49 protein-coding genes (2 of these 49 only partly in view) are annotated in these 56817 nt (G+C 64.8%); 18 read left to right on the top strand and 31 right to left on the bottom strand.

Annotation, left to right across the window (positions count from 1 at the left end; all coding sequences use genetic code 11):
• Both guaA and ACP2YP_RS17395 read right to left on the bottom strand, forming a co-directional pair.
• Positions 1-1528, bottom strand: the 5' portion of a protein-coding gene (gene guaA / locus ACP2YP_RS17400; RefSeq protein WP_426425570.1) for a glutamine-hydrolyzing GMP synthase. It extends 71 nt beyond the left edge of the window; only the first 1528 of its 1599 coding nucleotides appear in the window; it begins with the start codon at positions 1526-1528; the stop codon falls past the left edge of the window.
• A 192-nt stretch (positions 1529-1720) separates the two neighbouring features.
• Complete coding sequence (locus tag ACP2YP_RS17395) at positions 1721-2173, bottom strand: winged helix-turn-helix transcriptional regulator (protein WP_426425569.1); 453 nt, start codon at positions 2171-2173, stop codon at positions 1721-1723.
• A 135-nt stretch (positions 2174-2308) separates the two neighbouring features.
• On the opposite strand from ACP2YP_RS17395, the gene ACP2YP_RS17390 reads away from it, so the two are divergent.
• The 3 genes from ACP2YP_RS17390 to ACP2YP_RS17380 all read left to right on the top strand — a co-directional run bounded on the left by ACP2YP_RS17390 (position 2309) and on the right by ACP2YP_RS17380 (position 4408).
• On the top strand, positions 2309-3523 hold the full coding sequence (locus ACP2YP_RS17390) for an MFS transporter (protein ID WP_426426185.1): 1215 nt from the start codon (positions 2309-2311) through the stop codon (positions 3521-3523).
• A gap of 79 nt (positions 3524-3602) precedes the next feature.
• Complete coding sequence (locus tag ACP2YP_RS17385; RefSeq protein WP_426425568.1) at positions 3603-3935, top strand: DHCW motif cupin fold protein; 333 nt, start codon at positions 3603-3605, stop codon at positions 3933-3935.
• A gap of 263 nt (positions 3936-4198) precedes the next feature.
• The gene (locus ACP2YP_RS17380) at positions 4199-4408 is read left to right on the top strand and encodes a cold-shock protein (protein ID WP_148749473.1); all 210 of its coding nucleotides are present in this window, start codon (positions 4199-4201) and stop codon (positions 4406-4408) included.
• Positions 4409-4625: 217 nt separating this feature from the next.
• Here ACP2YP_RS17380 and ACP2YP_RS17375 read toward each other — a convergent pair whose 3' ends face one another.
• Together ACP2YP_RS17375 and ACP2YP_RS17370 are read right to left on the bottom strand one after the other, a co-directional pair.
• Entirely contained in the window at positions 4626-5927 is a 1302-nt protein-coding gene (locus tag ACP2YP_RS17375) for an RsmB/NOP family class I SAM-dependent RNA methyltransferase (RefSeq protein ID WP_426425567.1), read from the bottom strand.
• A gap of 92 nt (positions 5928-6019) precedes the next feature.
• Positions 6020-6442 (bottom strand): MAPEG family protein, encoded by a 423-nt coding sequence (locus ACP2YP_RS17370; RefSeq protein ID WP_426425565.1) that lies wholly within the window; start codon positions 6440-6442, stop codon positions 6020-6022.
• A gap of 178 nt (positions 6443-6620) precedes the next feature.
• On the opposite strand from ACP2YP_RS17370, the gene ACP2YP_RS17365 reads away from it, so the two are divergent.
• The gene (locus ACP2YP_RS17365; protein ID WP_426425563.1) at positions 6621-7463 is read left to right on the top strand and encodes a metallophosphoesterase family protein; all 843 of its coding nucleotides are present in this window, start codon (positions 6621-6623) and stop codon (positions 7461-7463) included.
• Between the two features lie 8 nt (positions 7464-7471).
• Here ACP2YP_RS17365 and ACP2YP_RS17360 read toward each other — a convergent pair whose 3' ends face one another.
• Both ACP2YP_RS17360 and ACP2YP_RS17355 read right to left on the bottom strand, forming a co-directional pair.
• Positions 7472-7771, bottom strand: a complete 300-nt coding sequence (locus tag ACP2YP_RS17360) for a hypothetical protein (RefSeq protein ID WP_426425562.1) — start codon at positions 7769-7771, stop codon at positions 7472-7474.
• Between the two features lie 193 nt (positions 7772-7964).
• Positions 7965-8987: an NADP-dependent oxidoreductase gene (locus ACP2YP_RS17355; RefSeq protein WP_426425560.1), complete on the bottom strand. Its 1023-nt coding sequence runs from the start codon at positions 8985-8987 to the stop codon at positions 7965-7967.
• Between the two features lie 137 nt (positions 8988-9124).
• Between ACP2YP_RS17355 and ACP2YP_RS17350 the strand changes: the two genes are divergently transcribed.
• Complete coding sequence (locus ACP2YP_RS17350) at positions 9125-11254, top strand: methyl-accepting chemotaxis protein (protein WP_426425558.1); 2130 nt, start codon at positions 9125-9127, stop codon at positions 11252-11254.
• 113 nt (positions 11255-11367) lie between these two features.
• Here ACP2YP_RS17350 and guaB read toward each other — a convergent pair whose 3' ends face one another.
• Positions 11368-12861 carry an IMP dehydrogenase gene (guaB, locus tag ACP2YP_RS17345; protein ID WP_426425556.1) on the bottom strand — a complete coding sequence of 498 codons (1494 nt, stop codon included), beginning with the start codon at positions 12859-12861 and terminating at the stop codon, positions 11368-11370.
• Positions 12862-13332: 471 nt separating this feature from the next.
• On the opposite strand from guaB, the gene ACP2YP_RS17340 reads away from it, so the two are divergent.
• Positions 13333-14823 (top strand): MFS transporter, encoded by a 1491-nt coding sequence (locus ACP2YP_RS17340; protein WP_426425554.1) that lies wholly within the window; start codon positions 13333-13335, stop codon positions 14821-14823.
• Here ACP2YP_RS17340 and ACP2YP_RS17335 read toward each other — a convergent pair.
• From ACP2YP_RS17335 to ACP2YP_RS17325, 3 genes are all read right to left on the bottom strand, one after another.
• Positions 14815-16731, bottom strand: a complete 1917-nt coding sequence (locus tag ACP2YP_RS17335) for a GH39 family glycosyl hydrolase (protein ID WP_426425552.1) — start codon at positions 16729-16731, stop codon at positions 14815-14817. The two genes, ACP2YP_RS17340 and ACP2YP_RS17335, sit on opposite strands and share 9 nt — an antisense overlap.
• Positions 16732-17110: 379 nt before the next feature.
• Positions 17111-17812 (bottom strand): RlmE family RNA methyltransferase, encoded by a 702-nt coding sequence (locus tag ACP2YP_RS17330; protein WP_426425550.1) that lies wholly within the window; start codon positions 17810-17812, stop codon positions 17111-17113.
• Between the two features lies 1 nt (position 17813).
• Positions 17814-18887 carry a Ppx/GppA phosphatase family protein gene (locus ACP2YP_RS17325; RefSeq protein ID WP_426425548.1) on the bottom strand — a complete coding sequence of 358 codons (1074 nt, stop codon included), beginning with the start codon at positions 18885-18887 and terminating at the stop codon, positions 17814-17816.
• Between the two features lie 209 nt (positions 18888-19096).
• Here ACP2YP_RS17325 and ACP2YP_RS17320 point away from each other — a divergent pair, with 209 nt between their 5' ends.
• A complete protein-coding gene (locus ACP2YP_RS17320) occupies positions 19097-21466 on the top strand; it encodes a xanthine dehydrogenase family protein molybdopterin-binding subunit (RefSeq protein ID WP_426425546.1) in 2370 nt (789 codons plus the stop codon).
• Between the two features lie 169 nt (positions 21467-21635).
• Here the strand turns inward: ACP2YP_RS17320 and ACP2YP_RS17315 are convergent, their stop codons facing one another.
• On the bottom strand, positions 21636-22436 hold the full coding sequence (locus ACP2YP_RS17315; protein WP_426425545.1) for a hypothetical protein: 801 nt from the start codon (positions 22434-22436) through the stop codon (positions 21636-21638).
• A 107-nt stretch (positions 22437-22543) separates the two neighbouring features.
• Between ACP2YP_RS17315 and ACP2YP_RS17310 the strand changes: the two genes are divergently transcribed.
• The 3 genes from ACP2YP_RS17310 to ACP2YP_RS17300 all read left to right on the top strand — a co-directional run bounded on the left by ACP2YP_RS17310 (position 22544) and on the right by ACP2YP_RS17300 (position 26005).
• Positions 22544-23047 (top strand): YaiI/YqxD family protein, encoded by a 504-nt coding sequence (locus ACP2YP_RS17310; protein WP_426425543.1) that lies wholly within the window; start codon positions 22544-22546, stop codon positions 23045-23047.
• Positions 23048-23049: 2 nt separating this feature from the next.
• A complete protein-coding gene (locus ACP2YP_RS17305; RefSeq protein ID WP_426425542.1) occupies positions 23050-24861 on the top strand; it encodes an ABC-F family ATP-binding cassette domain-containing protein in 1812 nt (603 codons plus the stop codon).
• A 64-nt stretch (positions 24862-24925) separates the two neighbouring features.
• Positions 24926-26005, top strand: coding sequence for a D-TA family PLP-dependent enzyme (locus ACP2YP_RS17300; RefSeq protein WP_426425540.1), 1080 nt, complete (start codon positions 24926-24928; stop codon positions 26003-26005).
• A 95-nt stretch (positions 26006-26100) separates the two neighbouring features.
• Here ACP2YP_RS17300 and ACP2YP_RS17295 read toward each other — a convergent pair whose 3' ends face one another.
• The 8 genes from ACP2YP_RS17295 to ACP2YP_RS17260 form a co-directional block, all read right to left on the bottom strand.
• The gene (locus ACP2YP_RS17295; protein ID WP_426425538.1) at positions 26101-27279 is read right to left on the bottom strand and encodes a TIGR03862 family flavoprotein; all 1179 of its coding nucleotides are present in this window, start codon (positions 27277-27279) and stop codon (positions 26101-26103) included.
• Positions 27280-27317: 38 nt separating this feature from the next.
• The gene (locus tag ACP2YP_RS17290) at positions 27318-28235 is read right to left on the bottom strand and encodes an SDR family NAD(P)-dependent oxidoreductase (protein WP_426425536.1); all 918 of its coding nucleotides are present in this window, start codon (positions 28233-28235) and stop codon (positions 27318-27320) included.
• A gap of 217 nt (positions 28236-28452) precedes the next feature.
• Positions 28453-28932 (bottom strand): MaoC family dehydratase, encoded by a 480-nt coding sequence (locus ACP2YP_RS17285; protein WP_426425534.1) that lies wholly within the window; start codon positions 28930-28932, stop codon positions 28453-28455.
• Between the two features lie 6 nt (positions 28933-28938).
• Positions 28939-30657 (bottom strand): AMP-binding protein, encoded by a 1719-nt coding sequence (locus ACP2YP_RS17280; protein ID WP_426425532.1) that lies wholly within the window; start codon positions 30655-30657, stop codon positions 28939-28941.
• A complete protein-coding gene (mmsB, locus tag ACP2YP_RS17275; protein WP_426425531.1) occupies positions 30657-31547 on the bottom strand; it encodes a 3-hydroxyisobutyrate dehydrogenase in 891 nt (296 codons plus the stop codon). Before mmsB ends, ACP2YP_RS17280 begins: the two co-directional genes overlap by 1 nt.
• Positions 31548-31572: 25 nt before the next feature.
• Positions 31573-32640, bottom strand: a complete 1068-nt coding sequence (locus ACP2YP_RS17270) for an enoyl-CoA hydratase/isomerase family protein (RefSeq protein WP_426425529.1) — start codon at positions 32638-32640, stop codon at positions 31573-31575.
• On the bottom strand, positions 32637-33782 hold the full coding sequence (locus ACP2YP_RS17265; protein WP_426425527.1) for an isobutyryl-CoA dehydrogenase: 1146 nt from the start codon (positions 33780-33782) through the stop codon (positions 32637-32639). The genes ACP2YP_RS17270 and ACP2YP_RS17265 overlap by 4 nt, the downstream gene beginning before the upstream one ends.
• Positions 33783-33899: 117 nt before the next feature.
• A complete protein-coding gene (locus tag ACP2YP_RS17260; protein WP_426425525.1) occupies positions 33900-35396 on the bottom strand; it encodes a CoA-acylating methylmalonate-semialdehyde dehydrogenase in 1497 nt (498 codons plus the stop codon).
• A gap of 102 nt (positions 35397-35498) precedes the next feature.
• On the opposite strand from ACP2YP_RS17260, the gene ACP2YP_RS17255 reads away from it, so the two are divergent.
• On the top strand, positions 35499-36407 hold the full coding sequence (locus ACP2YP_RS17255; protein ID WP_426425524.1) for a LysR family transcriptional regulator: 909 nt from the start codon (positions 35499-35501) through the stop codon (positions 36405-36407).
• Positions 36408-36514: 107 nt separating this feature from the next.
• Here ACP2YP_RS17255 and ACP2YP_RS17250 read toward each other — a convergent pair whose 3' ends face one another.
• Positions 36515-37135, bottom strand: a complete 621-nt coding sequence (locus tag ACP2YP_RS17250) for a TetR/AcrR family transcriptional regulator (protein ID WP_426425523.1) — start codon at positions 37133-37135, stop codon at positions 36515-36517.
• A gap of 59 nt (positions 37136-37194) precedes the next feature.
• Positions 37195-37734, bottom strand: a complete 540-nt coding sequence (locus tag ACP2YP_RS17245; protein ID WP_426425521.1) for a PaaI family thioesterase — start codon at positions 37732-37734, stop codon at positions 37195-37197.
• 152 nt (positions 37735-37886) lie between these two features.
• Between ACP2YP_RS17245 and ACP2YP_RS17240 the strand changes: the two genes are divergently transcribed.
• From ACP2YP_RS17240 to ACP2YP_RS17225, 4 genes are all read left to right on the top strand, one after another.
• Positions 37887-38657 (top strand): enoyl-CoA hydratase, encoded by a 771-nt coding sequence (locus ACP2YP_RS17240; protein ID WP_426425520.1) that lies wholly within the window; start codon positions 37887-37889, stop codon positions 38655-38657.
• A 131-nt stretch (positions 38658-38788) separates the two neighbouring features.
• The gene (locus ACP2YP_RS17235; RefSeq protein ID WP_426425519.1) at positions 38789-39985 is read left to right on the top strand and encodes an acetyl-CoA C-acyltransferase; all 1197 of its coding nucleotides are present in this window, start codon (positions 38789-38791) and stop codon (positions 39983-39985) included.
• 112 nt (positions 39986-40097) lie between these two features.
• Positions 40098-41393: an MFS transporter gene (locus ACP2YP_RS17230; RefSeq protein WP_426425518.1), complete on the top strand. Its 1296-nt coding sequence runs from the start codon at positions 40098-40100 to the stop codon at positions 41391-41393.
• Between the two features lie 1045 nt (positions 41394-42438).
• Complete coding sequence (locus tag ACP2YP_RS17225; protein WP_426425517.1) at positions 42439-43914, top strand: FAD-binding oxidoreductase; 1476 nt, start codon at positions 42439-42441, stop codon at positions 43912-43914.
• Between the two features lie 87 nt (positions 43915-44001).
• Here the strand turns inward: ACP2YP_RS17225 and ACP2YP_RS17220 are convergent, their stop codons facing one another.
• From ACP2YP_RS17220 to ACP2YP_RS17205, 4 genes are all read right to left on the bottom strand, one after another.
• A complete protein-coding gene (locus tag ACP2YP_RS17220) occupies positions 44002-46545 on the bottom strand; it encodes a hypothetical protein (protein WP_426425516.1) in 2544 nt (847 codons plus the stop codon).
• A 416-nt stretch (positions 46546-46961) separates the two neighbouring features.
• Positions 46962-47312 carry a hypothetical protein gene (locus tag ACP2YP_RS17215; protein ID WP_426425515.1) on the bottom strand — a complete coding sequence of 117 codons (351 nt, stop codon included), beginning with the start codon at positions 47310-47312 and terminating at the stop codon, positions 46962-46964.
• Between the two features lie 464 nt (positions 47313-47776).
• Positions 47777-49336, bottom strand: a complete 1560-nt coding sequence (locus ACP2YP_RS17210) for an acyl-CoA carboxylase subunit beta (protein ID WP_426425514.1) — start codon at positions 49334-49336, stop codon at positions 47777-47779.
• A complete protein-coding gene (locus tag ACP2YP_RS17205) occupies positions 49266-50240 on the bottom strand; it encodes an IclR family transcriptional regulator (RefSeq protein ID WP_426425512.1) in 975 nt (324 codons plus the stop codon). Before ACP2YP_RS17205 ends, ACP2YP_RS17210 begins: the two co-directional genes overlap by 71 nt.
• 94 nt (positions 50241-50334) lie before the next feature.
• Between ACP2YP_RS17205 and ACP2YP_RS17200 the strand changes: the two genes are divergently transcribed.
• Both ACP2YP_RS17200 and glsA read left to right on the top strand, forming a co-directional pair.
• Positions 50335-50556 (top strand): biotin/lipoyl-containing protein, encoded by a 222-nt coding sequence (locus ACP2YP_RS17200; protein WP_426425511.1) that lies wholly within the window; start codon positions 50335-50337, stop codon positions 50554-50556.
• Positions 50557-50702: 146 nt separating this feature from the next.
• Positions 50703-52550, top strand: a complete 1848-nt coding sequence (gene glsA, locus ACP2YP_RS17195; RefSeq protein ID WP_426425510.1) for a glutaminase A — start codon at positions 50703-50705, stop codon at positions 52548-52550.
• 66 nt (positions 52551-52616) lie between these two features.
• Here the strand turns inward: glsA and ACP2YP_RS17190 are convergent, their stop codons facing one another.
• Both ACP2YP_RS17190 and ACP2YP_RS17185 read right to left on the bottom strand, forming a co-directional pair.
• Positions 52617-52919, bottom strand: a complete 303-nt coding sequence (locus tag ACP2YP_RS17190) for a nucleoside triphosphate pyrophosphohydrolase family protein (RefSeq protein WP_187434639.1) — start codon at positions 52917-52919, stop codon at positions 52617-52619.
• Between the two features lie 22 nt (positions 52920-52941).
• Positions 52942-53469, bottom strand: coding sequence for a carboxymuconolactone decarboxylase family protein (locus ACP2YP_RS17185; protein ID WP_426425509.1), 528 nt, complete (start codon positions 53467-53469; stop codon positions 52942-52944).
• Between ACP2YP_RS17185 and ACP2YP_RS17180 the strand changes: the two genes are divergently transcribed.
• Positions 53468-53674, top strand: a complete 207-nt coding sequence (locus ACP2YP_RS17180; RefSeq protein ID WP_426425507.1) for a hypothetical protein — start codon at positions 53468-53470, stop codon at positions 53672-53674. The genes ACP2YP_RS17185 and ACP2YP_RS17180 overlap by 2 nt on opposite strands.
• A gap of 281 nt (positions 53675-53955) precedes the next feature.
• Here ACP2YP_RS17180 and ACP2YP_RS17175 read toward each other — a convergent pair whose 3' ends face one another.
• The 4 genes from ACP2YP_RS17175 to ACP2YP_RS17160 all read right to left on the bottom strand — a co-directional run.
• Positions 53956-54315, bottom strand: a complete 360-nt coding sequence (locus ACP2YP_RS17175; RefSeq protein WP_426425505.1) for a Zn-ribbon domain-containing OB-fold protein — start codon at positions 54313-54315, stop codon at positions 53956-53958.
• Positions 54312-55448, bottom strand: coding sequence for a thiolase family protein (locus tag ACP2YP_RS17170; protein ID WP_426425504.1), 1137 nt, complete (start codon positions 55446-55448; stop codon positions 54312-54314). Before ACP2YP_RS17170 ends, ACP2YP_RS17175 begins: the two co-directional genes overlap by 4 nt.
• Positions 55449-55642: 194 nt before the next feature.
• Positions 55643-55849: a hypothetical protein gene (locus ACP2YP_RS17165; RefSeq protein WP_426425503.1), complete on the bottom strand. Its 207-nt coding sequence runs from the start codon at positions 55847-55849 to the stop codon at positions 55643-55645.
• A gap of 120 nt (positions 55850-55969) precedes the next feature.
• On the bottom strand, positions 55970-56817 hold the 3' portion of the coding sequence (locus tag ACP2YP_RS17160; RefSeq protein WP_027532315.1) for an acetyl-CoA acetyltransferase. Its footprint extends 322 nt past the window's final position; the window shows 848 of its 1170 coding nt (coding positions 323-1170); its start codon lies beyond the right edge, outside the window; it ends in the stop codon at positions 55970-55972.

Here is a 56817-nt window from a genome sequence, read left to right as displayed (position 1 = left end):
CGTTGATGATGCGCGTGGCGGTCTCGCCGAGGAATTTCATGTCGAATTGGTAGAAGTCCGCAGTCATGCCGTCGGTGGAGGTGACGGCGCGCAGGCCTACGACGTAGTCGTAGGTGCGGCCGTCGCCCATGACGCCGACCGTCTTCACCGGGAGCAGCACGGCAAAGGCCTGCCAGATGTCGTCGTAGAGGCCGTGCTTGCGGATCTGGTCGATGTAGACGGCGTCCGCCTTACGCAGGATGTCGAGCTTGTCGCTTGTGATGTCGCCGGGGCAGCGGATCGCGAGACCGGGGCCCGGGAACGGATGGCGGCCGACGAAGATTTCGGGCAGGCCAAGCTCGCGGCCGAGCTTGCGCACCTCGTCCTTGAACAGCTCGCGCAGAGGCTCGACGAGCTTCATGTTCATGCGCTCAGGGAGACCACCGACATTGTGGTGCGACTTGATCGTCACCGAGGGGCCGCCGGTGAAGGACACACTCTCGATCACATCAGGATAGAGCGTGCCCTGCGCCAGGAAGTCGGCGCCGCCGATCTTCTTGGCTTCCTGCTCGAACACCTCGATGAAGAGGCGGCCGATGGTCTTGCGCTTGGTTTCGGGGTCGGTGACGCCTTCGAGCTCGCCGAGGAACTGCTTGGACGCATCCACGTGCACGAGGGGGATGTTGTAGTGGTGGCGGAACAAATCGACCACGGTCTTGGCTTCATCGAGGCGCAGCATGCCGTGATCGACGAACACGCACGTCAGCTGGTCGCCGATCGCTTCGTGGATCAGCACGGCCGCGACGGCTGAATCGACGCCGCCGGAAAGGCCGCAGATCACCTTGCCCTTGCCGATCTGGGCGCGGATTTTTGCGATCTCCTCCTCGCGGAAGGCGCGCATGGTCCAGTCGCCGGACAGGCCCGCGATCTTGCGCACGAAGTTGCGGATCAGCTTTGCGCCGTCCGGCGTGTGCACCACTTCGGGGTGGAACATCAGGCCGTAATATTTGCGCGTCTCGTCCTGGATGATCGCGAAGGGCGCGTTCGGCGAGGTGCCGGCGACCGAGAAGCCCGGCGGCATCTTGGTGATGCGGTCGCCATGGCTCATCCACACCTGGTTCTTGCCGCCTGATGACCAGACATCCTCGAACAGCTTGCTCTCGGCTTTGACCTCGACATCGGCGCGGCCGAATTCGCGGTGATGACCGCCCTCGACGGTGCCGCCAAGCTGCTCCGCCATGGTCATCTGGCCGTAGCAGATGCCCATCACGGGCACGCCGGAATCGAAGATCGCTTGCGGGGCGCGGGGCGAGCCCGCCTCATGGACCGATTCCGGGCCGCCGGAGAGGATCACCGCTTTCGGCTTCATCTCCTTGAAGGCCTGTTCGGCCTTGTTGAACGGGACGATCTCGCAATAGACGCCGTCCTCGCGCACGCGACGCGCAATCAGCTGCGTCACCTGGCTGCCGAAGTCGACGATCAGAATCTTGTCATGCGCCGAGGCCACGGAGAGCGTCGACGCGGAGCGGTCGTTCTGTGCTGCTGTCATGGCAAGCAGATACGCGACTAGCCCCCAGCCCGCAACCGCGTGTCAGCGCGCGCCCACATTCTTCTTCGGGCATGGACAAATGGATATAGGTAAATAATACTGACTTAATTTGCCCGCCTTACCCGACGGGGCAATCGTGGAGAGCGCCATGTCACATCTGCCGGATTGACGACGGGTGCCTGCGTAGCGATGTCAGCGCTTGCGCGCGCCGGCCTTTCGCACCCTCGTGTCGGACCAATACAGCGGCCGACCGGTCCGCGACGGCAGCACCAGCTGCCCGACCGGCTGACCCGCCTGGTCCACCAGGTTGGAATGCGCCTCGCCGCGCGCGTAAAGATGCGCCTCGCCCCACTGGCGTAGACCGACGACGACAGGAAACAAGTCGCGTCCCCGCTTAGTCAGCGCATATTCCTGATACGCGCTGCCATCGGAGGCTGGAACCAGCTTGAGCACGTCAAGCTCTACCAGCTTGTGCAGGCGCGTGCTGAGCATGCCCCTGGCGATGCCGAGGTTCTTCTGAAAGTCTCCGAACCGGCGGAGCCCGTCGAAGGCGTCGCGCACGATCAGGAGCGACCACCAGTCTCCGATCGCATCCAATGCCCGTGCCACCGGGCAATCGGCCTTGGCAAAACCGATCCGCTTCATCCGCAGTTCCCTTCGCAAGCTAGTACTAAAATAAGACTAGACAGTGCCGCACGCAACTGGTCCTATTATAGAACTACATTGACCTCGCCGGAGACGACCGTGACCAAGGATGACACCGCGCCAGCCGGAGTAGAGATGGCAGACGATGCGACCGGACGCGGGCTTTCCGGCGCGATGGCGCTGCTGTTCGCGCTCGCCTGCGGACTGAGCGTCGCCAACATCTATTTTGCGCAGCCACTGCTCGATGCCATGGCGCACGATCTCGGCATCGCGCCTGCCGCGATCGGCGTGGTGGTGACGTTCACCCAGATCGGCTACGCCCTCGGCCTGATCCTGCTGGTGCCGCTCGGCGATCTCGCCGATCGCCGCCGCCTGATCGTCGGCCAAACCGCGCTGTCGGCGATTGCCCTCATCATTGTCGGCACGGCGTCGCACGCCGCGGTGTTGTTCGCCGGCATGGTGCTGGTCGGGCTGGTGGCTGTCGTCGTGCAGGTGCTCGTCGCCTTTGCCGCGACGCTGGCGACACCGGACGGGCGCGGCCGCGCCATCGGCACCGTCACAAGCGGCGTCGTTGGGGGAATCCTCCTCGCCCGTTTCGTCTCAGGCGCGCTCGCCGATATCGGCGGCTGGCGCCTGGTCTATCTGGTCTCGGCCGGCCTGATGCTCGTCATGGCCGCCCTGCTGCTGCGCCTGCTGTCCCCCAGCCCAAAGGCCACGAGGGCCGGACTCTCCTATCCGTCGCTGCTGCGCTCGACGGCCGCGCTGTTCGCCGAGGAACCAGTCCTGCGCGAGCGGGCGCTGTTCGCGTTCCTGATCTTTGCCGATCTCAACGTGTTCTGGACCTCGATTGTGCTGCCGCTGTCGGCGCCGCCCTTCGCGCTGTCGCACACCACGATCGGATTGCTCGGGATTGCGGGGTTCGCCGGCGTGCTCGCGGCGCGCAACGCCGGACGCCTCGCCGATCTCGGATGGGCCCAACGCACCACCGGATTGTCGCTGATGCTGATGCTCGGCGCCTGGGCTGTGTTCGCCTGCCTGCACGTCTCGCTCTGGTTCATCGTGGCCGGCGTGATCATGCTGGATCTCGGGCTCCAGGCGGTGCATGTCACCAGCCAGAGCCTGATCATCGCCGCGCGTCCCGACGCGGCAAGCCGGCTGGTCGGAGGCTACATGGTGTTCTACTCGGTCGGCAGCGCCGTTGGCGGGATCGCCTCGACCATGATGTACGCCGTGGCCGGCTGGGACGGCGTCTGCGTGCTGGGCGCTGGAATCAGCGCCGCCGCGCTGCTGGTCTGGGTCATCACGGCGAGCAGGATCGAGGCGCCAGCCGGCTGCGCGTCGATGCCCTAGCCGCCCACGCAAAGAGCACGACTGGGGCGGACGCATGCGCTAACAGGACGGCTGCCGGCATCGTAACAGGAACCCTCCCATGAAGCTCCCCACGTCCCCTTTCACCGTCACCGACTGGAGCAAGGTCGAGGCCACCACGCACCCCGGTGAGACCGGGCACGCGCTGTGGCGGACGCTGAACATCGGCGATCTCCGGGTGCGGATGGTGGAGTATTCGCCGGGCTATCTCGCCGATCATTGGTGCGACCGCGGCCACGTGCTCTACGTGCTCAAGGGCGAGCTCGACAGCGAGCTGCGCGACGGGCGCAAGTTCAAGCTCACGCCGGGCATGAGCTACCAGGTCTCGGACTTCGGCGACGCCGCGCATCGCTCGTCGACGGCCGTGGGCGCGACTCTTTTCATCGTGGACTGACGGAACCATCCTTCAGGCCACAGTGTGCAGCGCAAAATAGCAAACTACGCGCGACTCGCTGCCAGCGCGTGCCGCCTTGAAGTTGCCCCAAAAAATCGCTAGATTGTGACCATCGATCCTTGGCCGAACGACTGGGCCGCTCCGTCTCATTTCAATGGACGAGCACGTTTCAGGTATTTCTCCAAAATCGACCAACCGGGACGATGGGCGCAGCAATGTGCATTTGTCCCCCTGAGTGCATCGTCAATTGAAAGGAAATGACTATGGCAATGGGCACCGTGAAGTGGTTCAACAACCAAAAGGGCTTTGGCTTCATCCAGCCGGATGACGGCCAGAAGGACGTCTTCGTTCACATCAGCGCCGTTGAGCGCGCTGGTCTGAGCACCCTCAATGAGGGCCAGAAGGTCTCCTTCGACATCGTTGCGGACCGCCGCAGCGGCAAGTCCTCGGCCGACAATCTCCGCGCCGGCTAGTTGACCGCGCAATTCGCGATCTGACCACGGACGTACCGGCAGATCGTTGAGTTCAGAGACCCCGCGACCGGGCTCCGGCCCGCGGGGTTTTTGTTTGATCGGTCGTCATTCCGGGGCTCGCGAAGCGAGAGCCCGGAATCCATTAATCCGCAGAATGCGCCGCCCGATGGATTCCGGACTCGCCCTTCGGGCGCCCCGGAATGACGACGGGGAGAGTTCAGCCCGTCTTCCTCAACACCGAGACGAAGAACCCATCTGTGCCTGTGCGGCGCGGGGTCATCAGCCAGCCTTCGTCGGATCGTAGCGCGGCCTCTGCAAAGTCCTCGGCCTTGTCCCAGAGCACGCTCGCGATCTGCTCAGGCGGCACCACCGCGAACTCTGGATGCCGGGCGACGAGTGCCCTCACCTGCTCGCCGTTCTCCTCAGGGAGGACCGAACAGGTGATGTAGGCGATGCGGCCGCCGGCCTTCACCAGCGGCACGGCGCGCTCGAGCACCTCGGCCTGGTCCTTGAGGCGAATCTCCAGGGCACCTGGCCGCATGCGCCATTTGGCGTCGGGATTGCGGCGCCAGGTTCCGGTTCCCGTGCAGGGCGCGTCGATCACGACGAGGTCGGCGGTGGCGCTGATATCGGCCAGCGGATCGGCGTCGCCCTTGGGCGTGCGGACATCGGCATTGTGGACGCCGGCGCGCGACAGGCGCTCGTGAATCGGTGCCAGCTGCCGCTTGTCGCTGTCAGTCGCGATCAGCCGGCCCTTGCCCTGCATCATCGCGGCCAGCGCCAGCGTCTTGCCGCCGGCGCCGGCGCAGAGATCGATCACCTGCTCGCCCGGTTTTGCCGCGGTGAGAAGGGCCGCAAGCTGCGATCCTTCATCCTGCACTTCAACGCCGCCCTTGATGAAATCCTCTTCCGCCTGGATGCCGGGGTTGCGCGCATCGGCCGAAAGCTCGATGCGCAGGCCATTTGGCGACCATTGCGTCGGTTTCGCATGAAGATGAGAAAGCGCCTTCAGCACCTTGTCGCGATTGGACTTTAGCGTGTTGACGCGGAGATCGAGCGGCGCCCGGCTCGCCATCGCCGCGGCCTCGGCGACGCGGTCCTCCCCGAATACCTTCGCCAGGTGGGAATCAAGCCATTCCGGATAGTCGCCGGCAATCGCGGCGGGCGCATCTTTCAGGGAGCGCGAGGCGAGTGCCGCCTGCTCCGCCTCCGTCAGTGGCTCGGGCGCAAACCGGCTGCCGTCGAACATCGCGGCCATGGTCGCGGTGTCCATGTTCCGCTCGAGGCGGAGCATGCCGATCAGGCGGGCACGTGCGGTATCGGCATCCATCAGGAACGCGCTGGAGGAATAGCGGCGCAGCACGTCCCAGACCAGGCCGGCAATGGCGGCGCGGTCGCCGGAGCCCGCAAAGCGGTGCGCGGTGCCCCACTCCTTCATTGCCTTCGCCGCGGGCACGCGGTCCTTCTCGATGGTGTCGATCAGTTCGATGGCTGCGGACAGCCGGGCAGCGGGCGTCATGTGAATCTTTCAGATCAGGATTCTTTGTTTTGCGTATGATCTTGTCGGAAAACCGGTATCCACTTTTCCGGATCATGCGCGTGCGTAAGCGCTCAGATCACCAACAGAATTTTCAGTGCGAAGTAGATCCACATCACCAGCAGCACCAGCACGCCGGCGAGCCAGACCGACGAGCGCCGGCCGAGATCGTTCGAGGTCACGAACACGCCGGCATGGGCAAAGCGCGTCACAACGAACACCCAGGACATCAGCACGATGAAGAGGTCGGCATGGCGGAGCGGCAGCGCCAGCGCGATCAGGGCGTAGAGCAGCACCGGCAGCTCGAACTGGTTGCGGTAGCAATTGGCGATCTGGGTGGCGCCCTTCGGACAGTTCGGCTCGCCGAGCGCAATGTCGCGGATCTTGGTCTCGCCGGAGACCAGCGCATTCCGGCGCCCGAACACCATGCCGATCAGGAGCGCGAAGGTGAGGCCGACCTGCACGAAAACAGGCAGCAGGACCATTTGGACAGACATCGGAACTTTCCCGTAAAGCGGCGTGCCGCGGACTGTCATTAACCGCGACTTCTGGCCCTGACAATGGACGAGTTGAACCGGCGTTCCCCGCTGAAGTTCGCGTGCTTTAAACTTTGTTCGATCGCAGATGACGCGCGCACGTCATCGTTCCGACGTTTGGCGGGGCGATACTTCGCCGATGTCCGAATTTCGCCTCACCCAGATTTCCGACACGCATCTCGGCCGGCGCTTTCCCGGCCTGATCGCGAACTTCCATCGCGTCAGCGAGCACATCGACGCTGACAGGCCTGATCTCGTCATCAACACCGGCGATGTGTCCTTCGATGGGCCAACGAGCCGCGACGATGTGCAGTTTGCAAAAAGCCTGCACGACGCGCTGCCGGTCGACTGTCGCTATCTTCCGGGCAATCACGATATCGGCGACAATCCGACTGCACTCGGGCCGGCACCAAAGCCGCCGATCGCGGAAGCGCACCGCCAGCAATTCCGCGACATCATCGGCGAGGACCATTGGTCGTTCGAGGCCGCGGGCTGGCGCTTCATCGGCCTCAACTCGCTGGTGATGAATTCAGCGCTCACGTTCGAGGCCGAGCAGTTCGACTGGCTGTCCCAGGAAATCGCGCAAGTGAACGGCAAGCCGGTCGCGCTGTTCCTGCACAAGCCGGTGTTTCTCCATTTGCCCGACGATCCTGAACTGCCGGAGACCTCGATCCGCTACGTGCCGCAGCCGGCGCGCGCGCGGTTGATCGAGATGTTTGCGCATGTCGATCTCCGCCTCATCGCCAGCGGTCACGTACACCAGCGCCGCGACTTCACGTTCCGCCACACGCGGCACGTCTGGGCGCCCTCGGCCGGCTTCAAGATCAACGACGCACGCCAGGACCGGATCGCCATCAAGGAGACCGGCCTCGTCGAGTACCGCTTCGCTCCTGATCGCTTCGAAGTCCGCCACGTCCGCGCAGCGGGCCAGGTCGATATCGATATCGAAGAGCTGTTCGCCCAGATGGGCGGCGAGCATTAGAGCCGCTCTCAGGCGACGCTCTTGAGATCCTGCTGGATTGCGGCGAGCAACGACTGCAGCGCTTCGCTGCTCACAGGCGCAGCCGCCGGATCATTGGCAGGCGCAGTTTTGGCGGGCTCGGCCGCCTTGATAGGGCGCTTGGGAAAGCGCGGCGGCGGCGCCGGCATCGCGGGTTGCGTGAACGCACCCTCGTCTTCGCTGTGCACGAACTTGCCGTGGATGACATCGTCATGGCGGCCCATGACATACATGGCCGCCCAATAGCCGGCAGCGAGAAGGATTACGCAGAAAATACCGATCTCTAACATCGCAGCACCTAAAATATGCGCGATGATTCAATGCCTTCGCCCGGACGTCAATGAACCCTCGGTCACACAAGCGGGTTTTTGCGGGCAAGTGTTGCCGATCGGTGACTCTTTGTTAACCACCGGTGTCAGGGGCGTGACACCGGTGCAACTACGAGACGCTCCAGGCCTTCAGAAGGCGCTCCAAGCCCTACAGCTAAGCCTTATCCGGCCCGACCCGGACCAGCTGCTTGCCGAAATTGGCGCCCTTCAGCAGCCCGATAAAGGCGCCGGGGGCGCTCTCCAGGCCTTCGGTGACGAACTCCTTGTACTTCACCTTGCCATCGCGGACCCAGCTGGACATGTCGCGCAGGAAGTCGCCATGGCGCGAGGCGAAGTCGGAGACGATGAAGCCGCGGAAGGTGAGCCGCTTGGTCAGCGTCGCGCGCATCAGGGACGTGGCCCATTTCGGCGGCTTGGCTTCGGTGTCGTTGTAATGCGCGATCAGGCCGCAGACCGGCACGCGCGCGAAGGGATTGAGCAGCGGGAAGACCGCCTCGAACACGGCGCCGCCGACATTCTCGAAATAGACGTCGATCCCCCCAGGGCAGGCGTCCTTGAGCTTCGCGGCCAGATCAGGATCGCGGTGATCGATGCAGGCATCGAAGCCGAGCTCCTTCACCACGTAGTCGCACTTGTCCTTGCCACCGGCGATGCCGACTGCACGTGCGCCCTTGATCTTCGCGATCTGGCCCACGGCCGAGCCGACCGCGCCGGAAGCGCCGGCGACGACGACGGTCTCGCCCTCCTGCGGCTTGCCGATGTCGAGCAGGCCCGTGTAGGCGGTCATGCCGGGCATGCCGAGCACACCGATCGAGGTCGAGATCGGACCGAGCTTGGGATCGACCTTGATGAGGCCCTTGCCGTTCGAGATCGCGTTGGTCTGCCAGCCGGTCCGTGCACGGACGATGTCGCCGACCGCGAAATCGGGATTGTTGGAGGCCGCGACCTCGCTCACCGCCTCGCCTTCCATCACGCCGCCGACCGGCACCGGTGCGGCGTAGGAGGGCCCCTCGCTCATACGACCGCGCATATAGGGATCGAGCGACAGCCAGATCGTGCGCAGCAGGACTTCACCTGCGCCGGGCGTCGGGACTGCGAATTCCTCGAGGCGGAAATCGGACGGTTTGGGTTCGCCGACGGGACGTGCGGCGAGAACGATGCGCTTGCCTTGGGACATGATGGCTTCCTCCGGATTAGCTCTCGCCATGGTTTAGGAGGAGCTGCGCGGTGAAGCAAACTCTTGCTCAATTAAGGCTTTGGTCGCGATTGCGAACTAGGATTGCGCAGCGATTCCATGACCAAAGAGCCTATCCGGTGCCAGAGCTTTCCCTGCCGTCCGAACATTCCTCCAAGAACGGCGCAAAGGGCGGCATCAGCCTGCGTTGGCGTGTCCTGGCAGGCAATCTGATCACGAGCCTCCTGGCCGTAGCTTTCGCCGGGGCGGTCGCCTGGGGCGGATGGGGCGACCTGCGCAAGCGTGAGGCGGCCGCGCGCTCACTGACGGCCTTCGAGCTGGTGATGAAGGCCAACAGCCTCATCCCGGTCGAACGCACCGCCTGGTTCGCGGTCGCGACCCCGGCCGACCCAGCTACGCCCGAGAAGCTGTCCACTCTCGACAAGACCATCGCCAACACGGACGCCGCCATCAGCGCGGCCAAGTCCGCCATTCGCGCAGCAGACCTGCCGACGCGGTCGATCGAAGCAGCCGAGCAGACGTTGCAAGCGACTCGTAGCGCCGGACGCCAGGCCGCGGGCCTCCCGAAGCCGCAACGCCCCGCCAACAGCCAGACGGCGATCGTGGACGGCCTTGCGCGCTCCGTCGACGCCCTCACAGCGGCGACGAGCGAAGCCTTGATCAGCCTGTCGCGCACCGGCAGCGACATCGAGAACCTCCTGTCGTCGGCGGCGCTGGCGCAGAGCGCGCAAAGCATGCGCACCACCAATGGCGCGCGTGCCGCCGTGCTCGGCCTCTTCGCTCGCAACCAGCCTCTGTCGGCAGCCCAGCGCGTCGAGGTAACTGAATTGACGGGTCAGGTCGCACTGATCTGGACGCAGATCGAGCAAGGCATCCGCAATGTCGGCGATGCGCCGGCGCTCGCCAACGTCGCCAACCAGGTGCGCGCGAAACTGATGACTGAAGGGGAGCCGCGGTTTCAGGAATTGGTCGCGGCCGCACGCGAAGGTCGTCCCTGCTCGATCAGCGAGGCCGAGTGGCCTGGCTGGCTCGCCCCCATTCTGAACAGCGTGCTCGGTCTGCGCGACGCCGCCTTGACCTTCGCCCACGACGCCAACGACACTGCGATCGCGCAAGCACAGACGCGGCTGATCTGGGCGCTCGGGGCGCTGCTGGTCGTGCTGATCGCCTCGGTCGCCGTCGTGATCGCCGTGATGCGCCAGGTGATCGGCCCGCTGGTGCGGCTGACCGGAGCGACGCTGCGGCTTGCCGACGGCGAACTCGACGTTGCAATCCCCGACGGGCATCGCAAGGACGAGATCGGCACCATGGCCAACACGCTCCAGATCTTCAAGGACGCGCTGGTCGCGAAAAAGCTCGCCGACGAGGATGCTGCCCGCAACGCCGAAGCGCAGATCGAGCGCGGCCGCCGCGTCAACGCCATCACCCGCGATTTCGAGGACGTGATCGGCCAGATCGTGAGCACGGTGTCGTCGGCGGCGACCGAGCTCGAAGGTTCGGCCGGCACCCTGAACACGACCGCCGATCGCTCGCAGACGCTGACGACAGCCGTCGCTGCGGCGTCCGAGGAAGCATCCGCCAATGTGCAGTCGGTCGCCTCCGCGACCGAAGAGCTCACATCGTCGGTCAACGAGATCAGCCGGCAGGTCCAGGAATCCGCGCGCGTGGCCGGTGACGCCGTCGAGCAGGCCCGCCGCACCAATGACCGCGTCGGCGAATTGTCACAGGCCGCAAGCCGGATCGGCGACGTCATCGAGCTCATCAACTCGATTGCAGGCCAGACCAATCTGCTGGCGCTGAACGCGACCATCGAGGCCGCCCGCGCCGGCGATGCCGGCCGCGGTTTCGCCGTGGTCGCCTCGGAGGTGAAGGCGCTGGCGCAGCAGACCGCGAAGGCGACCGAGGAAATCCATCAGCAGATCGGAAGCGTCCAGGCGGCGACGCAGGAATCCGTCGGCGCCATCAAGGCGATCAGCGCGACGATCGAGCGACTGTCGGAAATCTCTTCGACAATTGCCGCGGCCGTCGAGGAACAAGGCGCAGCCACGCAGGAGATTGCGCGAAACGTGCAGCAGGCGGCGCACGGCACCCAGCAGGTCTCCGCCAACATCAACGACGTTCAGCAGGGCGCCAGCGAGACCGGCTCGGCCTCGTCCCAGGTGCTGACCGCCGCCCAGTTGCTCGCCTCGGATTCGAGCCGCCTCAAGCTTGAGGTCGGGAAATTTCTCGAGGCCGTGCGCGCAGCCTGAGGCGGTACGGGACTAAAGCGCGATGAGATCAGGATGAATCGTCATCGCGCTTTAGGTTATTGTTTGAGCATGATCTTGTCGGAAAACCGCTGCGCACTTTTCCGGATCATGCATTAGCCCCCGCCCGGATAATTCGGCGCCTCGCGCGTGATCGTCACGTCGTGGACGTGGCTTTCGCGCAGGCCTGCGCCGGTGATGCGGACAAACTGCGCCTTGTCGTGCAGCTCCTTCATGTCTTTTGCACCGACATAGCCCATCGCGGCACGGAGACCACCGGCGAGCTGGTGCATGACGTTGCCGACCGGGCCCTTGTAGGGCACCTGGCCCTCGATACCTTCAGGGACGAGCTTGAGCGCGTCCTTGATGTCCTGCTGGAAGTAGCGGTCGGCCGAGCCGCGCGCCATCGCGCCGACCGAGCCCATGCCGCGATAGGCCTTGTAGGAGCGGCCCTGCCACAAAAACACTTCTCCGGGCGTCTCGTCGGTGCCGGCGAGCAGCGAGCCGACCATCGCGATGTCAGCACCGGCGGCGAGGGCCTTGGCGAGGTCGCCGGAGAACTTGATGCCGCCGTCGGCGATGACGGGAATGTCCGACTTCTTCGCCGCCTCGACCGCGTCCATGATCGCGGTGAGCTGCGGCACGCCGACGCCGGCGACGATGCGCGTGGTGCAGATGGAGCCCGGGCCGATGCCGACCTTGATGCAATCGGCGCCCGCATCGATCAGCGCCTGCGCGCCTTCGCTCGTCGCGACATTGCCGGCGACGACCTGCACGGAATTGGAGAGGCGCTTGATGCGGTTCACGGCGTGCAGCACGTGGCGGGAATGACCGTGCGCGGTGTCGACAACAACGAGGTCGACGCCAGCATCGATCAGCCGCTCGGTGCGCTCGAAGCCGGTATCGCCGACCGTGGTGGCGGCGGCGACGCGGAGGCGGCCCTGCGCGTCCTTGCAGGCGAGCGGATGGGCGACCGCCTTCTCCATGTCCTTCACAGTGATCAGACCGACGCAGCGATATTGCTCATCGACGACAAGCAGCTTTTCGATACGGTGATGATGCAGCAGCCGCCGCGCCTCGTCCTGGCTGACATTCTCGCGCACCGTGACGAGACCTTCATGCGTCATCAGCTCGGAGACTTTTTGCCGGCGGTCGGTGGCAAACCGCACGTCGCGGTTGGTGAGGATGCCGACCAGCTTGCCGGGTGTGGTCTTGCTTGCGCCGGTGACGACGGGAATGCCGGAGATACCGTGATCGCTCATCAGCTTGAGCGCATCATCGAGCGAGGCTTCGGGGCTGATGGTCAGCGGGTTCACCACCATGCCCGACTCGTAGCGCTTGACCTGCCGCACCTGAGCGGCCTGCCCCTCGGGGTCGAAATTGCGGTGGATGACGCCGAGGCCGCCGGCCTGCGCCATGGCGATCGCCATACGGGCCTCGGTCACGGTGTCCATGGCGGAGGCCATGATCGGAATGTTGAGCGGAATGGCGCGGGTGACGCGGGATCGGATGTCGACCTCGCCCGGCATGACGTCAGACAGGCCCGGCTTCAACAGCACGTCGTCAAACGTAAAGGCTTCGCGGATGCCCTGAAGATGCACCGTGGCCATATGCCAACTCCTTCCTGCGGCCCTGCCGCAAATGAGTATGGATGAGCGCCGCCCTCGGCGTACCTTGCGGCATCGCCGGAGAATCGGAGCCCATTGGGTGGGGTTGACGCGGGTCGATAGCACGGCCGCGCGACGAATCAAAGAAAATCGGGCCGCTGGCCAGCCATGCACAGGCTTTTTTACGTCAATTCAGCGTGGGCGGCCGGACGCACCGTCATTCCGGGGCGCGGCGAAGTCGCGAGTCCGGAATCCACCCCGCAGCGGTCCGCGCGGCCCGATGGCTTCCGGGTTCGCACCAAGTGGCGCGCCCCGGAATGACGAGAGAGCCGGAGCCGTGCCCGCTCACGCTTCCCGGCCAAACCGTTGTCCCGCAGGATTTAGGTGCTATGCGTTGATGCGCAATGGTCCCGGCCGAGCCGTGGTGATAAGCCCCAAGTCCGCCCTTCCCTCCGTTTCCATTACCAATCCGTCATGGTCGACAAGCAACGCATCATTCCGCTGATCGTGGCCACCGCTCTCTTCATGGAGAACATGGACTCCACGGTGATCGCCACCTCGCTGCCGGCGATCGCGGCCGACATCGGCACCAGCCCGCTGACGCTGAAGCTCGCGATCACCTCCTACCTGCTGTCGCTCGCGGTGTTCATCCCGGCCAGCGGCTGGACCGCGGATAGGTTCGGCGCGCGCATGGTGTTTGCGATCGCGGTCGGCGTGTTCATGGTCGGCTCGGTTGGCTGCGCGCTCTCGAGCTCGGTCACCGACTTCGTGTTCGCGCGCATCCTCCAGGGCATGGGCGGGGCGATGATGACGCCGGTCGGGCGCCTCGTGCTGCTGCGCTCCGTCGACAAGAGCGCGCTGGTCAACGCGATGGCCTGGGTCACGGTCCCTGCCCTGATTGGTCCCGTGATCGGCCCGCCGCTCGGCGGCTTCATCACCACCTACGCCTCATGGCACTGGATCTTCCTGATCAACATTCCGATCGGACTGCTCGGCATCTTCATGGCGCTGAAGTTCATCGACCCGATCAAGAGCGAAACGCAGGAGAAGTTCGATCTCTACGGCATGGTGCTGGCGGGCATCGGGCTTGCCGGCATCGCGTTCGGTCTCTCCGTCGCCGGCCTCAACCTGCTACCCTGGAGCATCGTTGCGGCCCTGGTCGCAGGCGGAACGATCTCGATGACACTCTACGTCATTCATGCCCGGCGGACGGGATCGCCGGTGCTGGACTTTTCGCTTCTGAATCTGCCAACGCTGCGCGCGGCCGTGCTCGGCGGCTTCCTGTTCCGGCTCGGCATTGGCGCGTTGCCCTTCCTGCTACCGCTGTTGATGCAGATCGGCTTCGGGCTGTCGCCGTTCCATTCCGGCCTCGTCACCTTTGGCTCCTCGCTCGGCGCGATGGGCATGAAGACGCTGGCCGCGCGCCTGATCCGCACCTTCGGCTTCCGCAATCTGATGACGGTGAACGCCATCGTCAGCGCATTTTTCCTCGGCGTCTGCGCGTTGTTCACGGTGACGACGCCGCTGCTGATCATCCTGGTGATCCTGGTCGTCGGCGGCTTCTTCCGCTCGCTCGAGTTCACCGCGATCAACACGGTGGCCTATGCCGACGTCGAGAGCCCGCAGATGAGCCGCGCCACCACGCTGGTCAGCGTCAACCAGCAACTCGCGGTCTCCGCCGGCGTCGCCGTCGGCGCGGCCTCGGTCGAGACGACGATGTGGCTGAGCCATGTCAGCGAGCTCAACGCCGCCGTGTTCGCGCCGGCCTTCGTCGTGGTGGCGTTGACCTCCGCGGTGTCGAGCTGGTTCTTCTGGCAGATGCCTGCCGATGCCGGCCATGAGATCTCCGGCCGCAAGGCGTTGGAGATCGCAAGCCGCAAGGGTGCCGGCAAGGGCGCGGCCAAGGCGGCGGTCAAGGCCGCCACCGAGGATACGCAGGACGTTCGGGATCAACGACTAGGGTGACTGCCGTTCGATCCGATACAGGATCACTCCCAGCCCCAGCGGCGATGCGCTGCTGATCATGAGCTGATTGTTCGAGACATACCCCGCAGTCTGGTCGACCAGTTGCAACTCGGGCGAAGGATGACTGCCGTCCGGCTTCAGGAAGGCGTAAAGATTGCTCGTATTGGCATCGACCACGTAGCGCTTCACGGTCACCGTGCCCGTGTAGCCTTTGCGGCCCCAGAGATTTCCGAGGTTGATCGTAAAGCTCTCCGGCGTCTCCGCCAGCGAGCTGGCATTGTTGTTGAACACCGATGAATTGTAGTTGTAGACGAGGACGCTTGCCGAATTCGCATCGCTGGTTGCGAAGGCATTGAGATTGGAAGTCGCCCCCGTCGGCGACACCGTCACCGCCTTGCGCGTTCCCGTCATCATGTTGAACATCTTGAAGACGTTGGCCACGGGCTTCGGATAATAGTGCACGCCGTTGGCATCGGTGAGCTTGTGCATGATGCTTTGCTGGCCGAGATCGCCGTCCGTGGCGGCACCGGTGGCATCGCTCAGGATCAGATAAGATCCCGCGGTGACGCCGTCCGCCACGGCTTCGATCAGGAACGCCGCCGCCCATGCCGCGCCGCTATGGGCATAGTTGATGGTGGCGTCGACCGAATACGGTCCCCATTCCGTCAAGAACAGTGGCATGTCCTTGTGCCCCAGATCCTTCAGCTTCTGCTTGATAGTGTCGGTCACGAATTTCAGCGTCGTCTTCGGGCCCGCACCCGGATCCCAGCCAAAGCCGTTCTGGAAGTCGCCGTAATAGTGGAACGAGAAGCGATCGAGCGGTGCATTGAACTGCCCGCCGAGCGCCAACGGACTCAGCATCTCATCGAGGAAATCCTCTTCCAGGGTCTGCTGATTGTGCAGCGGATACCAGTCGAAGTCCGAGGTCGAGAAGGCGGGACCGGCAATTTCGACGGTCTTGCCCTTGTAGGTGCCGGCGAGCTGGCCCCAGACCTTCGTGATCGCCTTCGCGTAGAGCTGCTGGATCGGAGCAATGCCGTGCGGCACGCGGCGCTTGTCGAAACTATAGGGATAGGAGGTCGGTGCCCCCATCGGACCGGTGACATCAAAGCTATTCGGGGCGATCCACCACAACCAGCGTTCCCACGGTCCCAAGGGCGCGAGCTTGTTGCCGGCGAGATTGTTGGCGTCGAAGGTCTGCGGCGTGGTGTCGGCGATGTCGAGCTCGTTACTGACCTCGAAGATCACCGAAGGAGCACCGCCCTCGAATGCCTTGGTCATGATGTAGCGCACCAGGCTCTCGGCATAGGTCGTGTACAGGGCGAGCGTCGCGGCGTTCCAGTTCTCCGCGCCGTCGTAGGGCGGTGCAGGCGTCCGGCCGATGAAGCTCGGCGGCAGGAACGAGGCCACCGCGATATGCACCGACAGACCGTTGTTGAGCGTCCAGGGCAAGGTCCAGTCGATCAGATTGCAGCCGCCCGAGGTCACTGGCGTAAACACGAAGCTGCCGTCGGGATTCCTCATCGCAGAGCCGTCGGGATTGGTCGCGATCGCTACGCTGCCAAGATTGCCGTTTGCATCCAGGTCGCACAGATTGTCGCTCTGCAACATGCGGAGCCGCTTCATTTTCAGGTCGACAATGGTCGCCGACAGCGTCGACAGCGCCGTCCCGATCGCGGGCTCCGCTGGAACGCTCGCCCCTTGGTAGATGTTCTGCAAGGTCTTGAGATCGTCGCAGCCCGCGCCTGCGCACAGGTGAACGGTCGACGAAGCGTCCACGGCAATGGTGGCGTCGGCTGCGGCCATCCGCACCTGGCTCAGGCTCAAGGCTGTCGCGGCAAGAGCCGCGAGAAGAATACGGCGATGTGACCGGCCGGCTCGACGGCCGGGATTGCTCAGGATGCGCATGCCATTCCCCATCAACAGGATTGCCCGCCTAGATTGCGGCGAACAGCATCATCACCCCCGATCGCTACAGGATTATGATAAGATCACATTAGTTATGATACTGTCGCTTCGCAGCTGGCGACATGCGAGGAGCCCCATCGCGCGCAGCATGGCGCGACGGTGCCCAACGATGCAGAGATTTGAATTTCCTTGCCCGCTGGCTTTCGAAGGTGGCCCATTGTTCGCTGACTGCCGATGCCGAGCAGGGAAGCGCCAACGTCGCGATCGACGCCAGACTTTTCATGCTTGTTGCAGTCGGGGCACGACCGGTCACTTTCCGTCGTCGATCTACCTGCGTGTCCGCGGATAGGCCTGCGGCGTTGTAACGGCGTGGATGGCGCTACTCCCCGCCCACCGTCCCGCGAAATCCCGTCGCGAGCACGTAGCGCTCGGACGAATCCTGCCGGCTGGCCGCGGGCTTCACATGGCGCACCGTCGCAAAATCGCGCTTGAGCTGGGCGAGCAGATCGGCATCGGCGCCGCTCTGGAACGTCTTGGCCAGGAATGCGCCGCCGGGCTTGAGCACGTCACACGCAAAGGCCGCCGCCGTCTCGACCAGCCCGACGATACGGAGCTGGTCGGTCTTGCGATGACCGGTGGTGTTGGCGGCCATGTCGGACATCACGACGTCGGCGCCGCCGCCGAGCATCGCGGTGAGCCTGTCGGGCGCGTCATTGTCCATGAAATCGAGCTGGGCGAAGTCGACGCCGGGGATCTCCGGCATCTCCAGCAGGTCGATCGCGACGACCTTGCCCTTGCCGTCGACTGAGCCGACGCGCTTGGCGGCGATCTGGCTCCAGCCGCCGGGCGCGGCGCCCAGATCAAACACGGTCATGCCAGGTTTCAGCAGCCGAAACTTGTCGTCGATCTCGAGCAGCTTGAAGGCTGCGCGCGAGCGATAGCCCGCCGCCTTGGCCTTGGCGACATAGGGATCGTTGAGCTGCCGCTCCAGCCACAGCTTCGACGACAATTTGCGCTTGCCGCCGGTCTTGACCTTGGTCTTGACTTGGACGTGCAAGCGGCCGGTGGTGTCTTTCGCCATCTCACCAGCTCCTGAGCGCGCCGTCCTCGCGCATCATCTCGACCAGCATGCCTTCGCGCAGGCCCCGGTCGGCGACGCGCAGGCGCGGCAACGGAAAGGCGCGGCGGATGGCGTCTAGGATGGCGCAGCCGGCCAGCACGAGATCGGCGCGTTCGACACTGATGCAGCTGTTGTTGGCGCGCTCCACGTAGCTCATGCCGAGCAGCTTGTTAATGGTCGCGGTGATGTCGGTGTCGTTCATCCAGATGCTGTCGATGCGGCGGCGGTCGTAGCGCGCGAGATTGAGATGGATGCCGGCGAGCGTGGTCACGGTGCCCGACGTGCCGAGGAGATGCATGTCGCTGAGATCGCGGCCATGCTGTTCCGCGAACGGCGCGACGTGGTTGGCGACCTCCTGCTCCATTGCGGCGTAAATCTCCGGCGTCACGTCGCGTCCGCCGAACTGCTCGGCCAGCGTCACGACGCCAAGCGGGATCGACATCCAGGCCTTGATGCGCGGCTCCGGATTTTGCGGGTCGCGCTCGATCCGCACCAGCTCGGTCGAGCCGCCGCCGATATCGAACAGGATGGCGCCGCGCCCGCTTGGATCAACCAGCGGCGAGCAGCCGAGCATCGCAAGGGATGCTTCCGTCTCGCGGTCGATCACCTCGAGCTCGATGCCGGTCTCGGCCGCGACCCGGCTGCGGAACCCCTCCGCATTCGAGGCCGCGCGGCAGGCCTCGGTCGCGATCAGCCGCAGCCGCTTGGCTTTGCGCAGGTTGATCTTGTCCCGGCAGATGCTGAGCGCGGCAATGGCGCGCTCGATCGCGGCCTCGCTGATCGAGCCGGTCGCCGAGACCCCCTCGCCGAGCCGGATGATGCGCGAGAAGGAATCGACCACGCGAAAGCCATCGTTGGTCGGACAGGCGATCAGGAGCCTGCAATTGTTGGTGCCGAGGTCCAGCGCCGCATAAACGCCGGTTCCCGGCGCCTGCGCGGCGATGGCCGGTTCGGGGGCGAACGCCACCGCCGCCATCGACCCCTCGAGCTCACCGCCCGGCCCATGGCCGTCGCGGAGCCGCGTGTGGTCATTCATACAAACTGTCTTTCCGCGGCCCATAGGGCCGATCTGGAATTGCTTTTTCGCCTGAAACATTAGCAGCGCGGCAAGCCTGCGCAACAACGCATCACATAGGACCATGCCCATTCGTGCGTTGTCGTGAACGGGTCGGTGGGTTATCTGAAGGGGCCCGGTCCCGCAAGCGCCCACAAAACGCGCAATTGCCGGCTTTTCAGGTCTTTTCCATGCAAGAACACACCAAATCCTCGACGCTCGAAAACGCTATTGCACTGCAAAAATACGGCGTCGGGCAGCCGGTCCGCCGCAAGGAGGACGACACCCTGGTGCGCGGCAAGGGCCGCTACACCGACGATTTCAACCTGCCCGGCCAGGCCTATGCCGTGGTCGTCCGCTCGACCCACGCCCACGGCGTGATCCGCGGCATCGGCACCGACGCCGCCCGGGCGATGCCGGGCGTGCTGGGCGTGTGGACCGGCAAGGACCTCGACGCGGCCGGCTATGGCCCCTTCACCTGCGGCTTGCCGCTGAAGAGCCGCGACGGCTCGCCCCTGCTCCAGACCAACCGCCAGCCGCTGGCGACCGACAAGGTCCGCTTCGTCGGCGATCCCGTCGCCTTCGTCGTCGCCGACACGCTCGCCCAGGCGCGCGATGCGGCCGAGGCGGTCGAGCTCGATATCGAGCCGCTGCCGGCGGTGACCGATCCCGAGGAAGCCACCAGGCCCGGCGCGCCGCAGCTCTACGATCACATCCCGAACAACGTCGCGCTCGACTACCATTATGGCGACATGGAGAAGGTGAACGCCGCTTTCGCCAGCGCCGCCCATGTCACCAAGGTCGACATCGAGAACACCCGCGTCGCCGTGGTCTCGATGGAGCCGCGCGTGGGACTTGCCTCCTACGACAAGGCCACCGGGCGCTACACCATCCAGATGCCGACGCAGGGCGTCGCGGGCAACCGCGCCAACCTCGCCAAGAACCTGAAGGTGCCGAACGAGAAGGTGCGCATCCTCACCGCCAATGTCGGCGGCTCCTTCGGCATGAAGAACGTCAACTATCCCGAATACATGTGCATCCTGTACGCGGCAAAGGCGCTGGGGCGTCCGGTGAAGTGGCTCGACGAGCGCTCCACCAGCTTCCTCTCCGACAGCCACGGCCGTGCGCAAAAGATCCATGCCGAGCTCGCGCTCGATGCCGAGGGACACTTCCTCGCGGCAAAGCTCGAAGGCTACGGCAATCTCGGCGCCTATATCACCGGCGTTGCGCCCAGCCCGCTCTCGCTCAACACCGGCAAGAATTTTCCCAGCGTCTACCGAACGCCGCTGATGGCGGTCGACATCAAGACGGTCTTGACCAACACCACGCTGATGGGCGCCTATCGCGGCGCCGGCCGGCCTGAAGCCAACTACTACATGGAACGTCTGATCGACCGTGCCGCCGACGAGATGGGCATCAACCGGCTGACGATGCGCAAGCGCAACTTCATCAAGCCGAACCAGATGCCCTTCCCGGCCTCCTCGGGCGTCACCTATGACAGCGGCGACTTCCAGGCGGTGTTCACCAAGGCGCTCGAAATCTCCGACCACGAGAATTTCGCCAAGCGCAAGAAGGAGAGCAAGAAGGCCGGCAAGCTGCGCGGCATCGCCGTCGGCTCCTATCTCGAGGTCACTGCGCCGCCGAGCCCCGAGCTCGGCAAGATCCTGTTCGATCCTGACGGCAGCGTGCAGCTGATCACCGGCACGCTCGATTACGGCCAGGGCCACGCGACGCCGTTCGCACAGGTGCTGTGCGCGCAGCTCGGCGTCCCCTTCGAGAGTGTCAAGCTCGTGCAGGGCGACAGCGACATCGTCCACACCGGCAGCGGCACCGGCGGCTCGCGCTCGATCACCGCAACCGGGCAAGCCATCGTGGAGTCCGCGCGCCTCGTGATCGAAAAGGGCAAGCGCGCTGCCGCGCACATGCTGGAGGCCTCGGAAGCCGACATCGAGTTCGCCGACGGCGCCTTCACCATCGCCGGCACCGACCGCAGCATCGACATCATGGAGCTCGCCAAGAAGCTCCATGACGGCAAGGTGCCGGACGGCGTTCCCGACAGTCTCGACGTCGACCACACCAGCGAGCCGGTGCCGTCGGCCTTCCCGAACGGCTGCCATGTCGCCGAGGTCGAGGTCGATCCGGATACGGGCGTGGTGCAGATCGTGCGCTACAGCGCGGTGAACGACTTTGGCACGGTGATCAACCCGATGCTGGTCGCGGGCCAGCTCCATGGCGGCGTCGTCCAGGGCATTGGACAAGCGCTGATGGAACATGTCCGCTACGACGAGAGCGGCCAGCCGATCACGGGCTCGCTGATGGACTACGCCCTGCCTCGCGCCGAGGACGTGCCGTTCATGGAGGTCGGCGATCACCCGGTGCCTGCCAAGAGCAATCCGCTGGGCACCAAGGGCTGCGGCGAAGCCGGCTGCGCCGGCAGCCTGTCGACGGTGGTCAACGCGGTGCTCGACGCGCTGTCGGACTACGGCATCAAGCACATCGACATGCCGTTGACGCCGGAGCGGGTGTGGCGAGCGATCCAGGACGCGAAGGGCGTGGCGTAAGTTGTTGTTCACCTCTCCCCGCTTGCGGGGAGAGGTCGAAGCCGGAGCGCAGCGAGGCTTCGGGTGAGGGGGACTCTCCGCGAGTCGTCTGTCACCGTCCCTGCGGAAGCTCCCCCTCACCCGGCGCTTCGCGCCGACCTCTCCCCGCAAGCGGGGCGAGGTGAAGAAACTACGCCGCCGCCTGCTCGCGCGGCTGGTAGATCGCGATGTGCTGGCAATGTGCCAGCGGCGTTGTGCCGTTGGCGACGACCAGCGCATCGAGCTCGACGAAGCGGTGGCCCTTCTTCTCGTAGTTCGCGGTGACCTTGGCCCGCGCAACGATCTCGTCGCCGGTGCGCGCGGGCGACAAGAGCTGCATGCGGCTGCCGACATGGATCCAGGGGCCCAGAATGGTGTTGTCGACCAGCACGTGGTTCATGACGCGCTGGATCAGGCCGGGATGGCCGAGCCCCTCGCGCGCAAAAATCGGATCGGTCTCCCTGATATCGGCGAGATAGTCACTCGCCGCCTGCCCGGCCCAGCGGCGCGGCGTCCTGCCGAGCCATTTGCCGCCCTCGAAGATTTCAGGGCTGACCGGCTCGCGCTCGGCCGCCGCGGGGACCCCGATATAGTCGCCCAATGACAACGCTGGTGCTGCCGCCGGCAGCGACGCCGTTCCCGTGGCGCAGAGCTCGGTACGGCTGAAGACCTCGATCGTCAGCAGGCCGTCGTGCTCGGTCGCATCGACATCGGCGGTCTCGCCGTCATAGACCGGTTTGATGAAGCGCGCCTCGACCAGCCCGCGCGACAGGAAATCGCGGCCCCAGCGCGCCACTGGCACGTGCATCATGTAAGCGAAGACATCGACGCCCGGGACCAGCCCGCCGGAAAAGCCGAAGCGACGCGCCACCGTGTCGTCGTGCATCTTGTTTTCGGACTGTTTGGCGGTGTTGTAGGCTTCGACACGGTAGGTTTCGAGCCGGTTCGGCATGGCGGGTCTTTCCCTGTATTTTTGTTGTTTCAGAGCCGATCGTAGGCCCCGGGGAACACCGGTCAATCCCCTCGCCTTTGGGGCCCGAATGGGGTACCACGCGGCGAATGACTGACACTCCCACCCGCATCTATGTCGACGCCGATGCCTGTCCGGTGAAGGACGAGATCTACCGCGTCGCGCTCCGCCACGGCGTGCCCGTCAGCGTGGTCGCCGGCAACTTTATTCGCGTGCCCCACGATCCCCTCATCGAGCGCATCGCCGCCGGTGCGGGCATGGACGCTGCGGACGACTGGATCGCGGAGCGGGCCAGGCCCGGCGACGTCGTCATCACCTCCGACATTCCGCTGGCAAGCCGCTGCGTGAAAGCGGGCGCCGACGTAATCGCGCCGAACGGCAAGCCGTTCACGGAGGAGTCGATCGGAATGACGCTGGCGGTGCGCAATCTCATGACGGATCTGCGCTCGGCCGGCGAAGTCACCGGCGGCCCGCGCTCGTTCGCGCCGCGCGACCGCTCCACCTTCCTCTCGGCACTCGACCAGACGCTGCGCCGGATCCAGCGCCGCCGTGCCGATCACGCCGCAATGAGCCAGAATTCGAGTCAAGGCTGACCATGGCGCCGCCGCTGATCCAACTCAAAGACATCAAGCTCACGTTTGGCGGCACGCCGCTTTTGAGCGGCGTCGAGCTCAATGTCGCGCCAAGCGAGCGCGTCTGCCTGATCGGCCGCAACGGCTCCGGCAAGTCGACGCTGCTGAAGATCGCGGCCGGCCTCGTCGAGGCCGACGGCGGCACGCGCTTCGTGCAGCCGGGCGCGACGGTGCGCTATCTGCCGCAGGAGCCTGATTTCGGCGAGCACAAGACCACGCTCGCCTATGTCGAGTCCGGGCTCGCGCCCGGTGACGACCAGCATCAGGCACGCTACCTGCTCGAGCAGCTCGGCCTGACCGGCGACGAGAACCCGCACAATCTCTCCGGCGGCGAGGCTCGCCGCGCGGCGCTGGCGTATGTGCTCGCGCCCTCGCCCGACATTTTGCTGCTGGACGAGCCGACCAACCATCTCGATCTCTCCACCATCGAATGGCTGGAACAGGAGCTCGACAGCCGCCGCAGCGCGCTGGTGATCATTAGCCATGACCGCCGTTTCCTCACCAATCTCTCGCGCTCCACCGCCTGGCTCGACCGCGGCAAGATCAAGCAGATCGATCGCGGTTTCGCCTCGTTCGAGACCTGGCGCGACGAGGTGCTCGCGGAAGAAGAGCGCGACCAGCACAAGCTCGACCGCAAGATCGTCGACGAGGAGCATTGGCTGCGCCACGGCGTCTCCGGCCGGCGCAAGCGCAATGTCAAACGGCTCGGCAATCTGCATGCGCTGCGCGACCAGCGGCGGAATTATCGCGGCACCGCGGGCACCGCCAGTCTCGCCGCGGCTGAAGCGGAGCAATCCGGCAAGCTGGTGATCGAGGCCAAGGGCGTCACCAAGGCCTTTGGCGACCGTATGATCGTCGACAATTTCTCCACCCGCATCCAGCGCGGCGACCGGCTCGGCATCATCGGTCCGAACGGCGCCGGCAAGACCACACTGGTCAATCTCCTGACCGGCGGCGCGCAGCCGGACTCGGGCACGGTGCGGCTCGGGGCCAATCTGGAGACGGCCACGCTCGACCAGCACCGCGAAAGCCTCGATCCCAAGTCGACGCTGGCCGAGGCGCTGACCGGCGGGCGTGGTGACCAGATCATGGTCGGCGGCAAGCCGAAGCATGTGGTCGGCTACATGAAGGACTTCCTGTTCGCCCAGGAGCAGCGCGGCACGCCCGTGGAGGTGCTCTCGGGCGGTGAGCGCGGCCGGCTGATGCTGGCGCGCGCGCTGGCGAAGCCGTCGAACCTGCTGGTGCTGGACGAGCCGACCAACGATCTCGATCTCGAAACCCTCGATGTCCTCGAAGACATGCTCGGCGATTACGAGGGCACTGTCATCCTGATCAGCCACGACCGCGATTTCCTCGACCGCATCGTGACCTCCGTGATCGCCCCGGAAGGCAACGGCAAGTGGACCGAATATGCCGGCGGCTACAGCGACATGCTCACGCAACGCGGCGCCGACCTGAAACGCGATACCGCGAAGGCGCAAGCGCCGGTGGAAAAGAAAGAGGAGCGCTCCGCCGTTCCCGCCTCCCCGTCCAGGCGCAAGCTGAGCTTCAACGAGAAGCACGCGCTGGAAACGCTGCCAAAGAAGATGGAGACGTTGCAGACCGATATCGCCAAACTGCAACGCGTGCTCGACGATCCCAACCTCTACGCCAGGGATCGCAAGACATTCGACCACACCTCCGCCGCCATCGCCAAGGCGCATGAAGAACTCTCCGTAGCCGAAGAGCGCTGGCTCGAACTTGAAATGCTCCGCGAAGAAATTGAACAGGCCTAGCGCGCATTCCGCAAAAGTGGGCACCGGTTTTGCGATCAGAATGCGCGCCAACCAAGAGACTTCCATGACAACAACTCTCGCCGCCAAGATCGCTCGCGAATACGGCACGCCTTGCGCCGTCATCGACATGGACAAGGTCGAGCGCAACATCGCGCGGATCCAGAAGGCCTGCGACGACGCCGGCGTTGCCAACCGCCCGCACATCAAGACCCACAAGAATCCGACCATTGCAAAGATGCAGGTCGCCGCTGGCGCGAAGGGCATTACCTGCCAGAAGATCGGCGAGGCCGAGATCATGGCCAATGCCGGCATCAACGACATCCTGATCAGCTACAATCTCTTGGGCGAGGAAAAGATGGCGCGTCTCGGCGCGCTGAATGCCAAGACCAACATGACGGTCGCCGCCGACAACTCGACTGTCGTTGCCGGCCTGCCCAAGGCCGCCGCGGCCTCGGGTCGCCCGCTCTCGGTCGTCGTCGAATGCGACACCGGCCGCAAGCGCGCGGGCGTCGAGACGCCGGCAGAAGCGATTGCGCTCGCACGCGAGATCGCCGCGTCCAAGGGACTGGAGTTTGCCGGCTTCATGCTCTACCCGACCGAGACCGGCTGGGGCGATGCGCAGAAATTCTTCGACGAGGCGCTGGCCGGCGTGCGCGCGCACGGGCTCGATGCAAAAATTGTCTCGACCGGCGGCACGCCGAACCTCAAGAACATCGGCAAGCTCAAGGGCGGCACCGAGCACCGCTTCGGCACCTACATCTATAACGACCGCATGCAGGTCGCCGCCGGCTCCGCCACCTGGGACGATTGCGCGCTGCACATCTATTCGACGGTGGTGAGCCGTGCCGCACCCGAGCGCGGCATTCTGGACGCCGGCTCGAAGACGCTGACGACCGATACCGGCGGGCTCGACGGACACGGCCTGATCCTGGAGCACCCCGAAGCCAAGATCGCCAAGTTCGCCGAGGAGCACGGCTTCCTCGACCTCTCCCGCAGCAACACGCGGCCCAATGTCGGCGACGTCGTGCGCATCGTGCCCAACCACGTCTGCGTCGTCGTCAACATGATGGACGAGGTCCTGATGGTCCGCGGCGAGGAGATCATCGGCACGCTGCCAGTGGCCGCGCGCGGGAAGCTGCGCTAGGCGCTGCCGTAGGGTGGGCAAAGCGAAGCGTGCCCACCATCAGCGCGGCATGCGCGGAAAGACGGTGGGCACGGCGCTTCGCGCCTTTGCCCACCCTACGATTCAGCAAGCCAACGCAACACGCCCCTCCCCGCCGCCGCGCCCGTCGCAAACGACGCCTGCAGCAGATAGCCGCCGGTCGGCGCTTCCCAGTCCAGCATCTCGCCGGCGGCGAAAACGCCGGGCAGTTTGCGCAGCATGAAGTGGTCGTCGAGCTCATCGAAGGCAATTCCGCCCGCGGTCGAGATGGCGCGATCGATCGGGGCGACACCGGTAAGCCGAACCGGGATTGCGTTCACCAGATGCGCGAGCTCCGCAGGCGCGAGCGCTGCCAGCGACCGGCCGGATGCGATGGCCGCTTCCTGCATCAGGCCGATGCCGACCGGCGACACTTGCGCTGCCTTGCGCAGAAAGTTCGCGAGCGACTGCTTGCCGCGCGTGCCCGACAGGCGCGTGGTCAGCGCCGCAATGTCGAGATCGGGCCGCAATGCGATCGTCAGTGTGGCCTGCCCGATCCCCAGCACCGCCTCGCGCAGCTCTGCCGACAGCGCGTAGATCGCGCCGCCCTCGATGCCGCCGCGGGTGATCATGGCTTCGCCGCGCACCGTGTGCGCACCGACCGTCAGCGCCACGCCCTTCAGCGGCTGACCTTCGAAACGATCGCGAAACAATTCGGACCAGGCGACCGTGAAGCCGGAATTGGCCGGCCTGAGCTTTGAGACGGCAACGCGCTTGGCGGTGAGACAATCGACCCATGCACCATCCGAGCCCAACCGCGGCCAGCTCGCGCCGCCGAGCGCGAGCACCGTTGCGCTCGGGGCGATGGCAAGCACGCCATCGGGCGTTCGAAATTGGAGCCGGCCCTCCGCATCCCAACCGGTCCAGCGATGCCGAAACGCGAATTGCACGCCGGTCGCATCGAGCCGCCGCAGCCAGGCGCGCAGCAAGGGCGAGGCCTTGAACGTCTTTGGAAACACTCGGCCGCTGCTGCCGACGAAGGTCAGCTGCCCAAGTGCCGCGCTCCAGTCGCGCAGCGCATCGGGCGGAAACGCCTCGACCGCGGCGCGCAGATGCGGCATCGCTTCCCGGTAGCGGGCAAGGAAATCAGCTAGCTGCTCGCTGTGAGTGAGATTGAGCCCGCCACGGCCGGCCATCAGGAATTTGCGGCCCGCGGACGGCATGGCGTCGTAGACGGTGACGCGGGCGCCGTCGTGCGCCAGGACCTCCGCCGCCATCAGCCCGGCGGGACCGGCACCGATGACGGCGACGTCAGTCAGAGCTTGATCCCCGCGCGTGCCGCGGCCTGCGCGACGTATTTCTGCGTCTGCTCGAACGCGCCGGTCAGCGCCCTGGCCTTCGACATGTCGCTGATCTCAGCGAAATGCGCGGCGACCGCGTCTGGGGTCCAGTCGGCCTCCGGCAGGTTGACGCCTTCGCTCTCGAGAATCTTGATCACGGCAAACGAGCCGGCGCCGGCGCCCATGATGGTGCGGGTCGGCGCGTCCTCGCTCAGCATGTATTCGACCGCGGGCGTGATCGCGTTTGGCTTCATCAATTGCAGCGCCTGCGGCGGCAGCAGCTCTTCCGTCATGCGGGTGGCCGCGGTCGGCGAGATGATGTTGACGCGGATGTCGGCCTTGCGGCCCTCTTCCGCAAGCACGTTCATCAGGCCGACCATGCCGGACTTGGCCGCGCCGTAATTGGCCTGGCCGAAATTGCCGTAGAGGCCGGAGGACGAGGTCGTCAGCACGATGCGGCCGTAATTGCGGTCGCGCATGCCGGCCCAGGCCGCCTTGCAACAATAGAAGGTGCCGACGAGGTGCACGTCGAGCACTTTCTGAAAATCCGCGGCTTCCATCTTGCCGAACGACTTGTCACGCAGGATGCCGGCATTGGCGCACATCAAATCGACGCTGCCCCACTCCTTGGTGGTGCGCTCGACCATGGCGGTGACCTGCTCGAAGTTGGAGACGTCGGCGCCGTCGGCCATCGCGGTGCCGCCGGCTTTGCGGATCTCCTCGACCACGGCTTCGGCCGGCGACAGCGAGCCGCCGCTGCCGTCACGCGCCCCGCCAAAATCGTTGACGACGACCTTGGCGCCGCGGCTCGCCAGTCCAAGCGCATGCGCCTTTCCGAGACCATTGCCCGCGCCGGTGACGATGGCGACGCGTCCGTCGAACCTGATTGCCATGAGTGTGCTTCCTTTCTTCCTTCTCCCCTTGTGGGAGAAGGTGGCGCGAAGCGCCGGTTGAGGGGTATCTCGCCGCAGCCGAGATCGCGGAGAGATACCCCTCACCCGGCTTCGCTTTCGCGAAGCCACCCTCGCCCACAAGGGGAGAGGGTAACATCCGCGATAATTTGTCAGCTTTTGAGCAGCGATGGAGGACTAGGTCAAGACCGGCCCGGACTTACGCGAAATAGATCAGGCCGAGCCACTCCGCGACCAGCGCGGGCTTGTCCTCGCCCTCGATTTCCACCGTGACGCTGGTGCGGGACTGCAATTCGCCTGCCTTGCGCAGCTTCGCTTCCGCCAGCACGAAGCGGCCGCGGACGCGCTTGCCCGAGCGCACCGGCGAGATGAAGCGCAGCTTGTCGAAGCCGTAATTCACGCCCATCGTGGTACCCGCAATCGCCGGCATCACTTCGTAGGACATCACCGACATCATCGACATCGTCAGGAAACCGTGCGCAATGGTGGTGCCGAACGCCGTTTCTCTCTTCGCCCGTTCAGGGTCGACATGGATGAACTGATGATCCTCGGTCACGTCGGCATAGGTGTCGATGCGGGGTTGATCGATCAGGTGCCAGGACGATACGCCGACCTCCTTGCCGACCATGGCCTGATAGGCCTCGAGCGTGATCGGCGGCTTCTTCCAGATTTCGTTCATTTCGCGTCAGGTCTCACTTCTAGTTTTCGGCAGCTCCGGAAAATCCTCCTCACGGAATTCCCGGCCGCGCAGCGGATCGTCGCGATCGTTGTCGCGCTCGAGCCGTCGTAGCTGCACGCGGCGGATTTTGCCAGAGATCGTCTTCGGCAGCTCAGAGACGATTTCGAGGCGCCGGATGCGCTTGAACGGCGCAAGCCGCGTGTGCAGGTGCTTGAAGATCGAGAGCGCCGTCTCCGGCGTCCGCTCCGCGCCCGAGGTCAGCAGCAAGAAGGCCTTGGGGATCGCGAGCCGGATCGGGTCCGGGCTCGGCACCACGGCAGCTTCGGCGACAAGCTCGTGCTCGAGCAGCACGCTCTCTAGCTCGAACGGGCTGATGCGATAGTCCGAGGATTTGAACACGTCGTCGGAACGGCCGACGAAGGTCAGATAGCCGTCCTCGTCTTCGAACACCACGTCGCCACTGCGGTAGAGCTCGCCCTCGGCGCCGGAGAGCTTGGCGTCATCGCCCTGATAGCCCTGCATCAGGCCGGCGGGCCGGTCGGCGCCGAGCAGCAGCGCCACCTCGCCTTCCTGGGCCGGATGGCCATCGGCATCGCTGACCTGCACGCGATAGCCCGGCAGCGGCCGGCCCATCGAGCCGACCTTGATCTTTTGCCCCGGCGAGTTACCGGCGAGCGCCGTGGTCTCGGTCTGGCCGTAGCCGTCGCGGATGGTGAGGCCCCAGGCGGCCTGCACCTGGTCGATTACTTCAGGGTTGAGCGGCTCGCCGGCGCCGCAGACTTCGCGCAAGCTCACCTTGAACGACGCCAGGTTCTCCTGAATGAACAGCCGCCACACCGTCGGCGGCGCGCACAGCGTGGTGACGCCGCAGCGGCCGATGGTGGCGAGCAGGCCTTTTGCGTCGAAGCGCGGCTGGTTGACTACGAACACGGTCGCGCCCGCGTTCCACGGCGCGAAGAAGCAGCTCCAGGCGTGCTTGGCCCAGCCGGGCGACGAGATGTTGAGATGAACGTCGCCGGGCTTCAGCCCGATCCAGTACATGGTGGAGAGATGGCCGACCGGATAGCTGCGCTGGCTGTGCCGCACCAGCTTTGGTTTTGCAGTCGTGCCCGAGGTGAAATAGAGCAGCATCGGGCAGTCCGCGTTGGTCAGGCCGTCGACGGCAAAGCTTTCAGCGCTTTTCGCCGCCTCGTCATAGGCGAGCCAACCGTCGGAGGCCGCGCCGACCACGATGCGCACGATGTTCTCGGCACCAAGACTTGCGAATTTCGCGACCTGGTCTTCGGCCGCCACCACCGCCGTCGCCTTGCCGCGATCGAGCCGGTCGCGCAATTCCTCGGCCGTGAGCAGCGTGGTCGCGGGGATGACGACGACGCCGAGCTTCATCGCCGCCAGCATCGTCTCCCACAGCGGCACCACATTGCCGAGCAGCAGCAGGAGATGATCGCCGCGCTTCAGGCCCTGCGCGCGGAGGAAGTTTGCGACCTGGTCGGAGCGCTTCGAGAGCGCCGCAAAGGACAGTTTTGTATGCTTGTCCTGCGCGGCATCGACAATCCAGAGCGCAGGCAAATCCTTGCTCTCCGCATTCGTGGCCAGCTCGGCGTCGAACCAGTCGAGCGCCCAGTTGAAGGGAACCGGATCGGGCCAGCGGAAATCTTTGACCGCCGTCTCGTAGTCCGTGCGGTTGTGAAGCAGAAACGCGCGCGCTTCCTGAAATGTCGTCATCAAGCTTTCCCGGCTAGCCCCCTAACGTGCTTGATAATTCCGGAAAAATCCACCCCGCCCTGCCCTGCCTTGTCAAAGGCCTGGTAAATCTCCTGCGCATGTTGGCCGAGCGGCGTTGCGGCGCCCGCAGCCTTGGCGGCGTCCTGCGCCAAGGTCAGATCCTTCACCATCAGCGCCGAGGCGAAGCCCGGCTTGTAGTCGTTGTTGGCCGGCGAGGTCGGCACCGGGCCCGGGACCGGGCAATAGGTCGTCAGCGACCAGCACTGGCCCGACGAGGTCGAGGCGACGTCGAACAGTGCCTGATGCGAGAGGCCGAGCTTCTCGCCCAGCGCAAAGGCCTCGCTCACCGCGATCATGGAAATGCCGAGGATCATGTTGTTGCAGATCTTTGCCGCCTGCCCTGCGCCAGCGCCGCCGCAGTGGACAATCTTCTTGCCCATCTTCTCCAGCACGGGCTTGGCCGCCGCGAACGCGTGCTCCTCGCCGCCGCACATGAAGGTGAGCGTCGCGCCCTTGGCACCGCCGGTGCCGCCGGAGACAGGCGCGTCGACCGAGAGCACGCCGTGCTTGGCCGCAAGCGCATGCGCCTGCCGCGCGCTCTCGACGTCGATCGTCGAGCTATCGATGATCAGCGCGCCTTTGGTCATAGCGGGAACGACTTCGTTCCAGACGCCGAGCACATGCTTGCCAGCCGGCAGCATGGTGACGACGACATCGGCGCCCTTCACCGCGGCCGACGCGCTGTCGGCAATGCCGGCGCCATCGGCCTTGGCCTGCGCACGCGAGGCCTCGACGAGGTCAAACGCCACCACCTTGTGGCCGGCCTTGACCAGATTGGCCGCCATCGGGCCGCCCATGTTGCCGAGACCGATGAATGCGATCGTGGCCATCTTCGTTTCCTCCGCTTGAACGTTGTTAGTTGAACTTCAGTTCGTCGGCGCCGATCTCGGCGAGATATGGCGCAAGCATGTCCGGCGTCACATCCTCGATCCGCGGCGGCGACCAGGTCGGATTGCGGTCCTTGTCGATCACAGCGGCGCGTACGCCCTCGCGGAAGTCGTCGCTGCGGAAGACTTCCAGCGCGGCGCGATATTCGCGCACCAGGCATTCTTCCAGGCTCGATGCGGTGCGCGCGAGCCGCAGCAGTTTCAGCGTCACCACCATGCCGCGCGGCGATTTCTCATTGAGCGTCTTCAGCGTCGCCAGCGCAAACTCGGAGCCGTCGCGCTTGAGCGCCGCAAAAATGTCTTCCATGCGATCGAAGCCGAATAGCGTGTCGATAACAGGCTCTTTTGCGGCGACCGGCCCCGCGGTCTCACCGGTCGCAAAGCCGTTGACGAGCTTGGTGACATCGGTCGCGGTCACGCCCGGGCGGACCTTCGTCAGCGCCTCGCGCAGCTCAGGCCATTTGGCCGCAGGCACCACGGCGTCCGCAAATTTTGCATGGATCGCGTCAGGACCGTTCATCGTCTGGCCGGTCAGACCGAAATAAGTGCCGATCTCACCGGGCGAGCGCGACAGCAGCCAGGTGCCGCCGACATCGGGGAAGAAGCCGAGCCCGACCTCGGGCATTGCGAGCTTGGTCCGGTCGGTGACGATGCGATGGCTGGCATGGCCGGACAGGCCGACGCCGCCGCCCATCACGAGGCCGTCCATGAACGCAACATAGGGCTTCGGACATCTCGCGATCCGCGCATTCATGACGTATTCCTGGCGCCAGAACCGCGCGCCGAGATCGCCGCCTTCGCGCGAGCTCTCCCAGAGACCGCGAATGTCGCCGCCGGCGCAGAGACCGCGCTCGCCCGCGCCTTCCAGGATGATCACCGCGACCTCAGGATCGGTCTCGAACTTGTCCAGCGCTGCATCGATGCCAATGGACATCTCCAGCGTCATGGCATTGATCGCCTTGGGGCGGTTGAGGCGGATCACGCCCGCCGCGCCCTCGCGGCGAACGATGAGATCGCCCTCTTCCGCTGAACTCATCGCGCACCCTCGATCAGTTTGCGCGCCACGATGAGCCGCATGATTTCATTGGTGCCTTCGAGGATCTGGTGCACGCGCAAATCGCGCACGATCTTCTCGATCCCGTATTCGCTTAAGTAACCGTAGCCGCCGTGAAGCTGCAGCGCGTGGTTGGCGACCTCGAAGCCGACGTCGGTGCCGAAGCGCTTTGCCATCGCGCAGAGCATGGTGGCGTCCGGATCTTTCCGGTCGAGCGCTGCGGCAGCACGCCACAAGAAGGTGCGCGCGGCCTCGAGCTCAATCGCCATGTCGGCAAGGCGGAATTGCAGCGCCTGGAATTCGTCGAGACGCTTTCCAAACGCCTTGCGCTCCTTCATGTAGCTGCGCGCCTTGTCGAGCGCAGTCTGTGCACCGCCGAGCGAGCACGCAGTAATATTGAGGCGGCCGCCATCGAGACCGGCCATCGCGATCTTGAAGCCGATGCCCTCCTCGCTCAGCCGGTTGGCGACCGGCACGCGGGCGTTCTCAAAGATGACGGCGCGGGTCGGCTGCGCATTCCAACCCATCTTGCGCTCATTGGCGCCGAACGAGACGCCCGGCGTCTTGTCGTCGACGACGAGGGTCGAGATGCCGCCAGGGCCGTCGCCGCCGGTCCTGACCATCGCGACTAGGAGATCGGTGCCGCCGGCGCCGGAGATGAATTGCTTCTGGCCGTTGAGAACATAGTGATCGCCGTCGCGCACCGCACGGGTGCGCAGCGCCGCCGCATCGGAGCCGGCGCCAGGCTCAGTCAGGCAGTAGCTCGCGATCAGCTCCATGGTACAGAGCTTCGGCAGCCAGGTGTGGCGCTGGGTGTCGCTGCCGAAGGCATCGATCATCCAGCTTGCCATGTTGTGGATAGAGATGAAGGCCGAGGTGGTCGGACAGCCCGTCGCCAGCGCCTCGAAGATCAGCGCCGCGTCGAACCGCGTCATGGCGGAGCCGCCGACATCCTCGCGGATGTAGATGCCGCCCATGCCGAGCGTTGCGGCCTCGCGCATGACATCGACGGGGAAATACTTCTCCTCGTCCCAGCGCAACGCGTGCGGCGCGATCCTCGAAGCCGCAAACGCCAATGCCATGTCGCGAACCGCGATCTGATCCTCGTTCAGAGCGAATTGCATGCTGGGCTGCTCGTTTTTCTCGTCATTGCGAGCGAAGCGAAGCAATCCAGACTGTCTCTGCGGCAAGACCCTGGATTGCTTCGTCGCAAGAGCTCCTCGCAATGACGGCTGAGGAGATCATTTCATCAGCGGGATCGAGAACTCCGCACCTTCCTTGACGCCGGACGGCCAGCGCGAGGTCACCGTCTTGGTCTTGGTGTAGAAGCGGATCGAGTCCGGGCCGTGCTGGTTGAGATCGCCGAAGCCGGACTTCTTCCAGCCGCCGAAGGTGTAATAGGCGATCGGCACCGGGATCGGCACGTTGATGCCGACCATGCCGACATTGACCTTGGCCGCAAAGTCGCGCGCGGCGTCGCCGTCGCGGGTGAAGATGGCAACGCCATTGCCGTAATCATGCTCGGACGGCAGCGCCAGCGCTTCCTTGTAGTCATGCGCGCGCACGACCGAGAGCACCGGGCCAAAAATCTCTTCCTTGTAGATCCGCATGTCCTTGGTGACGTTGTCGAACAGCGAACCGCCGAGATAGAAGCCGTTCTCGTAGCCCTGCATCTTGAAGCCGCGGCCGTCGACGGCGAGCGTCGCGCCCTCCTTGATGCCGATGTCGATGTAGCCCTTGACCTTCTCGACTGCCTCGCGCGTGACCAGCGGACCGTAATCGGCGGACGGATCAATCGAGGTGCCGATCTTGAGCGACTCGACGCGCGGGATCAGCTTGTCCATGAGGCGGTCCGCGGTGGTCTTGCCGACGGGCACGGCGACCGAAACCGCCATGCAGCGCTCGCCGGCCGAGCCGTAACCCGCGCCGATCAGAGCGTCGACCGCCTGATCCATGTCGGCGTCCGGCATGATGATGGCGTGGTTCTTGGCACCACCAAAGCACTGGCAGCGCTTGCCGGTCTGGGCGGCGCGCTCATAGATGTACTGCGCGATCGGCGTCGAGCCGACGAAGCCAACGGCCTTGATGTCGGGATCGTCGAGGATGGCGTCGACCGCTTCCTTGTCGCCGTTGACGACGTTGAGGATGCCGGCCGGCAGGCCCGCCTCGATCATCAGCTCGGCGAGCATCATCGGCACGCCGGGATCACGCTCCGACGGCTTCAGGATGAAGGCGTTGCCGCAAGCGATGGCGGGTGCAAACTTCCACATCGGAATCATCGCCGGGAAATTGAACGGCGTGATGCCGGCGACGACGCCGAGCGCCTGGCGCATGGAGTAGATGTCAATGCCGGGGCCGGCGCCCTCGGTGTATTCGCCCTTCATCAGATGAGGGATGCCGCAGGCGAACTCAGCGACTTCGAGACCGCGCTGGATGTCGCCCTTGGCGTCGGGCACGGTCTTGCCGTGCTCGCGCGCGAGCAACTCAGCGAGCTTGTCGTAGTCGCGCTGCACCAGCTCGACGAATTTCGTCATGACGCGGGCGCGCCGCTGCGGGTTGGTCGCAGCCCATTCGGGCTGTGCTGCGCGCGCGTTCTCGACGGCGGCGCGAACTTCGGCCTTCGAGGCCAGCGCGACCTTGGCCTGGACGTCGCCGGTCATCGGCTCGAAGACGTCGGCGGTGCGGCCCGAGGTGCCCTTGACCTCCTTGCCACCGATGAAATGTCCGACTGCGCGCATGGAATGAACTCCTTAGGTCCCGGTCTGAACTCTTTGACAAATCCTATCGACCTGCATTTTATAGGATTCAAGTCTGAGATAATGCACCATAGATGTGCGAAAATGCTGGATCAAGGCGCTATCGATTGGGATGACTTCCGCTTCGTGCTGGCCATCGTGCGGGGCGGCTCGGTCTCGGCTGCGGCAAAACAGCTTGGCGTCGACCATGCCACGGTGATCCGCCGCGTCGACCGGCTGGAGAAGCACCTTTCGGCCAAGCTGTTTGACCGGCGCAAAACCGGCTACCTCCTCACCGAGGCCGGCCAGCGCGTCGCCGACAGCGCCGAAGCCATGGAATCCACCATCGTCGCCAACCAGGAGCAGGTCGGCGGCTCCGTGGCGCGGCTGACCGGCACGGTGCGGATCGGCGCGCCCGACGGGTTCGGCACTGCTTTCCTGGCACCGCGGCTGGCGCCCTTCGCCGACCGCTATCCTGATCTAGATCTGCAACTTGTGGCCACCGCGCGGCTGTTCAGTCTCTCCAAGCGCGAGGCGGATATCGCGATCAGCCTGACGATGCCGAAGGAAGGCCGCATCGTCGGCCGCAAGCTGCTCGATTATCGCCTCGGGCTTTATGCCGCCCCCGCTTATCTCGACCGCTTCCCAAAGATCACCTCGCGTGAGGTGCTGCCACAGCACCGCTTCGTCGGCTACATCGAGGAACTGCTGTTCACACCCGAGCTCGACTATCTGCCTCAGGTGTCGCCGCGCATTTCAGCGCGCTTGCGCAGCGCCAATCTGATCGCCCAGCTCAACGCCACGCTTGCAGGCTTCGGCATCGCGGTGTTGCCTCACTTCATGGCGAGCGACTATCCGCAGCTCGTCGCCGTGCTGCCGGAGGAGGTCTCGATCACACGGACGTTCTGGATGCTGATGCACGCCGACAGCAAGGATCTCGCGCGGATCCGCGCGGTCGCGGATTACATCGGCGAGATCGTGGAGCGCGAGCGGGCGTTGTTTGCGGGGCGATAGACGCGCTCTCGTAGGGTGGGCAAAGCGAAGCGTGCCCACCATCTCGACCGCGAACGTGGAGAAGTGGTGGGCACGGCGCATGCGCGCCTTTGCCCACCCTACGACACCTAATTCTGCTTCGCCTTCTTCGCAGCCGTCACCTTCGGCTCGCGCCGCGCGCCATCGAGCGCGCTGTCCTTGCCGGCTTTCAGCACCTCGTCCGAGAGCTCGCTCGAGCCTGCAATGCGCGCCAGCAGCATGGTGCCCGCCATCGTCGCCAGCGTCGCGATCGCCTGCTTCCGCGCAGACTTGCGCGGCAGGTTCGGGATGAAGTCGGTCATCATCTCGACCATCTCGTCGAGCTTGCCGGCAAAGGCCTTGCGCGTCTTCGGGCTCTCGCGCGCGATTTCGGCGCCAAGCGCAGGGATCGAGCAGCCATGGCCCGGATTGTCGCGATGCAACGTCGAGAGATAGGTCTCGACGATCTGGGTGAATCGCTTCTCGGGCGCGACCTGATCGGACTGCTTGCGCCAGTGCTCCATTGAGCGGTCCATGGCGTAGGCAAAGGCCTCGATCACCAGCGCCTCGCGGGAATCGAAATGCGCGTAGAACCCGCCATGGGTCAGGCCGGCCTCCTTCATAAGGTCGGCGACGCCGATTCCGTGGGCCCCCTTTTCGCGCAGCCGCACGGACGCCTTCTTCACGATGCGATCGTGGGTTTCCTGCTTGTGTTCCCGGGAATAGCGCATGCGGCTCTCATTAAATGTCGGAAGTCATCTCATAACACGGATATCGGTCCGGCGGCGCACTAATTCCCGGTAAAATTGTTGCCGATCATGGAAAAGGTTGCAGTTGCATGGACTGCGAGGGCCCCCTTGCCGTCGCGCACGAAGCCTTCGGTGTAGCTGGTCTGGCGCCCCAGCTTGATGATCTTGCCTTCGGCCGAGATCAGCCTCGACCGGACCGAGAGCGGACGCAGGAAGGTCATTTTCAGGTCCAGAGTCACAGACCCCTGCCCGGCCTCCAGTTTGGTCGAAATCGCGCACCCCATGGCGGTGTCGAGGAGCGCGGCGGCAGTCGCCCCATGCAGAAGGCCGATGGTATTTTCGAGGTCTTCGCGCGGCTCCAGTTCCATCACGATCCGGCCGGGCTCGACCACGGCCATGACGAAGCCGATCAGCTTTGCGAAGGGCGGCGGCGGTAGCCGACCGTCGCGGATCCCCAGCATGGCATCAATGCCCGACAGGCCCATCGCCACCTTCGCAACCGGCGCAGGCACCTGCCAGTCCACCAAGCGCTCGCGTCGCAGCGCGGGTGAAAACAGGTCGAGTTGAGCGGGTTCGGTCATGGCTGCCCCTTGGTATGATACGAATCATACTATGCTGCGGACTTCGCGCTGGCAACTCGGATCACACCCGCTTGACAAGTTAGGCATTTCGGCCCGGAAGTAATGCCGACGCGCGCGCATTGCGCATGTCCACGAAACCTCCGAGATCCCCGATGGAAATGCTCAACAACCACTGCGGCGTCACCCGTGATCCGCGCGGCGTCGTTGATGTTGCGATCTGCAATGCCGGCTCGCTGAATATTCTGGGCTCGCCCGTGACCGATGCGGTCCGCGAAGGCCTGCAACAACTCGCCTCCGACCGCAGCATTCGAATCGTGGTGCTGCGCGGGCAGAGCGAGAAGAGCATGATCGGCGGCGCCGACATCAAGGAGATGGCGAAGCTCGACCAGACATCGGCCGAGGCCTTCATCAGCCGCCTGCGCGATCTCTGCGAAGCCGTACGCCAATTCCCTACCCCCGTGATCGCGCGCATGCCCGGCTGGTGCCTCGGCGGCGGGCTCGAAGTCGCCGCCGCCTGCGACTTCCGCATCGCCGCGCATGATGCGCATTTCGGCATGCCCGAGGTCCGCGTCGGCATTCCCTCGGTCATCCATGCCGCGCTGCTGCCGCGCCTGATCGGCTGGGCCCGCGCGCGCTGGCTGGTGATGACCGCGGAGAATATCGACGCGCCGACGGCGCTGAGCTGGGGCCTGATCGACAAGATCGCGCCGGCCGGCGGACTGGATGCCGAGATCGAGCACCTCGTGAACGCGCTGCTGGAATGCGGCCCGGAGGCGCTGCGGTCGCAGAAGGCGCTGCTGCGGCAATGGGAGGAACTGCCGCTGACTGAGTCGGTCAATCTCAGCGTCAAGGTGTTCGGCGAGTCATTTTTGACGGACGAGCCGACGCGACTGATGCAGGCGTTTGTGAACCGGAAGCGGTAGGCCTCCTCCTCCAATCGAACGACCAATTCTCATCCGAACCACGACATTTTCTCATGCCGGCGCGGTTGCATTTTTTGCGCCGCATCATATGATGGTCATAATCTCACCCGTCATCGCCAGGGAGTCTTATCATGGCTGAAGCCTCCGATCCCGTTGTCATCGTCTCCGCCGCCCGCACCCCGCTCGGCCGCTTCATGGGCGAGCTCTCGCCGCTTGCCGCGCATAAGCTTGGATCGCACGTCATCGGCGCGGCGCTGGAACGCGCCAAGCTTGCGCCCGAGAAGGTCGACGAGGTGTTCATGGGCTGCGTGCTGCCCGCCGGCCAGGGCCAGGCACCGGCGCGCCAGGCGGCACGTAGCGCGGGTCTCCCTGACGCGACCGGTGCGACCACCGTCAACAAGGTTTGCGGCTCCGGCATGAAGGCGACCATGCTGGCGCACGACATCATCCGCGCCGGCTCGGCCGAGATCGTCGTCTCCGGCGGCATGGAGAGCATGAGCAACGCGCCCTATCTGCTGGCGAAGGCGCGCGGCGGCTATCGCGCTGGGCATGACCGCATCATCGACCATATGATGATGGACGGGCTCGAAGACGCTTACGAGACCGGCCGCTCCATGGGCGATTTCGGCGAGGCCACGGCGGAGGCCTATCAGTTCACCCGCAAGGACCAGGACGCCTACGCTATGGAAACGCTGAGCCGCGCGCGCAAGGCGGTCGAGGGCGGCGCCTTCAAGGCCGAGATCGCGCCGATCACACTGACCGAGAAGGCAGGCCCCCGCGTGATCGCCAGTGACGAACATCCGCTGAAGGTCGATCCGGCCAAGATCCCCGGCTTGAAGCCGGCGTTCCGCGCCAATGGCACCATCACGCCGGCCGCCTCCTCCGCCAACGCCGACGGTGCCGCCGCACTGGTGCTGACGAAACGTTCGCTCGCCGATCGCAACGGCCTTCCTGTCATCGCCGAGATCAAAGGCCACGCCACCCATAGCCAGGAGCCGCAATGGTTCACCACCGCGCCGATCCCGGCGATCCGCAAGCTGCTCGACAAGGTCGGCTGGAGCGCAGGTGATGTCGACCTGTTCGAGATCAACGAAGCCTTCGCCGTGGTGGCGATGGCGGCGCAGCGCGATCTCGGCATTCCCCGCGACAAACTCAACATCAACGGCGGCGCCTGCGCGCTCGGCCATCCGATCGGTGCGACTGGCGCGCGGCTGATCGTGACGCTGCTGCATGCGCTCGAGGCCAACAACCTCAAGCGCGGCGTCGCGGCGCTCTGCATCGGCGGCGGCGAGGCTACGGCGATCGCGGTGGAGCGTCTCGCGCACTGACGGCAGGTGGCCGAAATTGAGGGAAGTCTGGCATTTTAGACTTTCGGGTCTTATGCCAGACTGCAACAATGACGCGGGTCACCCAAAACCCGCCAAACTGGATTGAGGGGCAATGATCTCGAACTGGCTTTCGGCCGCGCTCGGCCGTCGCAACATCCACTACGGCTGGGTGATGGTGGGCGTGACCTTCTTCGCCGCGCTGATCAGCGCCGGCACGGTCGGCGCGCCCGGCGTGTTCATCGTTCCGCTCCAGAAGGAGTTCGGCTGGAGCACGGCTGAGATCTCCTCCGCGCTCTCGATCCGCTTCATCCTGTTCGGGCTGATGGCGCCGTTCGCCGCCGCCCTCCTCAACCGCTACGGCCTGCGCAATGTCACGCTGACCGCGCAGCTCATCGTCGTCTCGGCGCTGGTGCTCTCGCTCGGCATGACCCAGGTCTGGCAGCTCGTGGCGTTGTGGGGCGTGGTGATCGGCATCGGCACCGGCATGACCGCGCTGGTGCTCGGCGCCACCATCGCGACGCGCTGGTTTGCGGCGCGGCGCGGCCTCGTCATCGGCATCCTGACCGCGAGCGTCGCCACCGGCCAGCTCGTGTTCCTGCCGCTGCTGGCAAGCCTGACCGAGCGCTTCGGCTGGCGGCTCGCACTCGGCTTCGTCTGCATCATGCTCGGCGTTTCTGCAGCAGCAGTCTTGCTCATCATGCGCGACCGCCCGAGCGATCTCGGCCTGCGTCCGTTCGGCGACGATGGCTCCGAGCCCCTGCCCGCCCCGCCCGTGAACCATGGCCCGATCACCGCCGTGGCGCTCGGCACGCTGCGCGACGCCTCGAAGTCGAGCGCGTTCTGGATCCTGTTTGCGACGTTCTTCGTCTGCGGCGCCTCGACCAACGGGCTCGTGCAGGTGCACCTGATCCCGATGTGCCTCGATTTCGGCATCCCACAGGTGCAGGCGGCGAGCCTGCTGGCGGCGATGGGCATCTTCGACTTCTTCGGCACCATCATGTCGGGCTGGCTGTCGGACCGTTATGACAATCGCCTCCTGCTGTTCTGGTATTACGGCCTGCGCGGGCTCTCGCTGATCTTCCTGCCCTTCAGCGATTTCTCGTTCTATGGCCTGTCGATCTTTGCGATGTTCTACGGCCTCGACTGGATCGCGACCGTGCCGCCGACGGTGCGGCTGACCGCGCAAAAATTCGGGCCCGAACGCGCCAATCTGGTGTTCGGCTGGATCTTCGCCGGCCACCAGCTCGGCGCCGGCACGGCCGCCTTCGGCGCAGGCCTGTCGCGGACGCTGCTCCAGAGCTACCTGCCCGCCTTCTTCGTGGCCGGTGCGCTCTGCGTGTTCGCCTCGCTGATCGTGCTGGCGCTGTCACGGCAACCAAAGCCGCAACCGAAACCCGCGATGGCCTAGTACCCCGCTGCAGCACCATAGGACTCATGACGCACGACGTGCATCGGGAGACCGAGCGCGCATAGCTCTATCCACCTCGACGTTGCGAGCGTAGCAATCGCGAGTGGCATGCGGCTGCCTCCGGGTCGTCATTGCGAGCGAAGCGAAGCAATCCAGAGTCCCTCCGCGGTGGCAACCTGGATTGCTTCGCTGCGCTCGCAATGACGGTGTTTGACGCATCCTCGCGTTCGATCAAGTCGCGCTTCAGCCTGCAGGCACACCTTCGCATTCTCGCGACTCATTTCGCCCGAGCTTTGCTCTCATCTTCGCACCCTTTTGGAACAAGGGCGCAGTGAAGGCCGGGCGCCGGCTGGCACCCGCAGTCCCGTGTGCAAAAAAGACGCGCACGGGGTGGACGACAGGTGACGCCGGAACGCCCGGCCTTCCCTGCGCGAATGGTTTACGGCTTATGTCGCGCTCTCCCCGGGGAGCGATGCACTATTGCCCCCGTCGCCTTGCGGATGGCTGATGTACGGCCCGGTTGGACAACACACATCACCACAAGACTTGACGCACAGACCCCGGGCGTCAGGACCACACGATTTTGCCGTCCGCGCACATCCCCGCTCCCCGCTCCGATGACTGGCGTGCGCTCGCCATCGAAGCCGAACGAAGACGCTGTCAGCGCCGTGTCGTGCCGCGCTCGCCCTGCTCACGGCACCCCCCTTGAAGGAGTTCCGCCCTGCAGCTTGAAATGCGCGCCGACGCCGTCGCGGCCACCGCCTCCCTGCCCGCGTCTCGTGACGATCGCGAAACGCCCCTTGCGGCGGGCGGGATGGTCACAATATGCGCCATATCCGAATTTCGGTAAATAGGAATATTTTTCTACGGAGGGATTGACACGGTGTTTCGCCCGACGTCTTCCGGTATCGATTGCATTCTCCCCGAGGCCTCCAGTTCCCGCTCTCGCAAGATTTGCCGTTAGACTTCGCGGCCCAAACGTGGACAATACGGCCCAAGCGCTTCGCGCGCGCAGTGCACACCAAGATGCGCCAGGGGAAACAAAATGCCGACTGCCTTCCCGTCGCCCGTACCCGCCATTCCGACCACGCCTTTGACCGCCGAGCTACGCGACGCGTTGCGCGCGATCGTGGGCGAGAAGGGATTTATCGAGGACGAGCACGACAAGCAGCCGTTCGTCACCGACTGGCGGGGCCTCCTGGTTGGCGGTGCCGGCGCCGTGGTGCGTCCTGGCAGCACCGAGGAAGTCTCGAAGGTGGTGCGGCTTTGCCATGAACACGGCGTCGCGATCGTGCCACAGGGCGGCAACACCGGGCTGATGGGCGGCGCCACGCCCTGGCCTGCGCACACCGGCATCGTGCTGTCGCTCGGCCGCATGAACCGCGTGCTGGACGTCGATCCCGTCGGCTATGCGATGACGGTCGAGACCGGCTGCGTTTTGCAGACGCTGCAAGAGATCGCGGCTGAACACGACAGGTTCTTGCCGTTGAGCCTTGGCGCCCAGGGCTCCTGCATGATCGGCGGCAACCTCTCGACCAACGCCGGCGGCGTGCAGGTGCTGCGCTATGGCAACGCGCGCAACCTCGTGCTCGGGCTCGAGGTCGTGTTGCCCAACGGCGACGTCTGGAACGGATTGCGTGCGCTCAAGAAGGACAACACCGGCTACGACCTCAAGCACCTCTTCATGGGGGCCGAGGGGACGCTCGGCATCATCACCAAGGCCGTCCTCAAGCTATGGCCGGCGCCGAAGGACGTCTGCACGGCGTGGCTGGCGGTTCGCGATCCGCGCGCGGCGCTGGAGATCCTGTCCGAAGCGCATGCGGCATCCGAGGACAATGTCGGGTCCTGCGAGCTGCTGAGCCGCGCGGCCGTCGACCTCGTGATGCGCCACATTCCCGGCGTCCAGGATCCGCTCAAGGCGGATACGCCGTGGTACCTGCTGCTGGAATGGTCGTCCTCGCGCCCACGGCAGGACGGGGCCGATGGCATGTCCGAGAAGATGGAGCAGTTTCTCGCCGACCAGCTCGAGGCCGGTCGCGTGCTCGACGCGGTGATCGCGCAGACCGTCAGTCAATCGCGCAACATGTGGCGCATCCGGGAAGCCATGGCCGAGGCCTCCCGCGCCGAGGGACCGGGGATCAGCTACGATGTGTCGGTGGCGATCTCCAGGATTCCCGAGTTCATCGATAACGGGCTCAAGGCCGTGCTCGACATTCTCCCGAGCATTCGCCCCTATCCTCTGGGGCATATCGGCGACGGCAATCTGCATTTTTCGTTCATGGGGCCTGTTGGCATGGATCAGCAGACGCTGAACCAATACACGGCCGCGATCACGCGCGCCGTGAACGACCTCATCACCTCCATGGGCGGCTCGATCTCGGCCGAGCATGGCATCGGCATCGAAAAGCTCGACGAGCTCAGCCATTACCGCTCGAAGACCGAGCTCGACATCATGCGCACGATCAAGCGCGCGCTCGATCCGCAGAACATCATGAATCCCGGCAAGGTGCTGCGGGTGTGATTGGCCGGTGGCGCCGCGCGGTTCGAGGATCGAGGGCTCGAACTGCGCGCGTGCCGCGAGTTCGAGCCCTCTGTGCCGTGTTGATGCTTACAGACCGGCCAGCGACTGCGCCGCAGCGAGCAGCTTGAGACCTTCCCCGATCAGCTGCCCGGAGTGCCCATTGGGGCCGAAGCGGGCTTCGTCGTGCTCGCCGCGGCCTTCCCCGATCGGTTGCGGGTCGAGCACGTCTTTCATCTGCTGGGCAAGTGCGTCGCGCTGTGTGGTCAACGCCTGGATCTTCTGCTCGGTGGACAGGTAGGTCGCATCGTCCGCCTTGATCGCGGCCGTCGAGGCGACAATCAGCGCGTGGGCGAACGCGCCGTAGGGTGCATTGAGTTGCTTGTAGACGTCACCCAGCTTCGCAAACATCTCGTCGTTCCCGCCCCTCGCCACCGACGGATGGAGGATCTGTGTGATCACGCGCCCGTCCGCCTGATAATCCGGCCTCAGCCCGAGCAGAGTATTCACTGTCGGGACGATGTCCGTGTGATCGGTCCAGGTCGTGTCGTCGATCGCGCCGTTCTTCACGCCGGGGCCGGCCATTCCGAGCCACGTCTGGCCGATATCGTTCGAGTAGTCGCCGTGAATCCAGGCAAAGGCGTCGTTCAAACAGCCTTGGCTCTTTCCCGGGCAGGGGCTGGACGTCTGGAAGTAGAAATCCGGCTTTGAGAACATCGTGAACGACATGGTCCGCTGCGGATCGGCGTTGATCATGTGCAGCGCCTTCAGGGTCGGCCCGTCCACGAGGTAGTTCGCAACCGGCGTCAGCTGCGTCGCGTCGACGTAGGGATCGAACGCCTTCAGGCCCGCCGCTGCCTTCTCGAAGGCGCGCAGGACCGGGTTGACGACAACGTGCCCGCTGGCATCGAACGCCTGCGGCTGGCCGTAGATGTAGAAGCTCGGCGCCGAGTCAAACGAGATGTCGTAGCCGGTACCGCCGATGGTTGCGCCAAGCAGCCACGACATGTTGTAGCCGACCTCGCCGACGAGCGGCCCGTTCGCCGAAGACGGTGGCCAGGTCACGGGTCCGGTCCAGGTCGAGACGTCCTGGCCGCTGTTGGTCAAGTCGAACCGGCCATGGCGCGGGTTGCCAGAGGCCGTGTTGTAGATACACGGGGTCGTCACACCGTTGCAGTTTTGCGCCTGCTGGCCGGCGAAGTGATCGTTCTCGTCTGCCGTGACGATAAACAAGGTGTTGCTCTTGTTGATGCCGGCCGCGGCGAGCCGGTCGAAGAACTTCGCGAACGCGTCATCATAGGTCTTCAGCGCCGCGACATAGTCGGCCTCGCCGGGTCCATAGGCACCGCCGCCAGCGTGGTTATCGTGGAGGTCGGAGATGTAGGCGTAGGTCACCGGAACGCCGGCCTCCTGCATCTGGGCCACATAGCCCAAGGTGATCGCCGCCGACATCCCGTCGAAGCCCGGGAAGCCCGGATGCCCGAACTGGTCGGTAATCGGTGCGCCGTTGATGTCATTCACCGACGGCGAGCCATGCGTGATCACCGGGTTGACATACTTCGCTCCGAACAGAGCGCGGAAATTCTGATACCCGCCCGGCTCGTCCGGCAGCAGATCGGGCCGCGCGGTGGGAGCGGTGGCGCAGAGGCTTGACCCGCCATTGCCGCAGTGCACTGCAATGCCGACGAAGTCGGTCGTCGCCTTCGCCGCCGCGGCCGAGCCGAATGGCGCTTCCTGCGAGTCGAGCGCTTCGAGCCACTCGGACGAGTTGGCGCCGAAGATCGTCGTGATGTCCCCGGTGCGGTTGATCGGATCTGCAGCGGGTTCCCAGACACTTACGTTCTGCGCGTGGTCCTTGGTGAGCGGGCTCGTCAGGAACGTGAAGAAGCCGGAAAAATGGTCGATCGTGGCGGTCTCCTGATTGGCGCCCTGATCGATGACGATCGTGTCCCCGACGTTAAAACCCCTATTGCTGAACAGGTCGATCTTGGTGTCGCCGGCCTTGGCCGCGGCAAAGAGATCGGTCGGACCGGCCTTGAACGCGCCGGCCACAGCGTTCTCGAGCACGGCATTCGCGGTCGGGACGTAGCCGACGTCGCACCCGGCCCGGGTGTAGGTCACCCACGGGGCGGGCGTGTTCTTGCCGCCGGTCGTGATCATGTTCGGGTGGGGGTCGACCGGCGAGGCGACGGGAGCGGTCCAATACTTGAACGCCGACGTGAAGGTCGGAACGCCGGTGGCGGGGTTGTAATAGTCGTAGGAGTTGGTGACCGTGAGCCCCATCCGGTCGGGATAAAGGCCCGTCAACGAGCTCGTGATGCCGGCGGTCGTATGCGAGATCAGCACGGTGTAGTGCTTGTTCAGGAGCGTGCCGTTGTCCTTCAGGAAATTGTAGAGGTGCGGCATCTGCTCAAGATCGGAGGGAACGCTGGGGTTGTCCCGCGTGAGGTGCACATTGTCGAACTGGAGATAGATAACGTGCTTGACCTCGTGTCCCGGAGATCCGAGGCGGCAGGATTTGTGCTCATGCTCCTCGGCACTCGCCGGCGTCAGCCAGAACATTGTCGCGGCAATCGCCGCCGCTCCGAATAGCCGATTGTGCAATGACGAAGTGTGATTCAGAAATCTGTTCACCGTTCCCTCCGCTTTTAAACAAGGCCATGGCAAGCCGTTCCCCCGACGCATGCACGTCGGAAGGTGTCGATCGGGCTGACTAGGCTAGTGCTGGACTCTCGCGGTGACACAATAAGTCACGCTATGTAACACTACGATAAATGATATGTGATGCAGAGCTGCCCGCGTTGAGGTTTCGCACAACCGGCCGACGATCTGGACCGGTCACAGCGAGACTGTCGGGGAATATGTCGCCACAAACCGCGATGCGTTCTTCGCACCGCGCCGCCGCGATGACGGCCTCGGCTAGGCCCGGATCGTCATGTTCTCCGGCGGTCCTGCTTTCCACAGCGGCTGTGCGAGCCGCGCGAACTCGCACAGCAGCGAGCGCATCGCTCCTGGATCTCGTTGAGCTTGGCGGCCTTGTCGCCGTTGTCTCAGCCGCGCGGGTTGACGACGGTGTAGCCTCGCAGCGAACGCGCGTGCATGCGCGTGGCGTGGCCGCCCGAGTTGGCGTCATAGGCCATCCACATGTCGCCGCCGAGGGGCTGCTCCAGAACGAAGACATGCCCGCGGCGCGCCGCGACCATTCCCGGCGCCGGCGACGTCCGCGGAAAGCGCAGCCAGTTGGACGCGAGATTCAATTGCGGCACGACATGGCCGAACACGCGCAGCGCCGCGCCACAGCCGCAGAAGGACGAAGGACAGCCGGCAGGACGGCCGCCGATGATGCGATCACCGGAGACGCTGATGGTCGCGGCGGTATTACCGGCGTCGGTCACCGTCATTTGCGTTGAGCGATAGGCTTGCAATGACGGCCTGGGCGGCGCCCGCTCACGGCGCGGCTGCGCATACGAGAAGTCGCAGGGCATGGTGACGTTGCACTCAGGCGCTTGAAAATTGCGAGAGGGCCGCGCTTCCGAGGCAACTGAACTAACGGCAACGAAGAAACACGCAGAAATTACTCGCTTGATCATTGCAGGACTCCGGCTGGAGGGCCTGCCCCGGCTACGAGCTACCAATATCGGTTTGGCCGAAATGGGCCTGAAACGCGGCGTAAAATGGCTGGATTTGGGCGGACTTAACCTGGATTGACTCTCCAGCAAGTGGAGCGCACATCGCGCAACAACCGTCATTGCGAGCGAAGCGAAGCAATCCAGACTGTCTCCGCGGACATAGCCTGGATTGCTTCGTCGCCAGCGCAAAATTGCTTCGCAATTTTGTCGCGGGCTCCTCGCAATGACAGCTGGCGCTACGGCCGGATCGTGATGTTCTCCGGCGGTCCTGCTTTCCGCAGCGGCTCTGCGAGCCGCGCGAACTCGCACAGCAGCGACCGCGTCTTGCGCGGATCGATGATCTCCTCGACCCAGAATTTTTCGGCCGAGCGGAACGGCGAGCGCAGCTTGTTGAGCCGCTCCTGGATCTCGTTGAGCTTGGCCGCCTTGTCCTCGGCCGCGTCGATGTCGGCGCGGTAGGCGGCTTCGATGCCGCCTTCGAGCGGCAACGAGCCCCAATAGGCCGACGGCCAGGCGTAGCGGATCGAGAAGCGGTCGGCCGGCTGATGCACCACGCCGGCGACGCCGAAGGCGTTGCGCAGGATCACGGTGCACCATGGCACGGTGGTCTGGTTGACCGCGGCCATGGCGCGGACGCCGTGGCGGATGGTCGCCGCCTTCTCGGCGTCGAGGCCAATCATGAAGCCGGGGCAGTCCATGAGGTAGACGATCGGCAGATGGAAGGTCTCGGCGAAGTCGACCCAGCGCACCACCTTCTGGCAGGCATCCGCCGTCCAGGAGCCGCCATAGTGGAAACTGTCGCTCGCAAGCAGCATCACCGCCCTGCCCTCGAGCCGCGCGAGGCCCACGATGATCGGCTTGCCGAAATTGGAGGCGACCTCGAAGAACGAGCCCTTATCGACGACCTGGTCGATGATCGGCCGCATCTTGTAGACCTGCTTGCGATTGCGCGGCACTGCATTCATCAGCGCCTCTTCGCTACGCTCCGGATTGTCGATGCAGGGCAAGGTCGGCGGCAGCTCATAGACCGATGACGGCAGATAGGACAGAAAACGCCGCGCGCAGGCAAAAGCCTCCTCCTCGGTGTCGACGGCATGATCGACCGCGCCGGCCTTGGTCTGGATATCGGCACCGCCGAGCTCCTCCTTCGAGAGATTTTGGCCCAACGCCTTCACCACCGGCGGACCCGCGACGAACATCGCGGACTTCCGGGTCATGATGGAATAGTGGCTGGCGGCCAGACGCGCGGCGCCCAGGCCCGCAACCGAGCCGAGGCCGAGTGCGACCACCGGCACGCGCGACAGGTTCTCTGTCGTGAAGCGATACCAGCGCGTGCCGCCGATGCCGCCCGGCAGGTTAGCCGCGCCCTTGGTCTCGATGGTCTTGACCGAGCCGCCACCGCCGGAGCCCTCGATGATGCGGACGATGGGCAGACGGAAGTCGTGCGCCATCTCCTCCGCCATCAAAGGCTTTGCCGAGATCGACGCATCCGCCGAGCCGCCGCGCACCGTGAAATCGTCGCCGACGACGACCACGGTGCGGCCGTCGACGCGCGCGCGGCCGAACACGCAGTTCGCCGGCGTCACGCTTTTCAGCTCGCCCTTGGGATCATACTCACCGATGCCGGAGACGGCACCGATCTCGTGGAAGCTGCCCTTGTCGATCAGTTTGTCGATGCGTTCCCGAACAGTCAGCCGGCCCTGGTCATGCTGTCGCTTGACCTTGTCAACGCCGCCCATCTCCCGCGCGAAGGCTTCGCGCCGGGCGAGCTCGTCGAGTTCCGGCTTCCAGTTCATTCACTCCCTCCGAATTGATCGGCTTGTTATTGTTGTGCACGGCCATTGCGACCGGTTTGCGCGAGATGCGGTTGTTGAAGACGTCGCCTTCCGCGCCCTCCATCAGGCTGCCGAGCGAACGGCCCAGCGCGACCATCAGCGGCGCGACTTCGGCATGTAGACGCTGCTCGTCATACATCGCCGAGAGAAGACCGATCGTGACGACCACGAAGGTCTGGTACTGCGGCGACCAGATCGGCACCGCGAGGCCGTTGATGTGCGGGCTCCACAGGCCGCAGGCCGTGACATAGCCGCGCTCGCGCAGCGCCTGCCGGTTGGCCTCGATGCGGGGCCGCAGGATTTTTGCGGCCTCCGGCGCTTCACGCCCCATTTCCGCGATGTAGGCATCGCCGACTTCGGGCGCCAAGGCCGCGGTGTAGGCCGCGCCCGCAGCGGTCGAGGCTATCGAGATGCGGCTGCCGGTGCCCTCGTGCAGACCAAGCGCAGAGGCCGAGCGCGCAAACTGGAGATAGACCAGATGGAAGCGATCAGGCACGACGAAGCCGACGGTGCCCGGCAATTGCTCGGCGACTTCCTGCAGCCGCTGCCGGATCATGCTGCGGAGCTGCGCGCCCTTCATCATCGAGGCGCTCATCGCCACCGCGCTCGGACCGATGCGATACTTCTGGTCACGCGGCAGATAGACCAGCTGCCCCATGCGCGTCAGCGTGTGCGTAAGCCGCGACACCGTCGAGCGCGGCAAGCCGCAGCGATTTGAAATCTCGAGATTGCCGAGCCGTGCCTCGTGGCCCTCGAAGCATCGCAACACGTCGAACGCGCGCGACACCACCTGGATGACATCACCTTCACCGGCATCGCCAGCGAGTGCACCTTGTCTGCTCAACCGTTCCGAACGTCGTCCCATGTTCCCTACCAGTTGTTCCGCTGTGCGGAATTAAATTCCGCTTGCAGACGACGCTACCTCAGGCATTTTGCCACCACAACAAAAAGGCGATGGCATGCCAGAAATTAAGATCGTCACGGAGGTCGCCGGTCGCATCTGCGCAACTCCCGTGCAAGTTGGAGGAACCGTCGCCGATGGCGATGACGTTGTGGTCGTCGAAGCCATGAAGATGGAGATACCGGTGCCCGCGCCGGCGTCGGGCACACTCACGTCACTGCTCGTGCAGATCGATGACCTCGTTGCCGAAGGCCAGACGATCGCGATCGTCGCGAGCTGAGCACGCGCCGCCTGCGGCTTCTCATCCGCGACATTCTGAAACAGATGATATTGCGATGGCGCGCGGCGTCTTGCGTTCGGGCGTTACGACGGAAGAAGGCGCCGGACGGGTTGCGCATGCCCTGATTGCGTTGCACAAGGGAGGCGATGATAGCGCAACCGCCGCCCGCCTCCGCCTGGACCCGCTCGAAGCCGCCGCTGCTGCGGTTTCTCGACACGTGCCTGAATGAATTCTCCGCCGAGACCTCAGGCCACGTCGCGGACTATATTCCCGAGCTGAGCAAGGCCGATCCTACCTGTTTCGGCATCAGCCTCGCCACCCTCGACGGCCATGTCTACGAAGTCGGCGACAGCCGTGTGCCCTTTACCATCCAGTCGATGTCAAAACCGTTCGTGTTCGCGCTGGCGCTGGATCTTCTGGGTGCAGGCAAGGTCGAGAGCGCGATCGGCGTCGAGCCCTCGGGCGATCCCTTCAATTCGATCCGGCTCAATTCCGAAAACCATCCGTTCAACCCGATGGTCAATGCCGGCGCGATCGCCTGCACCGGGCTGATCCATGCGAGCAAGGGCACCGATGCCTTCGAGCAGATCCGGCTCGCGCTCAGCCGTTTTGCCGGACGCGACCTCGGCGTGGACGAAGCGGTCTACACGTCGGAGAGCCAGACCGGCGACCGTAACCGCGCGATCGGCTATCTGCTGAAGACCAATGCGGTGATCTCGGACAACGTCGCCGGCGTGCTCGACGTCTATTTCCGGCAATGCGCGGTGCTGGTCACCGCGCGCGACATCGCGGTGATGGCGGCGACGCTCGCCAATCGCGGTGTTAATCCGGTCACGGGCGAACAGGTGCTGACGCCGTATGCGATCTCGCGCACGCTGTCGGTGATGACGTCGTCGGGCATGTACGATTATGCCGGCGAATGGATCTACCGGATCGGCATTCCCGCCAAGAGCGGCGTCGGCGGCGGCATTTTGGCAGCGCTCCCCGCGCGTCTCGGGCTCGGCAGCTATTCGCCAAAACTGGACAAGCACGGCAACAGCGTGCGCGGCATCAAGGTCTGCGAGGCGCTGTCCTCGCATTACGACCTGCATATGCTCAACCGCAGCGACGACGCCCGCAACGCCGTGATCGCCGACTACGACATCGGCAAGAGCCCGTCACGCCGCGTCCGCCGCCAGCAGGAGCGCGACATTCTCGTAGCCCACGAGCAGGAGGTGCGGGTCATCGAGCTGGTCGGGACGCTGTCGCTCTCGGCGGTCGACTACGTCTCGCGGCGGTTGGCCGAGCGGCCGCGTCCGCAATTCGTGATCTTCGACTTGCACCGCGTCACCTCCACCACGCGGGCCGGCGCGCGGCTGATCGCCGAAGCCTTCGAGGACCTCGCCGCACTCAACGTCACGGTGGTGATATCCGGCGTCCGCCGCGCCTCCAAGGAATGGAATACACTGCGGGAGTGGACCGCCGAGCTGAAGAACGTCCGCGATTTCTATCTGCTCGACACCGCGATCGAATGGGCCGAAGACCAGATCGTCTACCGCTATGGCGGCTCGATCGATTTTCACGAGACCACAGAGCTGTCCGAACAGCCCTTGCTCGACGGCCTCAGCGCCGAAGAGCTGACGGACCTCGCCTCGATCTGCACGATCAAAACCTATCAGTCCGGCGCCAAGATCCTCACGACAGGCGAGCCCGCGGACGCCCTGTTCTTCCTGCGCAGCGGCGCCGTGCACGTCACCCTGCCCGATGGCGTCAGGCTCGCGACGCTGACAGCCGGCATGGCCTTTGGCGAGATGGCGCTGATCGAGACCGCCCGCTCAGCCGACGTGTTCGCGGACATGGCGGCGACTGCGTTCGAAGTGCCATTGAAAGAATTCGAACGTTTTCGCAGGCAGCACCCGCGGGCCTCCGAGCGCATCATGCGCAATCTGGCGCAACTGCTGGCCGATCGCCTGATCGTCGCCAACACCAAGGTCGACATCCTGACGTCGACGTGAGCGACGACCGTGTCTTCACCTCTCCCGTAGGGAGAGGTGAACAGCGCTCGCACCTCATGCCTTGCCTTAGCGGCTTGCTGCCTCGCTGAGACGCCGCTTGATCTTGGCGGCGCTGGCCTTCAGCAATTCGGACGGCTGCTGGCCGGTCGCGGCGCACAGGCAGGCCCAGTAGTAGATGACATCGCCGAGCTCGTCGACGAGACCCGCCTTGTCGAGCCAGTCGTCGCGCAACAGCTTCTTGATGTGGTCGGCGACCTCGCCGGCTTCACCGGCGAGGCCGAGCCCGAGATAGGACAGGCGCTCGTTCGAGGGATGCTCATCGACTTTCGCAATGGTTGCGGCCCAGGCGGCATATTCATCGATCGTCATGACATCCCTCGCAAGCTTTCGATCAGCCCACCACCTCGGTCACGGGCTGGAGATCGATCTCAAAAGTCTCCAGGAACTTTGACGTCATGATGTAGAAGCCGACCGAGAGCTGCAGCTCGACGAGCGCGGCGGGTGTCAGCTTCGCGGCAATTGCCTGGAAGGTCGCGTCCGTCGGCTTCTTCAGCTTCACGATCTCGTCGGTGAAGGCGAGCGCGGCGCGCTGCGTCTCGTCGAAACAGGTCGCGGCCTGCCAGTTGTCCAGCGCCTCGTTCTGCGCGTCGGTGACGCCGACATTCTTGCCGATGCGCTTGTGGGCGACGATCTCGTACGGCGCCTCGCACAAAATGCCGGTGCGCGTGATCGCGAGCTCGCGCACGATCGGATCGAGTTCGCCCTTGTGGCGGATGGCGCCGCCGAGGCGGCAGTACTGCTCAAAATAGCTCGGCGAATGCGACATCATGCGGAAGATGTTGGCATTGCGGTTCTTGTCGAGGATTTCGCGGGTGCGGTCGGACGCCTTGGACGGATCGCTGTAGTCGATGCGGGCCATGATTTACCTTGAGTTTTTCCTGAAGCTTTTGATGCTTATTGTCGTTGCCGGCACAGGTTCCCCAAAACTGTATTCGCGCGCGACCGCGGGAGCAACATTATCGAGTCAAAATGCCGCCGCATTGCTGATCGACCTTGGCACATCGATATTCGCTGCGTGGGGACTTAAATCGCAGCGAATACTCGAAGTGGGGTGTTCCGAGTAAAAACAATTGGCCGTCGGGTGCGCTCACCGCGCAACGATGAGTCACGCCCAAGTCTAGGGAGAAAACGGCATGAAGGAAGCCACCAAGGGGGCGGCCTCGGAAGCGCTCGCGCATATGCTGGCGGTGACGGCGATGCTCGTCATCGCCAGCATATTATTTTACGGGCGTTGAGTTAGAGTTTTACAGTTTTCGTCATTCCGGGGTGGCTCTCGCACAGGCCAGGCCCAGAATACCCGTTCCAGGCTCGGTCCTTTGGACCGCCCCCGAATGACGAAATCCCGCTACTTCTTCTTCGCAAAGAACGGGACCAGCCTACCGGCAAACGGCTTGAAGCCCGCGGTCACCTCGTCGCCGATGGCAAGATCATTCTCGCCATGGGCCATCATGCGAAAACCCTCGGCGCAATCGACCAGCAGGATGTTGTAGGGCACGTGCGCACGGGTCTCGGGCGTGGCGGCGCGGCAGACCAGCGAGGTCGCGTAGACCCTGCCCTTGCCGCTGGCGCGCGCCTCGCGCGGGTCGGCGGTTCCGCACGCCGCGCAGAAGGCACGGTGGAAATATTGCACATGGCCGCAGGCGCCGCAGGTCTGGTAGGTGATGGCCTGCTCGCCCTTGGTCCAGTCCGTGAGACGCTCGCTCATCGCACCCGCTCCAGAAACATGCTGACGTGGGACGACAGCACGCCGCCGTCGCCGTGCAGAAGAGCGATGGATGCGTCCCGCACCTGGCGGCCAGCCGCTCGCCCCGTCATCTGCAAATGCGCCTCGATCAGATGCGCCATAGCGCCGCCGACGCCGCAATGGCCGTAACTCAGGAGGCCGCCATGGGTGTTGAGCGGCATCGCGCCGTCGCGGCTGAAATGGCCGGAGCGCACGCGCGCAGCCGCCTCGCCGCGGCCGGAAAGGCCGAGGTCTTCCAGCAGCATTGCGAGCGTGATGGTAAAGCTGTCGTAGATCGCGGCGTAACGCACGTCGGAGATCGCAAGGCCGGTGGCCTCTTTGGCGCGCGCGATGGAGATTTCGGCGCCGAGCTCGCTTAAGCCTGGCGCGGCCGTGACATGCTGATGCGTATGCGCCTGGGCGCAGCCGCGGATGCGCACGCCGGCCTCCCCGGTGCGCTCGCGGCTGATGACGAAGGCCGCGCCTCCGTCCGAGACCGGGCAGCAGTCCAGCAGCTTGAGCGGCATCGCCACGGGCTTCGAGGCCATGACGTCGGCGACCATAATGGCATCGTGAAATTGCGCGCCGGGATGGGTGCAGGCATGCGCGCGCATCAGCACTGCGAGTTCGGCGAGGTCCTCTTCGGTCACGCCGTATTCGTGCATGTAGCGGGTGGCGACGAGACCGTAATAGGCGGGAATGGTCGGGCCGAGCGGCACCTCGTAGTCGGGATGGCCCACCTGCGCCAGCGCCTGGATCGAGGCATCGCGGCTCTGGCCGGTCAGGCGGTTCTCGCCGGCGACCACGAGAACGTGCTTTGCGACGCCGGCCTCGACCAGATGATGCGCGAGCATCGTCATTGCGAGCCCGGTGGCGCCCCCGACCTGGACGGCGTGGGCGTAAGACGGGCGGATGCCAAAATGTTCGGCGAACACCGTGGCCAGCATGATGTGCGGCGAGACGGTCGAGTAGCCGCAGAGGATCCCGTCGATGTCCGAACGCTTCAGTCCGGCATCGTCGAGCGCGGCTTGCGCCGCCTTGCTCATCAGGTCGAGCGAGGATGAGCCCTCGTGCTTGCCGTAAGGCGTGAGGCCGACGCCGATGATGAAGCTCATGATGTCTCCTCCTCGTCATTCCGGGGCGCGACGAAGTCGAGCCCAGGAATCCATCGTGCAGCAGGTTCGGAGGATAAATGGATTCCAGGCTCGCGCCCAAGTGGGCACGCCGGGAATGACGGATGAGAGAGTTGCGGTCATCCCCCTACTCCGGCGCCGAACGGGTGACGCCAGGTCGATCCACTCGGCCGCCGCTATTTCTTCTGGCGGGATTCGCGGATCTTGATGAGACGGTCGAGATCCTCGTTCTGCTGATTGATGCGGTCGGCGATCCGCGACTCGTTTTGCTCGCCCGAGGCGGCGGCAGCCTGCTCGATCAGCTGGCGAATATTGTCCTCGAGGATCGCGATGCGATCGTTGAGGGCGTCCAGCGACAATGAGTCTTCGTAGTTATTGCTCATGAATATTTCTCGCAAATCGATCAGGAGCGTTAAGGTGCGCAAAGCGGAGCGTGCTCACCATGATCTAGCGCAAGAAAAAGGTGGGCACGGCGCATAGCGCCTTTGCCCACCCTACGAGACCTACTTCAGCGGCTCAAGGACGGAGACATAATTGGCGACGGCGGCGCCACCCATGTTGAAGATGCCGCCAAGCTTGGCATTCTTGAGCTGCATGCCCTCAGGCGCTTGCCCTGCGAGCTGCATCGCGGTCATCACGTGCATGGAGACGCCGGTGGCGCCGATCGGATGGCCCTTGGCCTTCAACCCGCCGGACGGATTGACCGGCAACTTGCCGTCCTTGAGCGTCCAGCCTTCCTTGATGGCGCGGGCGCCCTGCCCCTTCGGCGTCAGGCCCATCGCTTCGTACTCGATCAGCTCGGCGACCGTGAAGCAGTCATGGGTCTCGACGAAAGAGAGATCAGACAGCGTCACCCCGGCCTGCTCCAGCGCGCGCTGCCAGGCGACCGTGCAGCCCTCGAACTGGAGGATGTCGCGCTTGGACATCGGCAAAAAGTCCTGGGCATGCGCGGTGGCGCGGAAGCCGATCGACTTGCCCATGCCCTTGGCGGTCTCGGCATCGGCGAGCACCAGCGCGGCGGCGCCGTCGGAGACCAGCGAGCAGTCGGTGCGCTTCAAGGGGCCCGCGACGTAAGGATTCTTCTCGCTCTCGGCGCGGCAGAAGTCGAAGCCAAAATCCTTGCGCATCTGGGCGAACGGATTGGCAACGCCGTTCTTGTGGTTCTTGGCCGCGATCAGCGCCAGCGCATCGGACTGGTCGCCGTATTTCTGGAAGTACGAACTGGCGATCTTGCCGAACACGCCGGCGAAGCCGCCGACCGTGTCGCCATCCTCAGGCAGATAGGATGCCTTGAGCAGGTTCTTGCCGATCTCCGGACCCGGGGTGCGCGTCATCTGCTCGACGCCGACGA

The organism is Bradyrhizobium genosp. A (assembly GCF_049949275.1).
Taxonomy (GTDB): Bacteria; Pseudomonadota; Alphaproteobacteria; order Rhizobiales; family Xanthobacteraceae; genus Bradyrhizobium.
This window is presented reverse-complemented; position numbering and strand designations above follow the sequence as displayed.

Coding starts and splice junctions, on each gene's coding strand:
- ACP2YP_RS17395 (WP_426425569.1), bottom strand. CDS start 2,173: ATGAAGCGGATCGGTTTTGCCAAGGCCGATTGCCCGGTGGCACGGGCA.
- ACP2YP_RS17390 (WP_426426185.1), top strand. CDS start 2,309: ATGGCAGACGATGCGACCGGACGCGGGCTTTCCGGCGCGATGGCGCTG.
- ACP2YP_RS17385 (WP_426425568.1), top strand. CDS start 3,603: ATGAAGCTCCCCACGTCCCCTTTCACCGTCACCGACTGGAGCAAGGTC.
- ACP2YP_RS17380 (WP_148749473.1), top strand. CDS start 4,199: ATGGCAATGGGCACCGTGAAGTGGTTCAACAACCAAAAGGGCTTTGGC.
- ACP2YP_RS17375 (WP_426425567.1), bottom strand. CDS start 5,927: ATGACGCCCGCTGCCCGGCTGTCCGCAGCCATCGAACTGATCGACACC.
- ACP2YP_RS17370 (WP_426425565.1), bottom strand. CDS start 6,442: ATGTCTGTCCAAATGGTCCTGCTGCCTGTTTTCGTGCAGGTCGGCCTC.
- ACP2YP_RS17365 (WP_426425563.1), top strand. CDS start 6,621: ATGTCCGAATTTCGCCTCACCCAGATTTCCGACACGCATCTCGGCCGG.
- ACP2YP_RS17360 (WP_426425562.1), bottom strand. CDS start 7,771: ATGTTAGAGATCGGTATTTTCTGCGTAATCCTTCTCGCTGCCGGCTAT.
- ACP2YP_RS17355 (WP_426425560.1), bottom strand. CDS start 8,987: ATGTCCCAAGGCAAGCGCATCGTTCTCGCCGCACGTCCCGTCGGCGAA.
- guaB (WP_426425556.1), bottom strand. CDS start 12,861: ATGGCCACGGTGCATCTTCAGGGCATCCGCGAAGCCTTTACGTTTGAC.
- ACP2YP_RS17340 (WP_426425554.1), top strand. CDS start 13,333: ATGGTCGACAAGCAACGCATCATTCCGCTGATCGTGGCCACCGCTCTC.
- ACP2YP_RS17335 (WP_426425552.1), bottom strand. CDS start 16,731: ATGCGCATCCTGAGCAATCCCGGCCGTCGAGCCGGCCGGTCACATCGC.
- ACP2YP_RS17330 (WP_426425550.1), bottom strand. CDS start 17,812: ATGGCGAAAGACACCACCGGCCGCTTGCACGTCCAAGTCAAGACCAAG.
- ACP2YP_RS17325 (WP_426425548.1), bottom strand. CDS start 18,887: ATGAATGACCACACGCGGCTCCGCGACGGCCATGGGCCGGGCGGTGAG.
- ACP2YP_RS17320 (WP_426425546.1), top strand. CDS start 19,097: ATGCAAGAACACACCAAATCCTCGACGCTCGAAAACGCTATTGCACTG.
- ACP2YP_RS17315 (WP_426425545.1), bottom strand. CDS start 22,436: ATGCCGAACCGGCTCGAAACCTACCGTGTCGAAGCCTACAACACCGCC.
- ACP2YP_RS17310 (WP_426425543.1), top strand. CDS start 22,544: ATGACTGACACTCCCACCCGCATCTATGTCGACGCCGATGCCTGTCCG.
- ACP2YP_RS17305 (WP_426425542.1), top strand. CDS start 23,050: ATGGCGCCGCCGCTGATCCAACTCAAAGACATCAAGCTCACGTTTGGC.
- ACP2YP_RS17300 (WP_426425540.1), top strand. CDS start 24,926: ATGACAACAACTCTCGCCGCCAAGATCGCTCGCGAATACGGCACGCCT.
- ACP2YP_RS17295 (WP_426425538.1), bottom strand. CDS start 27,279: ATGGCGGCGGAGGTCCTGGCGCACGACGGCGCCCGCGTCACCGTCTAC.
- ACP2YP_RS17290 (WP_426425536.1), bottom strand. CDS start 28,235: ATGGCAATCAGGTTCGACGGACGCGTCGCCATCGTCACCGGCGCGGGC.
- ACP2YP_RS17285 (WP_426425534.1), bottom strand. CDS start 28,932: ATGAACGAAATCTGGAAGAAGCCGCCGATCACGCTCGAGGCCTATCAG.
- ACP2YP_RS17280 (WP_426425532.1), bottom strand. CDS start 30,657: ATGACGACATTTCAGGAAGCGCGCGCGTTTCTGCTTCACAACCGCACG.
- mmsB (WP_426425531.1), bottom strand. CDS start 31,547: ATGGCCACGATCGCATTCATCGGTCTCGGCAACATGGGCGGCCCGATG.
- ACP2YP_RS17270 (WP_426425529.1), bottom strand. CDS start 32,640: ATGAGTTCAGCGGAAGAGGGCGATCTCATCGTTCGCCGCGAGGGCGCG.
- ACP2YP_RS17265 (WP_426425527.1), bottom strand. CDS start 33,782: ATGCAATTCGCTCTGAACGAGGATCAGATCGCGGTTCGCGACATGGCA.
- ACP2YP_RS17260 (WP_426425525.1), bottom strand. CDS start 35,396: ATGCGCGCAGTCGGACATTTCATCGGTGGCAAGGAGGTCAAGGGCACC.
- ACP2YP_RS17255 (WP_426425524.1), top strand. CDS start 35,499: ATGCTGGATCAAGGCGCTATCGATTGGGATGACTTCCGCTTCGTGCTG.
- ACP2YP_RS17250 (WP_426425523.1), bottom strand. CDS start 37,135: ATGCGCTATTCCCGGGAACACAAGCAGGAAACCCACGATCGCATCGTG.
- ACP2YP_RS17245 (WP_426425521.1), bottom strand. CDS start 37,734: ATGACCGAACCCGCTCAACTCGACCTGTTTTCACCCGCGCTGCGACGC.
- ACP2YP_RS17240 (WP_426425520.1), top strand. CDS start 37,887: ATGGAAATGCTCAACAACCACTGCGGCGTCACCCGTGATCCGCGCGGC.
- ACP2YP_RS17235 (WP_426425519.1), top strand. CDS start 38,789: ATGGCTGAAGCCTCCGATCCCGTTGTCATCGTCTCCGCCGCCCGCACC.
- ACP2YP_RS17230 (WP_426425518.1), top strand. CDS start 40,098: ATGATCTCGAACTGGCTTTCGGCCGCGCTCGGCCGTCGCAACATCCAC.
- ACP2YP_RS17225 (WP_426425517.1), top strand. CDS start 42,439: ATGCCGACTGCCTTCCCGTCGCCCGTACCCGCCATTCCGACCACGCCT.
- ACP2YP_RS17215 (WP_426425515.1), bottom strand. CDS start 47,312: ATGACGGTGACCGACGCCGGTAATACCGCCGCGACCATCAGCGTCTCC.
- ACP2YP_RS17210 (WP_426425514.1), bottom strand. CDS start 49,336: ATGAACTGGAAGCCGGAACTCGACGAGCTCGCCCGGCGCGAAGCCTTC.
- ACP2YP_RS17205 (WP_426425512.1), bottom strand. CDS start 50,240: ATGGGACGACGTTCGGAACGGTTGAGCAGACAAGGTGCACTCGCTGGC.
- ACP2YP_RS17200 (WP_426425511.1), top strand. CDS start 50,335: ATGCCAGAAATTAAGATCGTCACGGAGGTCGCCGGTCGCATCTGCGCA.
- glsA (WP_426425510.1), top strand. CDS start 50,703: ATGATAGCGCAACCGCCGCCCGCCTCCGCCTGGACCCGCTCGAAGCCG.
- ACP2YP_RS17190 (WP_187434639.1), bottom strand. CDS start 52,919: ATGACGATCGATGAATATGCCGCCTGGGCCGCAACCATTGCGAAAGTC.
- ACP2YP_RS17180 (WP_426425507.1), top strand. CDS start 53,468: ATGATTTACCTTGAGTTTTTCCTGAAGCTTTTGATGCTTATTGTCGTT.
- ACP2YP_RS17185 (WP_426425509.1), bottom strand. CDS start 53,469: ATGGCCCGCATCGACTACAGCGATCCGTCCAAGGCGTCCGACCGCACC.
- ACP2YP_RS17175 (WP_426425505.1), bottom strand. CDS start 54,315: ATGAGCGAGCGTCTCACGGACTGGACCAAGGGCGAGCAGGCCATCACC.
- ACP2YP_RS17170 (WP_426425504.1), bottom strand. CDS start 55,448: ATGAGCTTCATCATCGGCGTCGGCCTCACGCCTTACGGCAAGCACGAG.
- ACP2YP_RS17165 (WP_426425503.1), bottom strand. CDS start 55,849: ATGAGCAATAACTACGAAGACTCATTGTCGCTGGACGCCCTCAACGAT.